Origin of the sequence: Pseudoalteromonas sp. Angola-30, assembly GCF_028599215.1 — a bacterium.
Lineage (GTDB): Bacteria > Pseudomonadota > Gammaproteobacteria > Enterobacterales > Alteromonadaceae > Pseudoalteromonas > Pseudoalteromonas atlantica.
Genome location: NZ_JAQREI010000003.1, coordinates 1 through 57,671 on the forward strand (window position 1 = coordinate 1; position 57,671 = coordinate 57,671).

At 40.9% G+C, this 57,671-nt stretch carries 50 protein-coding genes (1 of these 50 running past the window's edge); 33 read left to right on the forward strand and 17 right to left on the reverse strand.

Features of this window, described 5'->3' with window-relative positions; translation table 11 throughout:
- Positions 1 to 163: 163 nt before the first annotated feature.
- The 3 genes from msrA to PSH54_RS05350 form a co-directional block, all read right to left on the reverse strand.
- Positions 164 to 700, reverse strand: coding sequence for a peptide-methionine (S)-S-oxide reductase MsrA (gene msrA, locus PSH54_RS05340; protein ID WP_029773872.1), 537 nt, complete (start codon positions 698 to 700; stop codon positions 164 to 166).
- An 89-nt stretch (positions 701 to 789) separates the two neighbouring features.
- Positions 790 to 3,897, reverse strand: a complete 3,108-nt coding sequence (locus PSH54_RS05345) for an efflux RND transporter permease subunit (protein ID WP_004587179.1) — start codon at positions 3,895 to 3,897, stop codon at positions 790 to 792.
- A gap of 3 nt (positions 3,898 to 3,900) precedes the next feature.
- Positions 3,901 to 4,953 (reverse strand): efflux RND transporter periplasmic adaptor subunit, encoded by a 1,053-nt coding sequence (locus PSH54_RS05350; RefSeq protein ID WP_054983189.1) that lies wholly within the window; start codon positions 4,951 to 4,953, stop codon positions 3,901 to 3,903.
- 246 nt (positions 4,954 to 5,199) lie between these two features.
- Here PSH54_RS05350 and PSH54_RS05355 point away from each other — a divergent pair, with 246 nt between their 5' ends.
- The 6 genes from PSH54_RS05355 (at position 5,200) to PSH54_RS05380 (ending at position 10,779) form a co-directional block, all read left to right on the forward strand.
- Positions 5,200 to 5,904 (forward strand): DUF2982 domain-containing protein, encoded by a 705-nt coding sequence (locus PSH54_RS05355; RefSeq protein ID WP_004587177.1) that lies wholly within the window; start codon positions 5,200 to 5,202, stop codon positions 5,902 to 5,904.
- Positions 5,905 to 5,924: 20 nt separating this feature from the next.
- Positions 5,925 to 6,257, forward strand: a complete 333-nt coding sequence (locus PSH54_RS05360) for a hypothetical protein (RefSeq protein WP_054983190.1) — start codon at positions 5,925 to 5,927, stop codon at positions 6,255 to 6,257.
- A gap of 151 nt (positions 6,258 to 6,408) precedes the next feature.
- Positions 6,409 to 8,064: an Lcl C-terminal domain-containing protein gene (locus PSH54_RS05365; protein ID WP_273605649.1), complete on the forward strand. Its 1,656-nt coding sequence runs from the start codon at positions 6,409 to 6,411 to the stop codon at positions 8,062 to 8,064.
- Between the two features lie 9 nt (positions 8,065 to 8,073).
- Positions 8,074 to 8,592 carry an Lcl C-terminal domain-containing protein gene (locus PSH54_RS05370; RefSeq protein ID WP_273605650.1) on the forward strand — a complete coding sequence of 173 codons (519 nt, stop codon included), beginning with the start codon at positions 8,074 to 8,076 and terminating at the stop codon, positions 8,590 to 8,592.
- 175 nt (positions 8,593 to 8,767) lie between these two features.
- The gene (locus PSH54_RS05375; protein ID WP_273605651.1) at positions 8,768 to 9,685 is read left to right on the forward strand and encodes an ExeA family protein; all 918 of its coding nucleotides are present in this window, start codon (positions 8,768 to 8,770) and stop codon (positions 9,683 to 9,685) included.
- 11 nt (positions 9,686 to 9,696) lie between these two features.
- A complete protein-coding gene (locus tag PSH54_RS05380; RefSeq protein ID WP_273605652.1) occupies positions 9,697 to 10,779 on the forward strand; it encodes a general secretion pathway protein GspB in 1,083 nt (360 codons plus the stop codon).
- 49 nt (positions 10,780 to 10,828) lie between these two features.
- Here the strand turns inward: PSH54_RS05380 and PSH54_RS05385 are convergent, their stop codons facing one another.
- Together PSH54_RS05385 and putA are read right to left on the reverse strand one after the other, a co-directional pair.
- Complete coding sequence (locus tag PSH54_RS05385; protein ID WP_273605653.1) at positions 10,829 to 12,022, reverse strand: HD-GYP domain-containing protein; 1,194 nt, start codon at positions 12,020 to 12,022, stop codon at positions 10,829 to 10,831.
- A gap of 120 nt (positions 12,023 to 12,142) precedes the next feature.
- Entirely contained in the window at positions 12,143 to 15,946 is a 3,804-nt protein-coding gene (gene putA, locus PSH54_RS05390) for a bifunctional proline dehydrogenase/L-glutamate gamma-semialdehyde dehydrogenase PutA (RefSeq protein WP_029773864.1), read from the reverse strand.
- Positions 15,947 to 16,153: 207 nt separating this feature from the next.
- On the opposite strand from putA, the gene PSH54_RS05395 reads away from it, so the two are divergent.
- On the forward strand, positions 16,154 to 16,636 hold the full coding sequence (locus tag PSH54_RS05395; RefSeq protein ID WP_055252943.1) for a winged helix-turn-helix transcriptional regulator: 483 nt from the start codon (positions 16,154 to 16,156) through the stop codon (positions 16,634 to 16,636).
- 112 nt (positions 16,637 to 16,748) lie between these two features.
- On the opposite strand, the gene PSH54_RS05400 is transcribed toward PSH54_RS05395, so the two are convergent.
- Positions 16,749 to 17,354 carry a TIGR04211 family SH3 domain-containing protein gene (locus PSH54_RS05400; RefSeq protein WP_024034313.1) on the reverse strand — a complete coding sequence of 202 codons (606 nt, stop codon included), beginning with the start codon at positions 17,352 to 17,354 and terminating at the stop codon, positions 16,749 to 16,751.
- A 215-nt stretch (positions 17,355 to 17,569) separates the two neighbouring features.
- Between PSH54_RS05400 and PSH54_RS05405 the strand changes: the two genes are divergently transcribed.
- The 3 genes from PSH54_RS05405 (at position 17,570) to PSH54_RS05415 (ending at position 22,298) form a co-directional block, all read left to right on the forward strand.
- Positions 17,570 to 19,090 (forward strand): CYTH and CHAD domain-containing protein, encoded by a 1,521-nt coding sequence (locus tag PSH54_RS05405; RefSeq protein ID WP_273605654.1) that lies wholly within the window; start codon positions 17,570 to 17,572, stop codon positions 19,088 to 19,090.
- Between the two features lie 165 nt (positions 19,091 to 19,255).
- Entirely contained in the window at positions 19,256 to 20,065 is an 810-nt protein-coding gene (locus PSH54_RS05410) for a phosphate/phosphite/phosphonate ABC transporter substrate-binding protein (RefSeq protein ID WP_273605655.1), read from the forward strand.
- Complete coding sequence (locus PSH54_RS05415; protein ID WP_273605656.1) at positions 20,052 to 22,298, forward strand: ATP-binding protein; 2,247 nt, start codon at positions 20,052 to 20,054, stop codon at positions 22,296 to 22,298. The genes PSH54_RS05410 and PSH54_RS05415 overlap by 14 nt, the downstream gene beginning before the upstream one ends.
- A 24-nt stretch (positions 22,299 to 22,322) precedes the next feature.
- Here the strand turns inward: PSH54_RS05415 and PSH54_RS05420 are convergent, their stop codons facing one another.
- On the reverse strand, positions 22,323 to 23,840 hold the full coding sequence (locus PSH54_RS05420; protein ID WP_273605657.1) for a S10 family peptidase: 1,518 nt from the start codon (positions 23,838 to 23,840) through the stop codon (positions 22,323 to 22,325).
- A 337-nt stretch (positions 23,841 to 24,177) separates the two neighbouring features.
- Between PSH54_RS05420 and PSH54_RS05425 the strand changes: the two genes are divergently transcribed.
- From PSH54_RS05425 to mrcB, 4 genes are all read left to right on the forward strand, one after another.
- A complete protein-coding gene (locus PSH54_RS05425) occupies positions 24,178 to 25,398 on the forward strand; it encodes a GGDEF domain-containing response regulator (RefSeq protein WP_029773860.1) in 1,221 nt (406 codons plus the stop codon).
- 222 nt (positions 25,399 to 25,620) lie between these two features.
- Positions 25,621 to 25,959: a P-II family nitrogen regulator gene (locus PSH54_RS05430; protein ID WP_004587162.1), complete on the forward strand. Its 339-nt coding sequence runs from the start codon at positions 25,621 to 25,623 to the stop codon at positions 25,957 to 25,959.
- 12 nt (positions 25,960 to 25,971) lie between these two features.
- On the forward strand, positions 25,972 to 27,201 hold the full coding sequence (locus tag PSH54_RS05435) for an ammonium transporter (RefSeq protein ID WP_004587161.1): 1,230 nt from the start codon (positions 25,972 to 25,974) through the stop codon (positions 27,199 to 27,201).
- A gap of 148 nt (positions 27,202 to 27,349) precedes the next feature.
- Positions 27,350 to 29,692, forward strand: a complete 2,343-nt coding sequence (mrcB, locus tag PSH54_RS05440) for a penicillin-binding protein 1B (RefSeq protein WP_004587160.1) — start codon at positions 27,350 to 27,352, stop codon at positions 29,690 to 29,692.
- Between the two features lie 61 nt (positions 29,693 to 29,753).
- Here the strand turns inward: mrcB and PSH54_RS05445 are convergent, their stop codons facing one another.
- The 5 genes from PSH54_RS05445 to PSH54_RS05465 form a co-directional block, all read right to left on the reverse strand.
- Positions 29,754 to 31,595, reverse strand: coding sequence for a methyl-accepting chemotaxis protein (locus tag PSH54_RS05445; protein WP_273605658.1), 1,842 nt, complete (start codon positions 31,593 to 31,595; stop codon positions 29,754 to 29,756).
- A gap of 157 nt (positions 31,596 to 31,752) precedes the next feature.
- Positions 31,753 to 33,033 carry a glutamate-1-semialdehyde 2,1-aminomutase gene (gene hemL / locus PSH54_RS05450; RefSeq protein ID WP_004587157.1) on the reverse strand — a complete coding sequence of 427 codons (1,281 nt, stop codon included), beginning with the start codon at positions 33,031 to 33,033 and terminating at the stop codon, positions 31,753 to 31,755.
- A 35-nt stretch (positions 33,034 to 33,068) separates the two neighbouring features.
- Positions 33,069 to 34,085, reverse strand: coding sequence for an aspartate carbamoyltransferase (locus PSH54_RS05455; RefSeq protein ID WP_004587156.1), 1,017 nt, complete (start codon positions 34,083 to 34,085; stop codon positions 33,069 to 33,071).
- 116 nt (positions 34,086 to 34,201) lie between these two features.
- A complete protein-coding gene (locus tag PSH54_RS05460) occupies positions 34,202 to 34,636 on the reverse strand; it encodes a CopD family protein (protein WP_024034304.1) in 435 nt (144 codons plus the stop codon).
- Positions 34,637 to 34,643: 7 nt separating this feature from the next.
- Positions 34,644 to 36,326: a chloride channel protein gene (locus PSH54_RS05465; RefSeq protein ID WP_055252948.1), complete on the reverse strand. Its 1,683-nt coding sequence runs from the start codon at positions 36,324 to 36,326 to the stop codon at positions 34,644 to 34,646.
- 248 nt (positions 36,327 to 36,574) lie between these two features.
- On the opposite strand from PSH54_RS05465, the gene erpA reads away from it, so the two are divergent.
- Positions 36,575 to 36,913: an iron-sulfur cluster insertion protein ErpA gene (gene erpA, locus PSH54_RS05470; RefSeq protein ID WP_002958911.1), complete on the forward strand. Its 339-nt coding sequence runs from the start codon at positions 36,575 to 36,577 to the stop codon at positions 36,911 to 36,913.
- Between the two features lie 48 nt (positions 36,914 to 36,961).
- Here the strand turns inward: erpA and PSH54_RS05475 are convergent, their stop codons facing one another.
- Positions 36,962 to 37,150: a hypothetical protein gene (locus tag PSH54_RS05475; RefSeq protein ID WP_004587152.1), complete on the reverse strand. Its 189-nt coding sequence runs from the start codon at positions 37,148 to 37,150 to the stop codon at positions 36,962 to 36,964.
- A 499-nt stretch (positions 37,151 to 37,649) separates the two neighbouring features.
- Here PSH54_RS05475 and PSH54_RS05480 point away from each other — a divergent pair, with 499 nt between their 5' ends.
- Entirely contained in the window at positions 37,650 to 37,889 is a 240-nt protein-coding gene (locus PSH54_RS05480; RefSeq protein ID WP_004587151.1) for a helix-turn-helix domain-containing protein, read from the forward strand.
- A gap of 71 nt (positions 37,890 to 37,960) precedes the next feature.
- Here PSH54_RS05480 and PSH54_RS05485 read toward each other — a convergent pair whose 3' ends face one another.
- From PSH54_RS05485 to PSH54_RS05500, 4 genes are read right to left on the reverse strand one after another with little or no spacing between them, the layout of a single operon-like run.
- The gene (locus PSH54_RS05485; RefSeq protein ID WP_273605659.1) at positions 37,961 to 39,340 is read right to left on the reverse strand and encodes an AmpG family muropeptide MFS transporter; all 1,380 of its coding nucleotides are present in this window, start codon (positions 39,338 to 39,340) and stop codon (positions 37,961 to 37,963) included.
- A gap of 46 nt (positions 39,341 to 39,386) precedes the next feature.
- Positions 39,387 to 40,004, reverse strand: a complete 618-nt coding sequence (locus PSH54_RS05490) for a peptidylprolyl isomerase (protein WP_004587149.1) — start codon at positions 40,002 to 40,004, stop codon at positions 39,387 to 39,389.
- 2 nt (positions 40,005 to 40,006) lie between these two features.
- The gene (locus PSH54_RS05495; protein WP_273605660.1) at positions 40,007 to 40,567 is read right to left on the reverse strand and encodes a YajG family lipoprotein; all 561 of its coding nucleotides are present in this window, start codon (positions 40,565 to 40,567) and stop codon (positions 40,007 to 40,009) included.
- Position 40,568: 1 nt separating this feature from the next.
- The gene (locus tag PSH54_RS05500; RefSeq protein ID WP_024034301.1) at positions 40,569 to 41,711 is read right to left on the reverse strand and encodes a methyltransferase; all 1,143 of its coding nucleotides are present in this window, start codon (positions 41,709 to 41,711) and stop codon (positions 40,569 to 40,571) included.
- 42 nt (positions 41,712 to 41,753) lie between these two features.
- On the opposite strand from PSH54_RS05500, the gene PSH54_RS05505 reads away from it, so the two are divergent.
- From PSH54_RS05505 to cyoE, 17 genes are all read left to right on the forward strand, one after another.
- Positions 41,754 to 42,365: an alpha-ketoglutarate-dependent dioxygenase AlkB family protein gene (locus PSH54_RS05505; RefSeq protein ID WP_004587146.1), complete on the forward strand. Its 612-nt coding sequence runs from the start codon at positions 41,754 to 41,756 to the stop codon at positions 42,363 to 42,365.
- Positions 42,366 to 42,420: 55 nt separating this feature from the next.
- On the forward strand, positions 42,421 to 42,732 hold the full coding sequence (locus tag PSH54_RS05510; RefSeq protein WP_004587145.1) for a BolA family protein: 312 nt from the start codon (positions 42,421 to 42,423) through the stop codon (positions 42,730 to 42,732).
- Between the two features lie 124 nt (positions 42,733 to 42,856).
- Positions 42,857 to 44,050 carry an enoyl-ACP reductase FabV gene (gene fabV / locus PSH54_RS05515; protein ID WP_024034299.1) on the forward strand — a complete coding sequence of 398 codons (1,194 nt, stop codon included), beginning with the start codon at positions 42,857 to 42,859 and terminating at the stop codon, positions 44,048 to 44,050.
- 353 nt (positions 44,051 to 44,403) lie between these two features.
- The gene (locus PSH54_RS05520) at positions 44,404 to 45,747 is read left to right on the forward strand and encodes a Na(+)-translocating NADH-quinone reductase subunit A (protein ID WP_004587143.1); all 1,344 of its coding nucleotides are present in this window, start codon (positions 44,404 to 44,406) and stop codon (positions 45,745 to 45,747) included.
- A 3-nt stretch (positions 45,748 to 45,750) separates the two neighbouring features.
- On the forward strand, positions 45,751 to 46,953 hold the full coding sequence (locus tag PSH54_RS05525) for an NADH:ubiquinone reductase (Na(+)-transporting) subunit B (protein ID WP_248442969.1): 1,203 nt from the start codon (positions 45,751 to 45,753) through the stop codon (positions 46,951 to 46,953).
- A complete protein-coding gene (locus PSH54_RS05530; protein WP_004587141.1) occupies positions 46,946 to 47,698 on the forward strand; it encodes a Na(+)-translocating NADH-quinone reductase subunit C in 753 nt (250 codons plus the stop codon). Before PSH54_RS05525 ends, PSH54_RS05530 begins: the two co-directional genes overlap by 8 nt.
- Positions 47,698 to 48,330, forward strand: coding sequence for an NADH:ubiquinone reductase (Na(+)-transporting) subunit D (locus PSH54_RS05535; protein ID WP_004587140.1), 633 nt, complete (start codon positions 47,698 to 47,700; stop codon positions 48,328 to 48,330). The genes PSH54_RS05530 and PSH54_RS05535 overlap by 1 nt, the downstream gene beginning before the upstream one ends.
- A gap of 10 nt (positions 48,331 to 48,340) precedes the next feature.
- Positions 48,341 to 48,949, forward strand: coding sequence for an NADH:ubiquinone reductase (Na(+)-transporting) subunit E (gene nqrE / locus PSH54_RS05540; RefSeq protein ID WP_004587139.1), 609 nt, complete (start codon positions 48,341 to 48,343; stop codon positions 48,947 to 48,949).
- A gap of 18 nt (positions 48,950 to 48,967) precedes the next feature.
- Positions 48,968 to 50,197, forward strand: coding sequence for an NADH:ubiquinone reductase (Na(+)-transporting) subunit F (nqrF, locus tag PSH54_RS05545; RefSeq protein ID WP_004587138.1), 1,230 nt, complete (start codon positions 48,968 to 48,970; stop codon positions 50,195 to 50,197).
- 98 nt (positions 50,198 to 50,295) lie between these two features.
- A complete protein-coding gene (locus PSH54_RS05550) occupies positions 50,296 to 51,327 on the forward strand; it encodes an FAD:protein FMN transferase (protein WP_273605661.1) in 1,032 nt (343 codons plus the stop codon).
- Positions 51,328 to 51,489: 162 nt separating this feature from the next.
- Positions 51,490 to 51,702 carry a (Na+)-NQR maturation NqrM gene (gene nqrM / locus PSH54_RS05555; RefSeq protein WP_004587136.1) on the forward strand — a complete coding sequence of 71 codons (213 nt, stop codon included), beginning with the start codon at positions 51,490 to 51,492 and terminating at the stop codon, positions 51,700 to 51,702.
- 1,162 nt (positions 51,703 to 52,864) lie between these two features.
- Positions 52,865 to 53,284 (forward strand): hypothetical protein, encoded by a 420-nt coding sequence (locus PSH54_RS05560; RefSeq protein WP_273605792.1) that lies wholly within the window; start codon positions 52,865 to 52,867, stop codon positions 53,282 to 53,284.
- A gap of 311 nt (positions 53,285 to 53,595) precedes the next feature.
- A complete protein-coding gene (cyoA, locus tag PSH54_RS05565) occupies positions 53,596 to 54,549 on the forward strand; it encodes a ubiquinol oxidase subunit II (RefSeq protein WP_273605662.1) in 954 nt (317 codons plus the stop codon).
- A gap of 2 nt (positions 54,550 to 54,551) precedes the next feature.
- Positions 54,552 to 56,540: a cytochrome o ubiquinol oxidase subunit I gene (cyoB, locus tag PSH54_RS05570; protein WP_004587446.1), complete on the forward strand. Its 1,989-nt coding sequence runs from the start codon at positions 54,552 to 54,554 to the stop codon at positions 56,538 to 56,540.
- Complete coding sequence (gene cyoC / locus PSH54_RS05575) at positions 56,537 to 57,172, forward strand: cytochrome o ubiquinol oxidase subunit III (protein WP_004587445.1); 636 nt, start codon at positions 56,537 to 56,539, stop codon at positions 57,170 to 57,172. Before cyoB ends, cyoC begins: the two co-directional genes overlap by 4 nt.
- On the forward strand, positions 57,172 to 57,528 hold the full coding sequence (gene cyoD / locus PSH54_RS05580; RefSeq protein WP_004587444.1) for a cytochrome o ubiquinol oxidase subunit IV: 357 nt from the start codon (positions 57,172 to 57,174) through the stop codon (positions 57,526 to 57,528). Before cyoC ends, cyoD begins: the two co-directional genes overlap by 1 nt.
- Positions 57,529 to 57,537: 9 nt before the next feature.
- On the forward strand, positions 57,538 to 57,671 hold the start of the coding sequence (cyoE, locus tag PSH54_RS05585; RefSeq protein ID WP_273605663.1) for a heme o synthase. The gene runs 751 nt beyond the window's last position; 134 of the gene's 885 nt are visible here — the first part of the coding sequence; it begins with the start codon at positions 57,538 to 57,540; its stop codon lies off the right edge, out of view.

Sequence of the window (57,671 nt, forward strand, 5' to 3'; positions counted from 1 at the left end):
GGCTAAATGTGTCGCTATCTGCGTTAAAAAATTCTCATTTAGAACAACTAAATAGCGAATTTTTTGCCTTGCTATCAACACGTTTATCCATCCTCAAAATAGATCACTTAATTATGCGGATTGGTATTAGAATTACTTGAATTATTTTAACAACGCAAATTAGCTAGTCAGCTAAAAACTCTTTAAATACAGTTTCAAACTTGTGTAATTTAGGTGCTATTAAAATACTACAGTAACCCTGCTGTGGGTTTTCGTTGTAGTAATCTTGATGATAATGCTCCGCTGGGTAATATGTGGTAGCAGGGCTAACCTCTGTCACTATTGGCTCGCTAATATGGTTTTGTAACTGGGCTATCATCTCATTGGTTTTATTTAATTGCGCATCGTTGTGGTAATAAACAACACTTCTATACTGTGTGCCAATATCGTTACCTTGGCGATTTAATTGCGTGGCATCGTGTAACGTAAAAAACATGCTAAGCAGTGTTTCAAAACTCACTACAGCGCTGTCAAATTCCAGTTGCACAACCTCAGCATGGCCTGTTGTACCAGAGCAGACCGATTTATACGTGGGGTTGTCGGTATGGCCGCCGGTGTAACCTGAGCTTACGTTTAGTACACCTTTTACTCGTCTGAATGCAGCGTCTATACACCAAAAACAGCCTCCACCAAATGTTGCTAGTTGTGTTGATGTGCTCATAAGTTGTCCTAATTATGTATGTTACAGTATTAAGGCGAGCATAAATTGAATACGCCGTAACAGCAAGTTACGGCGCAGTGTAAGCTCAGTTAAATTTCTTCGCTGTCTTTTAACGGGTGAGAGTCGGCTTGCTTATTTAATTTTTGCTGTAAGAACTCTGGCGACTGTGTGTTGCGGGCTAGGGCATAATACGCTGCAGGCACAACATAAAGTGTTAGCAATGTTGATACAATAACCCCTGTAAATACCACCACACCAATTACCATGCGGCTCTCTGCGCCTGGGCCTGATGCCAATACTAAAGGCACTGCGCTCATTACCGTAGTCAGAGAGGTCATTATTATTGGGCGCAGGCGCTGAGTGGCCGCTTGCAAAATAGCCTCGCTAAATTCTACGCCTTTATCACGCAGTTGGTTGGTAAATTCGACTATTAAAATACCATTTTTAGCGCTTAAACCTATCAGCATTACAATACCAATTTGGCTATAAATATTAAGCGTTAAGCCCGTTGCCCATAGGCCAAACATGGCACCCATTAGGCCAAGTGGTACTGTTAGCATAATGACAAATGGGTGCATAAAGCTTTCAAATTGCGCAGCTAAAACTAAAAAGGTTACAGTTAGGGCAAGCACAAATACATAGGTCATGGCCGATGCGCCTTCGTAATATAATTGTGATTCACCTTTATAATCTACAGCGCCGTCAATGTCGTTTTCTTCTGCGGCTACTTTGTTTAAAAAGTTAAGTGCTTGTTCAAGTGTATAGCCGTCCGCAAGATTAGCGCTTAGTGTAATGGCGCGCATTCGGTTATAACGGTTTAAGCGCGATGCTGTGGCCTCTTCTTTTAAGCTTATAAGGCTATCTAGTGGGACCAGTTCACCACTGCGTGATTTAAGGTAAATATTTGAAATGTCAGTAGGGTTTGTAAAGTCTTGTTTAGTGCCTTTTAAAATTACATCGTATTCTTCACCACGGTCAATAAAGGTGGTAACACGGCGCTGCCCTAACATGGTTTCAAGCGTGGTGCCTACATCTGATACTGACACACCTAAATCGGCGGCTTTGTTTTTATCTATGCTGACTAAAAATTGTGGAAAGGTTTCTTTATAGTCGTGATCGATTCTTACCAAGCCTGGATTTTTTTCTGCGCGCTCTATAATGCGGTCGCGCCAATCAGCAAGTTGCTCGTAATCGTTACCTTGTAGTACAAACTCTATGGGGCGAGAGGAGCCGCCACCGCCAATACCACGGCGCATAATAGCAAAGGCACGTACATCTGTTACTTCGGTCATTTTGGCGCTTATTTCGTCCATAACTTCCCAGGTAGAGCGCTTGCGCTTATCCCAATCGGCCATACCAACGATAGCAACACCGCCACTGCCGCCCCAGCCCGGTACGCGTACTAAAACACGGCTTAATTCGCCAGCTTCTGAGTAAGGAAGCAGGCGCTCTTCTATTTTGGCCATGTTGGCTGCGTTATTTTCATAACTTGCGCCTTCAGGGCCGCTCATCATAATAAAAAAGGTACCGCGGTCTTCTTTTGGCGTAAGCTCAGAGGGCACTTGCAAAAACAACGAGTAGCTAACAAAACCAGCAAGTACTAGGCTTATCATTAAGCCCCATTTTTTGGTCATATTTGAGGTAAGCGATTGGCGGTAACTGTTTTCAACTTTGCTAAAAACACGGTCCATCCATTGGCTAAATTTACTTTCTTTTTCTGACGCTTTTAAAACTTTAGAGCACAGCGCCGGCGAGAGCGTAAGGGCAGTAATACTAGAGAAAAACACCGCGGCACTTACAGCCATTGCAAACTCTGTAAACAAAGCGCCAATTCGGCCATCCATAAATACTAAAGGTACAAACACCGAAATAAGCACAAGCGTTGTCGCAATAATTGCAAAACCTACTTCGCGGGCGCCTCTAAAGGCCGCTAATAAAGGTGGCTCGCCAAGCTCAATACGACGGTGAATATTTTCAAGCATTACAATGGCGTCATCTACGACCAGGCCAATTGCTAATACCAGCGCAAGTAAGGTTAATAAGTTGATTGAATAACCCATGGCAAGTAAAAACATAAAGCTGCCAACAAGTGCTACAGGCACTGTAACAGCAGGGATAAGCGTAGCGCGAATATTACCTAAAAAGATAAATATTATTAACACTACTAATCCCATAGAAATGGCAAGCGTGCTATATACTTCGTTGATTGACTCTTTAATGAAAATAGACGAATCGTAGCTGTCTTGAATAGTGGTGCCCTCTGGCAAATTACGTTTTATTTTTTCAAGTTCACTGCGGGCGTTGTCTACCACTGTTAAGGTGTTTGCTTTTGCTTGCTTTACTATGCCAAGGCCAATCATGTTACGGCCGTTACCACGGAACAGGCTTTCATCGTCGGCGGCTTCTAAATGTACATCGGCAACTTCACCTAAACGCACAAGGTAGCCGTCTTCACCGCGTTTAATAACTAAGTTTTGAAAATCACGTTGGTCTTTATAGCTACGCGCTGTACGTACGGTAAAGTCGCGGTCGATAGACTCAATTTCACCTGCTGGTAGCTCTACGTTTTCGCTGCGTAGGGTGTTTTCGATATCACTCGAAGTGATCCCACGAGCGGCCATGGCTTGGCGGTTTAGCCAAATTTTCATGGCGTATTGGCGCTCACCACCAATACGTACATTTGAAACGCCATCTACAACGGCTAATCGGTCGACAATAAAGCGCTGTGCATAATCGCTCAATTGCAGCGAGTTCATGGTTTCACTGTTAAGTACAAACCAGGCTATAGGGCTCTCGTCGCTGTTTGACTTAGATACCTCTGGTGGGCGTACTTGCTCTGGTAGGTTATCTAGTGCGCGGGCAACTCGCTCTCGTACATCGTTTGAGGCTGCGTCAATATCACGGCTTATATCAAACTCAATAACGATATTAGAGCGCCCATTTCTGCTTGAAGAATTAATACTTTTAATGCCTTCAATACCCGATATCCGGTTTTCTAATATTTGCGTTATTTTTGTCTCGACTATTTCTGCCGAAGCACCAGTGTAGTCAGTACTAATACTGACAATAGGGGTTTCAATATCTGGGTATTCTCTAAGTGGTAGCATCGAAAAAGCCACCAAGCCAAATGTTAGCAGTAGTAAGTTAATTACTATGGCAAAAACAGGGCGTTTAACACTCGTATCTGTAATTTTCACCGATTAACCCTCAACACTTACTTTGCTACCAGGGCGAATTTTAATAATGCCTTCGGTAATCACTTGCTCGCCATCGCTAAGGCCTTCATCAATCGCTACCCAGCCGTTATTTCTGCCAGCAACATGCACTTCTACCTTGTTGGCAATACCCTCTTTTACTTGGTATACAAAATGTTTATCTTGCAGTGGGATCACGGCTTTTTCTGGCACCATAAGCGCCTGATTACTACTAAGCTCCAGAGCGGTGTTTAAAAGCATCCCAGGGCGTAATAACCCGGATTTATTAGCAAAGCTTGCGGTTACTTCTACACTGCGAGTAATCGAGTCGATACGAGAACTAATATGGGTCACTTTGCCGGTAAAGGTGCGCCCCGGGTAGGCATCGTTTTGAGTATGTACTTTCATGCCTAGGTTAAGTTGAGATAAATATTTTTCAGGGACTTTAAAGTCAACTTTTATAATACTAATATCATCAAGTGTTGTAATAATTGTATCGCTACTTACATAAGCACCAACCGACACTTCTCGTTTGCCTAATAAGCCAGAAAACGGCGCGGTAATTAGCATTTCATCAAGTTTGGTTTTAGCACTTTCTAGTTGGGCTTGCGTGGCATCTACGCGAGAAAGCTGCTCTTCTAATAATGATTTAGCGGTAGATTGCGTACGAGAAAGCTCAGTAAGGCGGCTTAACTGACGTTTTTCTTCTTTTAAGTTAATGCCTAGCTCTTTTACAGCGTATTGTTCTTGCTGATTTTGCAGCTGCACAAGGCGTTGGCCTTTACTTACTAAGTCGCCATCTTCAAAATATATGTGTGTAACATAATCGCTTTGTGCGCTTTTTATATAAATTGCTTGGTTTGCGCGTGCACTGCCTATGGCTTCAATCATAACGGTGTTTTCTTGAGACGATACCGTATGAGCCATTACCTGTGTGGGTGTATCACTTGAATTAGATTGTTCGCCATGGCTAGATGGCAAATATAAGTACACACTTAAAATAACAAGAAGCGTAATTAAAAATGGAAAAAGAGCTTTACCTGACTGTTTTGAATACATCGTTTTCATACCTGAAAATAAATTGTAAGTATTGTACGAAATAAGACCGTGAAAAGGCGGTTATGTGTCTCATAAATTTGTGCGTTAGGCGTAAAAATTTATGAGACTAATTACTTGTTCCTATTTAACACTAAAATTATGATAAAACGATGAAGCAACTACCGCAGTGTAAAACCTGTTTAACAATGAGAAAAATAATACTTTGGGGTATTGTTATGTTTTTATTTTATATGGTTTTTTACCAATATGGGTAAGCCAAGTTCAATAATAAAATACAGGGCGCAAGGGGCGCGCAATGGCATTGAAGTACTTACTGTAGGCAGCGTAGGTTTAGTATTTATTATGCTGTTTAATTTACTGCGCCCGGGTGAAATTAGCTTAATAGAAATTTTTTTAGTAAGCATGTGCATAGCTGCTATTTTTATTGGTTTTTTAAAAACACAGGAACCTTATTACAGTTTAGTGCTTAGTGAGTCCTTACTTGTGTATCAGCATAAGTATGGCCAGTGGCAGTTACATGTTAGTAACTTACACCACAGCGGTATTCCTAAGGTGGCTGACGGCCTTGAACACCTTGAATTAAACGCAGTAGGTTTAAAACTCAATGATATGGACGAATTTTTAAGCGCTATACACCCACGCATTGCCGGAAAACTACTGATAGAGCAGCGTAATTTATTTATGCAAGCTGTTCAAAAACATTGCAAAAATGGCAATTGCCCATCAGAATGGTTAATAGAAGAGACACAATACACCTCACCTAAAGGATTTAGCTATACTGGACTTATAGCTATGTTTGCTAACAGAGCCAAGCACCTTGAGTTGTTAACGGGATATAATTTACTGTTACCCGCAAGTGTATTAGAGACAGACATTTGGTCGTTCAGTGCCGATTTAAATAAATGGAAACGCGCACCTGAACGGTTTATAGCATCGCAAGTTGGACACTAAATGCGATAGTAGGAAAAATAATGAGCCAAGAAAGATCTTTTATAAAGAGTGGTCGCAATACCATCATCCATAAAGATAAAAAGCTTGATCTAGTCATTGTAAATGCAGAGCAGCACCCACGTATAAAGGTAACTCAAAATGGTTTGGAGCCATTTAAAGAGGAGCTACCTAAAAACCGGCGTGATGCCAAAGAGCGTTACCTTGAAATTGTTAATGTAAGTAGCGCTGATATTTTTGGTGAAGAAAAACAGCTGTTGTTTATTCAGGCGCTTGATGGGCGTGAATACAAAGTAGATTACTCAAAAATAGGCACTAAGCTGTTTGTGCGTATTCATCAAGATACGTATATGTAATACCAATCCACAATAATGCTTAATCATTTTGCGACACGTTTTCCAGCCTCAAAATGGAGCACTTAATTAAGCGAATTGGAATAACTCTAAATGGCACCTTTATTGCTAGTGATTACACTATAGTAATTATTTGACATTATAGGTGCGTTTTATGAAAGCGTTTGCTTTTACTCCCCTTATATCTTGTTTTTTATTGGCTGCCTGTGGCGGTGGAGGCGGCGGTAGTGAAGACTCTGCTGTTGAAACCTCGGTTAATGCCGGAATCGATCTACAAGTTGTAGAAAAAACAGAGTTTACAATCACCGCACAAGGCTCACCAGATGACGGTACCTTTACTTGGCAGCGCGTTAGCGGCCCATCTGTGGACGGCTTCCCGCTTGAAGGTGCAGAGCAAACAATTACTGCGCCCGATGTTAAAGCCGATAGTGAACTTGTACTATCTGTAAGCTATCAAACAGATAACGGCAGCTTAGTTAGTGACAACGTGAGCATATTTATTACCTCAAGTAATCAATTACCGCTTGCTGTTGTTAGTCAAACAGCCCCAGAAACACTGCCTTCAACCTATAACGACACCGTAACGTTAAGTGCTGAAGAGTCGAGCGACCCTGATGAAAATGGCCAAATTAATAGCTATCAGTGGCAATTAATTTCAGGCCCAGATTTAGATGTAACCGACTTTGACAACTCTACGGTAAGTTTTAGCCACCCGCTGCTTGAATCAAATACTAATTTAATATGGCAATTAAGCGTTACCGACGACGAGGGCGGCGAGGCAAGTACTGAATACAGTATGACATTAAATAAAACAGACGAGCTGGTTGTGGCCAATGCCGGAGATGACCAAAACGTTGAAGAATTTGAGGAAGTGACCTTAGATGCAAGTGAAAGTGACACCCTAACAGATACGTTTTCATGTAGCTGGCAACAATTAACAGGCAATGCCGAAACGCTGGCAAATACTAGCCAATGTACCACGACATTTTTTGCCTCCGACGTTGATTTAGATACCACATTGAGCTTTGAAGTCACTGTTACTGATTATAAAGGGCGCACTGACACCGATACCGTATTTATTGATGTATCACCAAAAGCATTAGGGTTAATTAACGACAGTGGCCTAGGCGAGTGTTATAACAATACCCAGCGTATCAATTGCCAAAGTAGTGACTTTCCGGGTCAAGATGCAGAGCTTGGCCGAGACAGCTTTGCCAACCAACTCGATAAAGCAGGCCAAGGTAACCTTGCGTTTGACTACACTAAGCTAAATCAGTTTGCTGATGAAGTAGCGGATGATAGTGACGACTTTACTTGTATACGCGACAACGTAACGGGGCTTGTATGGGAAGTGAAAAGTGTAGAGTCAGGTACATTACCTAATACCACCTTACGCGATGGCCAAAATCATTACTTTTGGGATTTAGGCACGACAACCTTTACCGATACCAGTACTGCTAATACCACCTGTCCAGATGATACAAGCTGTGGTGTGCAAACCTATATAAATGAAGTGAACGACTTAGATTTTTGCGGCGGTACCAATTGGCGCTTACCAACTTACACTGAGCTGTTGAGCTTAATTGATTATGGCAAGCAGGGCGAAAACGTATTAATTGATGAAGCGTTTTTTCCAAATATGCCAGAAGCAGGCGCTATAGATGATGTGAATTTACCGTACTGGACATCGCAAACTGCAGCCGATGGTACCAGCTTATCGCAAGCGTACATTATCGATATGAGCAACGGGAATGACTTAGCCTACCCGAAAGAAAAATACGCGTATGTACGTTTAGTCAGAAGCCGATAGGAGAAAATCATGAAAACATGCTTACTATTTTCAATGGCTGTATTTAGCGTAAGCTTTCAACTAGCTGCAGCGCAAACGTGTTACGACGGGGCGGATACAACAACACCAACCACTCGCTTCACTCTTAATGACGATGGCACAGTGTTAGATACAGAAACAGGCCTAATGTGGCAACGTTGTAGCTACGGACAAGTTTACGATAGCGACACTGAAACATGTACAGGCTCTACCCCGTCACTTAATTGGCAAGAAGCACTCAGAGGTGCAGAAAACGACACCACTGCCGATTACGACGATTGGCAGGTGCCTAATATTAAAGAGCTTGCCAGTATTTTAGAGCACAGCTGCACCGAGCCAAGTATTAACGAAGAGGTGTTTTTAGGCACTAAATTGCAAAACTACTGGAGTAATACCTCAGGGGTAAGCACGATGAGCTCAGCATGGGTTTACCAGTTTGATAGCGGGCTTAATAGCTTACATGCTAAAACCAGTGACGTGTATTTACGTTTAGTGCGTTACGAAAACTAAGTAAAATAAAATAGCCAAGCACTTATCTTTAATACAAAAGCGCCGCTAAACTTAGCGGCGCTTTTTTGTTTTACATAAATTTACGTTATTTCAATAATAAAGCGCATACAACGTTGTTACTTTGTCGTTTTTTTTGCCATTATAGGCCGAGTTTTAATGACGAAGGAACATTGCGGTGTATTTAAGCTACTTTGGCTTGAGCGAAAAGCCATTTTCGATCTCGCCCAACCCCCATTATTTATTTTTAAGCGAACGCCACAAAGAGGCACTTGCCCACTTAACCTATGGTTTAGGCGAAGATGGCGGGTTTGTATTGCTAACCGGCGAAGTGGGAACAGGCAAAACCACCATTACCCGCAGTATGTTAGAGCAACTGCCAGAGAACACTCAAGTTGCAATGATCCATAATCCGGCGCTGTCGGAGCTTGAGCTTTTGGCCAGTATTTGTGATGAGCTAAACATTACTTACGATGCCCAAAATGCCACCCTTAAAAGTTTAACCGACATTATTAAGCAGCACCTAGAGGCTAATAACAAAGCGGGCGGGCACACAATTTTAATTATTGATGAAGCGCAGCTCCTTGCCCCCGATGTGCTTGAGCAATTACGACTATTAACTAACATAGAAACTGATCATAAAAAACTGCTACAAATAGTCTTAGTGGGTCAACCAGAGCTTCAGGCATTATTAAAACGTACTGAGCTTAGGCAGTTAGCGCAGCGAATTACAGCACGGTATCATTTATTACCGCTCACCCAAGGGCAAACAGTTGCGTATATAAAGCATCGTTTACATATTGCCGGGTGTGATAAAGGCGTTTTTTCGCTCGATGCGATGCAAGCTGTACATCAGTTAACTGGCGGCATTCCACGCTTAATGAATTTAGTCTGTGAGCGCGCGTTAGTCGGGGCTTTTTCTAAGCAGCAGCTTATTGTTGATAGTGATATTATAAAGCAATCAGCCCAAGAATCACTGCCTATAGACTTTGTGGCTGCGCAGAATAATGCGCCTAAATCCACTGGCCGTGTTTATTATTACTTAGCATTTGCTGCTTTGTTTGCAGTAGGTGTTGGCATGTCGTTTATTATATAGTTAGGTAATTTATGTCTTATTTATTAGATGCATTAAAGCAATCTCAACAAGCAGATATGAGCGCCGAGCAATATGATTTGCAGTCAGCGCAGTTAAAACAGCAGCAAGCACTTACGCGCTATAAAAAAATGGTGTGGCTACTTGGTGGCGCAATTGCAGCATTTATTGCCATAGCGGGTGGCTTTACAGCGGGTAAGTGGTTTCAAAGCAGCGCACTATTAAAAACAAGCCAGCCGGTTGACGTTGTTAGCACTGATAGCAAAAAACAAAAACAAGCAGTAACAGATGAGCCAGCTATAGCGCAAAATAAAGCCGTAAAGCCTGTAACATCACCTTCTTCAGAGGCTGAAAAAAATAGTAATAAAGCAACGATTGAAGGGCAGTTGGTGTATGTACAAACACCTACCGGGGTACAAAAAATGTTGCTTACCCCACAAGGGCAGTATATCCCTATTAATGATAATCCGGCGCAGCAGCAACCAGGTTACAATGTGCAAACCCCTATAAATGCTAACGGGTATAATCAAAATGCGTTTAATCAGCCGACTTACAATGCACAGCTACCTAATACGCAAAGCTATAATCCACTTGCTTATAATGCACACGGCCAAAACTCGCAATTTATGCAGCCACAAACACAAAATACAAGCTCAGCAGGTTTAGATATGAGCAAGTACAAAGTGCTTGGAAAACCACTGAATGGTGAAAATACGCCACACACGCAAGCGCCGCAAAGTAGTCCGGAGCTTGATGCTGTACCGAGTAGATTAAAAGATGCCTTTGCACAAGCGATAAAAGACTCGGAGCAAGAACAAGATTACGAAGTAACGCAGGCCTCTCGCAGTTCATCTCGAGTTAAACCGGTTGAGCTATTACCAGATGGCTTACAAGCCATGCTGCCAAGCATTAAATACCAAGCACATATATACTCTTCAAGTGCAGATAAACGCTGGATAAAGCTTAATGGCAGAGAGCTACACGAAGGGGAGAGCATTGGGGCACTAACAGTGCGCGAAATTACCCCAGAGCAAAGTGTACTTGATTTTGATGGTTATGAATTCAGTATTAAAGCTTTGCAGGATTGGCCGCAATAAAGCGCAGCCAATAAAGTAAAGCCGCAAAACTGCGGCTTTACTTTTTAACTCAGGGTAAAATAGCGTTTTTGTAAAAGCGCTCTAAATCAATGTTGTAGTCGGTCGGCTTAACAGTTGATTCGAGCTTGTCAGCTGTTTTTTTATTTGCCAAGTTTATATCTTGCATTTCCGTGTAGCGACCGTGTTTAGCACTATAAAATGTTTTAACCACCGGCTTTAAAGGTGTTTCAGGGTTACTCTGTGTAACCAAGCCTACTTTTTGGCTAGATAAGCGCACTAAGGTGCCTACTGGGTGAATGCCAATACATTGGATAAACTTAGTAAGTAGTTCACCATCAAAACTATCAGGGCAACCATCTTTTAAAATTTTAAACGCTTTTATAGGCTCCATACCGGCTTTATATACCCGCTCTGCCGTAAGTGCATCATATACATCTACAATTGACGCCATACGTACGTATTGGCTTATCTCATCACCTTTTTTGGCAAACGGGTAGCCTTTCCCATCTAAGCGCTCATGGTGTAGGCCGGCAATATCTACAGCAATCCCCGTTAATCCTGCTTCTTCCAAAATTTGCTTAGAATACAGAGCATGGTTTTGCATAATTTTAAATTCGTCTTCACTAAAGCGGCCCGGTTTATTGAGCACTTTGTCAGGAATTTTAATTTTTCCTATGTCATGCAACAAAGCACCTGTAGTGAGCTCTACAATAATGTCGCGTTCTATGCCTAAGTGCTTTGCAAAAATACCCATTAAAATAGAAACGTTGATAGAGTGCTCTAATAAGTAAGCATCTTTTTGACGCATTTGGGTTAAGCAGGCTAGGGCATCTTGGTTTCTAAAAATAGAGTCCATAAAGCCACTGGCAAGCTCTTTAAAAGGCGCTATGTCTATATCTCTACCCGCTTTTATATCGCCAAAGGCCTTTTGTTGAAGTGTTTTAGCTTCGTCGTAGAGCTTTTTAGCTTTGCCCATTTCTTGTTCGCTACTATGAACTTTAAGCCAAGGGTCGCGTTTTTTAATCTCAGCCTTAGGCGCTGGGGCTTGGGTGTCGGGCTCGGGTGTAGTTAATGTTTTATCTGGATCTATCTCTATTTCTAAAATGCCCGCTTTTTTGAGCTTATCGATACTCGTCTGAGTTTTAACCCAGCCTTGGTTTTTAATTTTAATGCGCCCAGTTTGTTTTGTAACACTTTGAACAAACATGCCAGGCTGTAATTGCGAAATAGAGATAACTTTCAATTTTTTTGCTTCTGTAATGGGTCTTTGTTTAAATTAGCATCATTATACGTTTCAATATAAAAAAAAAGGCACTTTTTAAGTGCCTTTTTTTACATTTTTAGTTAATTAGTATTGGATGGGCTATTCGTCATCTTCTACTAGGGTCATCAGTGAAGTATTACCACCAGATGCGGTAGTATCTATACTGATCGTTTTTTCAGTAATTAAGCGCTTAATTAACGTATCGTAATACTCTGAAGTAATTACTGGTAAAATAGCGCCTTTACGCTGTGCAAGTTGTTGGCTGAAGTAACCTAAACGAGACGAACGTGCAGCAACCACCGCACCCGCTAAGTGAGGGTGAGCCAAAATAGCTTGTAGCTGATTAGGTTTTGCAACCTGGAACACGCCCTCAGCAACGCCTGTGGCAATAAACTTATCTTTAAAGGCTACCGCTTCGTCGTAAAATAGCTCTGATGCTACCGTAATTACTGTATTACCTGCAGCAAGTGCTGTAATGATTGAAAGCGCCCAAAAGTTAAATGACGTGCTTTTATCTGCATAACATACTACACAACCACGTGCTTCAAGGTGCAAGGTGTTTGATTCACCAGTAGGCCCAGGCAAAGTAGTAAACTTACGCATATGTTTTTCTAAACGGTTAAGTTGTGCACGCGCTTCTGAAAGCGTTAATGCCAAATCGTCCGCTAGGTCATCAATAATTTCGACCGTTGCTACTTTAGCAAGCAACTGACGAACAGCCGATACACGGTCATTTAACGGTGTTGCACGCCAAATTTTCTCATCGCGCATTGAGTTAGCCATTAGCTTTTCAACTTGCTCGTTTGCACCGCTGTAATGGTGTAAATCAAGCTCATCTGGCGTTAGGTTAGTCATTTGCACGTTATCAGGTGATGCTTTCTCTTTTACTAAACGCTGCAGGTAGTTAGGGCCACCGGCTTTAGGGCCAGTACCAGATAAACCACGGCCACCAAATGGTTGCACACCTACAATGGCACCAATCATGTTGCGGTTTACATATACGTTACCCGCACGCGACATTTTAGCTAGGTACTCACAACGCTCTTCAATACGTGAGTGAACACCCATTGTTAAGCCATAACCTGTGTTGTTAATTTGGTCAATCACGTTGTCGATATCATTCGCTTTAAAGCGAACAATGTGCACACATGGACCAAATACTTCACGTTTAAGTACTGATAAATCTTCGATTTCGTATAAACGAGGGGCAAAAAAGTAGGCGCCATTTTCAGTGTTATCAGGGATCTTACACTCGTAATGAAGTGTTGCATTACCTTTTAAGTATTCAACATGATCATTTAGCGTTTTAAGGGCTTTTTCATCAATTACTGGGCCTACATCGGTAGAAAGTAATGACGGGTCGCCAATATGCAGCTCGGCGAGTGCGCCCTTAAGCATTTCAATAATGCCATCGGCTACATCTTCTTGTATAAACAATACACGCAGTGCTGAACAACGCTGACCTGCGCTTTGGAAACCTGAGCTTATTACATCATCAACAACTTGCTCTGGCAGCGCTGTTGAATCCACAATCATACAGTTTTGGCCACCGGTTTCTGCAATTAACGGTACTTGAATATCGTTACGCGCAGCCAGTGTTTGTGAAATCAGTGTGCCTGTTTCTGTAGAACCGGTAAACATAACTGCCTGAATACGCTCATCAGGTACAATTGTTTTACCTACCTCAGAACCACGGGCAATCACCGGCTGTACTACATGCTCTGGTAAGCCAACCGAAAGCATTAACTCAATAGCGCGAAGTGCGATTAAGCTTGTTTGCTCTGCAGGTTTTGCAATAACAGTATTACCAGTCACTATCGCAGCGGCCACCTGACCTAAGAAAATAGCAAGCGGGAAGTTCCACGGGCTAATACATAAAATTACACCGCGTGCTTCAAAGCGCTCATCGCTTGCAAGTTCTTCTGCACGTGCCGCGTAGTAGCGACAAAAATCAACGGCTTCACGTACTTCGTCAATACCATCTTGCGCAATTTTACCGGCTTCTTTAATACATATAGCTACGAGCTCATCGTGGTGACGCTCTAGAATATCTGCCACGCGGCGTAATAAATTAGCACGCTCTTTTACAGATGTTTGCGACCATGACTCAAACGCCGCTTCTGCATTGGCCAAAATGTCTTTCATCTCATCGCCAGATTGGAGTTTAACGTGGCCGATGATTTCGTTGTGATTAGCTGGGTTTTTAACTGCTAATGCGCCTTCAGGTACTTGGCTTTGATCAATTAAGTGATCGTTAAACCAGTTTTCAAGGTTTTCTTTGAATGGCGTAATTACATTAATATCGGTTAAGTCCATGCCTTTAGAGTTAGCACGCTCATCGCCGTATAAGTCGATTGGCATTTTAATTTGCGTATTGTACTTATTACGTAAACCTTGCAGTGTTTCTACTGGATCAGGTAATAGCGACTCAACAGGTTTAGTGGTATCTACAATGGCGTTTACAAACGATGAGTTAGCGCCATTTTCTAGTAAACGACGTACTAAGTAGGCAAGTAGGTCTTCGTGCTGGCCAACGGGTGCATAAACACGGCATTGAATTTTTTCTTCATTTACGATTTGGTCAAATAAAGATTCGCCCATACCGTGTAAACGCTGGAATTCAAATCCGGTGTTATCGCCTTTAGCAACTTCTAAAATAGTGGCTGCAGTGTAAGCGTTGTGTGTTGCAAATTGCGGGTACAGTACATCGCGTGCTTCTAGCATTCTAATAGCACAAGCTTTGTAAGATACATCGGTAGTTGCTTTACGCGTAAATACTGGGTAGTGCTCTAAACCATCTTGTTGCGTGGTTTTAATTTCTGTATCCCAGTAGGCACCTTTTACAAGGCGAACCATCATTTTACGGCCTACACGAGTAGCAAGTTCAGTTACCCATTCAATAACAAAAATAGCGCGCTTTTGGTATGCTTGTACGGCTAAACCAAAACCTTGCCAGTTACCTAAATCTTCATCGCTGAATACCGCTTCTATAACATCTAGAGAAATATCTAAGCGGTCAGCTTCTTCTGCATCAACTGTAAAGCCAATGTCGTACTTTTTAGCAGCAAGCGCGAGCTCTTTCAGTTTAGGTACAATTTCGGCCATTACGCGGTCTTTATGCGTAAACTCATAACGTGGATGAATAGCAGAAAGTTTAACTGAAATACCTGGGCTTTTAACTGGGCCACGGCCATTTGCCGCTTTACCAATTGCATGGATTGCGTTCATGTAGCTGTCGAAGTAACGCTTAGCATCTTTCATTGTGCGCGCGCCTTCGCCTAGCATGTCGTATGAGTAAACGTAGCCTTTTTGCTCTTTTTCAGCAGCGCGTTCAATGGCTTCGTCAATGGTGCGACCCATAACGAACTGCTTACCCATAATTTTCATGGCAAAGTTTACAGATTTGCGAATCACAGGCTCGCCTAAACGACCTATGGTCTTTTTAAGCATGCCAAATTGCTGTTCTTTGGTTTTATCTGTGTAGTTAACCATTTTACCGGTTACTAATAATCCCCACGAAGAAGCATTAACGAATAAAGAATCGCTGCTTCCTAAATGAGAACTCCAATCACCTTTAGCAAGCTTGTCACGAATTAACGTATCTTGCGTGGCTTTGTCTGGTACGCGAAGTAGGGCTTCGGCCAAACACATTAACACTACACCTTCCTCACTAGAGAGTGAGAATTCATTTAAAAGTGCGTCTACACCGCTTTGACCGTCTTGATCTTTTCGAATGTTTAAAACAATCTGGCGAGCTCTTTCCCATGCACGGCTTCGTGCTTTAACACCCACTTCTGCAAGTGGTAAAATATGATCAATAACAGCATTTTCATCAATGCGGTAAAAATCACGAATTTTCTGTCTTGTAGGACAGGTTGTTGTCAAATCGCCATTGAATAACATAAGCAACCCTTAGGAATGTTAATATGTAAATAGTAGAACAAAATTTATGTGCTTGGGCTGTTGAGCTAAAGCAACTTTGCTACCAATAAATTACCAGTGATGTAATGCGTGCATTCTAATTAAATTTCAGCAGAATATGCTGGTTAAATTTCACGATTTACGATAATTTACAGGGCATATTTTCAACTTATCCGTATAAAATTCTGTATGACAAGTCCAAATAGATTACGCCTGCTTGATCGTATCGATTTAGCAATATTAGACGTTCTTCAAAAGAACGGCAGAATTTCTAATGTTAACCTAGCAAAACAGGTTAATTTAAGTCCTAGTCCATGCCTTGACCGTGTAAAACGTTTAGAGCAAGAAGGCTATATAGAAGGGTACTTCGCAAAGCTTAGCGAACAAAAGCTGAATCAGAGCTTAGTAGCACATGTGCAAGTATCGCTGGTGACATCTAACACGGCTGTTTTTAAAGTATTTAAAGAGCATATACTTAAAATTGAGCAAGTTGTAGAGTGCGATATGGTAGCGGGAGGGTACGACTACCTGCTAAAAATTAGGGTCTCGGATATGGATGAGTATCGACAGGTGCTAGGAGACTTAGTCGATATTCCGGGAGTAGGTACTCACCATACTTACATGGTAATAGAAAAAATTAAGCAGGATCCTGGTTTACGTTTGGATATTTAAAAACCAAATGCTTATTGCAATACATTACACACACATTAAAAAAGCACCTAAGGGTGCTTTTTTAATGATTAGCCAGCGGCTATTAAACTTAGTTAACCAAGGTTTTGGTTAATTAAGCCCACCCTTCGTAGCGCTTACGGCGCGAAAGTACAACGGTAAGTATAATACCTAAAAACAAACCTATAAAAGCAATAGCGCCACCATAAGTAAGTAGTTGGCGTTTTTCTTTTGCAGTGGCTGCTTGTTTTTGAGCGCGTTCTTGCTCAAGCGTTGTTTGCAGCTCAGTAATTTGTTGATTAAGCAATTTGTTTTGATTAGTTAAGCTTTGATTATGTTCTTGTAACTGGGGTAGTTCAACTTGTGCTTGGCGTAGTTTGTTTTGCACTGTGCTCATTTCGCTACTGAGTGTTTGATACTGCTGATGAAGCCCTGGCGTTTGCGATATAAATTTAGACTCAACCCAACCTTCACGGTCTTTATCGTCTTTTATTTTTATAAAGCCGTTTTCTTCTTTTGATAGCACGGTTAATTTAGTACCCGCATCTACAGAGCCAAGTAAGCGGTAGTTTTTACCTGCGCCAGAGCGCATAAAGGTATATAGATTATCGATTATATAAGCTGAATTTGCATCTGATGAATTGGCTGTTTGAGCTTCTTGTGCTTGGCTTATAAACGAGGTGGCTGTTAAAAGTAGCCCTAGTAAACAGTGTTTTAGCATTTATCTACCTTGTTAGTCTATCCGTGTCCGTTGTGGTTGTGATTGAGATTTTCACATAAGTAGTGAGATAGTATGGATTAAACGCGTTAATAGCAAGGTTGATATTGTAACCCAGTGCGGGCGTTGCTCAGCCAAAAAGGTTAAAAAATTTGCAAAATGAGGTGGCTTTGTTTATTTTGAGCACTTATTAATTTTAAAGGTAATCCTCAACCCTAATGGATACTGAGATAGAACTGAAGTTTTTGGTATCAGATGCCGTTGTTCCACTGATCCCCTCGCTAATCACACAATTTGCTAAAACGGTTATTAATAAACCTTCACGTAGTTTGCAAAATGCCTATTACGATACCCCAAGTAGAGAGCTTAGAGCCCTTGATATAGGTTTTAGAACCCGCTGTGCCGACAGTAAATGCGAACAAACAATAAAGCTTGCTGGCGAAGTTGTGGGTGGGCTACACCAACGTCCTGAATACAACTTACCAATTGAATCAAGCCGTCCTGATTTATTAGCATTTAATAATGCTATTTGGCCTCATGGTATGCAAGTAAATGCTATTAGCAATAATTTATATCCTATTTTTAGCACTAACTTTATTCGTCGTACTTGGTTAATAGAAACCCCCAATGGCGCAAAAATTGAAGTCGTGCTAGATAAGGGCGAAATAGCAGCATCGGGTAAGGTTGATATTATTAGCGAGCTAGAAATAGAGCTTGTTGAGGGCAACAGAGACGAGCTATTTGCTTTGGCAGATAAACTTGTTAGCCAAAACTGTATTCGTTTAGGGCTTTATTCAAAAGCAGCTAGAGGATACCGACTAGCCGATGAAACACCGCTTAAACCAAGTAAGTCTATTGGGTTTGTAAAATTAAAAAAACAAGCAACTCAAGAGCAAGCACTAATAGAAGCCATGAACTTTGGTATTCGTTTTGTGCAAAAACATGAGCAGTGTTATTTTGACAAACCAAGTTTAAAAACGCTCAAACGTGTGACTGATGGCATTAGCTTAATTAGGCATAATTTTTGGTTGTTTGACGATATTGTAAGTAAAGACAGTACTGAGCAATTAAGAACAGAGTTAAAGTGGCTGTTAAGTGAATTAGCCTGGGTTGAAAATGCAATTCAGCTAAAAACTTATACATCTAAACGCCATGCATTTTATAAAAAAATAAATGCAGCGCCTGCATTAGCGCAAGTTATTAATGATTTAAAAGAGCTACAGCCAAGCATTGATGATATTAATGCTTTGTTTCAAAGCGCGCGATACAACCGTTTATTGCTGTCGTTGACTACTTGGTTGGTAGATAAACAATGGCGTAAGTTTTGGGGGCAAACTCAACTACAGGCGGCAGAGCAGCCAGTAGCTAAAATTGCTAAACGTTTATTTAATAAAGATTGGCAAAATTTAGATAAGCTACTTCCCAAAGAGCAAACGCTTACAGCACAAGATTATTTAAGCTTACGCACCCAACTAGAAAACAGCTTATTAAGCGGTAATTGCTTAGGGTCATTGTTTGACAAAGAAGATCGCTTAGAATTTAGACTGCCGTGGCTGGATATTTCTCATGGTATGTACGAGCTCAGCACGCTGGAATATTTAAAGCAGCTTTGCGGCGGGCAAGAAGACGAGCAATTGGCTAAAATTCAACAGTGGCTAGATCAAAAGTCAGATTACTTAGTCAGTGCAATGGAGCAAAGCCGTTTAGCGTCTTTTGATATAGAGCCGTACTGGCAGTAGTATATTTAAGCAGGTGTGTGTATGGGCACCTGCTTTTATCTTTTTGTTGAAACTTTCTTAAACCTCCTAAATTAAATAACCTCTTAATTTCTACGTAATAAAAATGGTGCGTTAGTCACTCGTTAACTATGCTTATAGTCATAAACCTACAACGGTAAGACTAATATGAAGTGTAGTGTTGTTTTGCTTTTTTTATTCAATAGTATGGGTGTCTATGCTCAAACCTTTACTTTTGGTGTAGTTCCGCAATATGAGCCTCAAAAACTCACTGCAATATGGCAGCCCTTTCTTAATAAAGTAACCGAAAAAACAGGCGTGCAACTAAAGCTTGTTACCGTGGAATCAATCCCGGTTTTTGAGCAAGGGTTTGCAGATGGCGATTACGATTTTGCTTATATGAACCCATGGCATAGTGTGATTGCTTTCGACAAGCAAGGCTATTTACCTATAGTGAAAGATGCTGCGCGCCATTTGCAAGGCGTATTAGTGGTCAATAAAAACAGTAATATTGAATCCGTTGAGCAGCTTGAAGGCGCCGAAATTGCTTTTCCTGCGCCTAATGCATTAGGCGCTTCTTTATTAATGCGGGCGGAGCTTGCCCTATTGTATGGCTTAACAATAAAGCCTGTGTATGTACAAACGCACTCATCTGTTTATTTAAATGTGGCACTTAACGCAACGCCTGCCGGCGGCGGGGTAATGGGCACATTAAAGCAACAGCCTCAAAATTTGCAGCAAAAGCTGAAGGTTATTTACAAAACGCGGAAGGTTAGCCGCCACCCCATTGTGGTTCACCCTAGAGTAAATAATCAGGTACAAGCGCAAGTTCAACAAGCAATTATAGAAATAGGGAGCGACCCTAAACAAAAACACTTATTAGCGGGTATTCCTATAATTAACCCAAGTAAAGCAAGCATTGACGATTACAACCAATTAACGCAATGGGGTTTACGCTCGTTTTATGTTGAAAATTAACTGGTGGCGCAGCCTAAGGGTTCAAAGCTTTATTGCGGTAATGGCATTTGGCTTTTTATTAATATGCTTATTTATTTTTTACGCTTTGCCAGAGCAAGCTAGGTGGGTAAACGATGGCCTTTCTAGCGCAGCGCAGCGCTCTTTACAGCAACTATCTACATCAATAAAAACCCCTTTATTAACTCGCCAATACGCACAGCTTTATGAGCAAATAGACGCGCAACTTAATACAAACCCTAATTGGAAAGCAATTAGAGTAGTAGAGCCTTCTACAGGTAATCAGTTATATCCTTTAGATGAGTGGCAGCTGTTAGCGCAGCAGGGCAATGTTACGTTAAATGAGCACATTACTTTTTTAGATAAACCTTTGGCTGAAATAACGTTAGTCGTTAATTTTGAAGACAAAATAAACGAAGCGGCCAAGCTACATTACACGTTAATTTATATTCAGTTTTTTATACTTGTGGTGTTTTTTATTGGCTTAGCTTGGTTGGTCGATTATAGAATTACCAGCCCTTTACGGGCGCTCGAAGTCGCCTTTTCTAAACTGGCTAAAGGGAACTTTGATTGCCACGTTAGCGTTCAGCAAAAAAATGAGATTGGCAGCGTCATAAATGCATTTAATAAAATGGCCGGTGAGGTTGCTACTAATCATCAAAAAGTAAACGCGCTGAGAATTCAAGCCGAGTCGGCCAGTAAGGCTAAGTCTGACTTTATGGCGAGTATGAGCCATGAGCTTAGAACGCCGTTAAATGCGATTTTAGGGTTAGCGCAGCTTTATCAATATGACAGTAAAGCAACCGAGGTACACAAAGACAATGCGCAAAGTATTTACCAAGCTGGGGAGCATTTACTTTTACTAATAAACGACGTGCTAGATTTAACTTCTATTGAGTCGGGGAATATGCAGTTTAATTTTGAATATGCCTCCGTGAAAGACATGCTACAGCATAGTATTGAAATGGTGAGCGAACTTGCCAGAGTTGAGCTTGTTACTATAGATACTCACAATATTGACTCCCTAGAAGGTATTTACTTATATGTAGATAAGCGCCGTTTTAAACAGGTACTGCTTAATTTACTTTCCAACGCAATAAAATATAACAAAGTGCGAGGTAAAATAGATATACGTTGCGAGATTGCTGATTCAAGCCGCTGTAATATTGATATTGAAGATACAGGGTGCGGTTTTTCAGAAGATGATATTTTAAGGCTTTTTAAACCCTTTGATAGACTAGGGGCAGAGACCAGTAAAACACATGGTACGGGCATAGGTTTAGTTATTACTAAAGAGCTTGTAGAGCGTATGCAAGGGCAGCTACAAGTAAATAGCCAAATAAATAAAGGCGCGTGCTTTACCATTCGCTTTAATAGTTTTAAAGAAAGCGCTTTAACCACTATACAAGCTGATGAACCGATAAATCACCCCAGCAGTGAGCCCGCAGACTCCGCCACAGGTAAACTCCCAGTATTAAATGTGCTGGTGGCAGAAGATCAACTGACTAATCAGCAGGTTTTAAAGCAGCAACTGACCATGCTTGGTGTTAACTCAACGTTTGCAAATAATGGTGAACAGGCCTGGCAAATGCTCCAAGATAATTGTTTTGATATGCTACTTACCGATATTCAAATGCCGTTGTTAAATGGCCTTGAGTTGGCTAAAAAAATCCGAAAAAACACACAGTTCAATGAGCTAATAATTATTGCTGTTACGGCCAACATAATGGAAAAAAATATACAAGATTGTTACAGCGCTGGGATGAACGGTTTTTTAACTAAACCGATAGAGCTTGAAAGCCTAAAAGCACTGTTGATGAAACACTCGCAAGGCATTGTTCCTTCGCATACACAGCCGCTGCAAATCACAGCGCAAGCAAGCTCTATGTACAGTCAATTAGATATGCCTTTATTGTTTTCGATGTTAGGAAAAGATACGCATGTACATTGTTTAGTCTTTCAGGCGTTTTTACAGACCGCTTATGAGCAAGTTAAATTAATTGAAGCATATACACATAGTTTAAATTATGCCGATTTATCTTTTCAGGCGCATGGTTTAAAGTCATCTGCTAAATCGGTTGCAGCGTTAAAGTTAAGTGATACCTGCCAGCAGATAGAAAGCTTAGCCGCGCAAAATAAGGTCGATGAAGCGTTATTATTTGCACTACAAACAGGGTTTAATGAAGTGGTTACACAGTTAAAAGTGTACTGTAATAAACATGAGGCATCTTCGTAATGCCTCATGTAATGGCCCTTTTAATTAATATTTAGCGGCCTGCCCTTTAGCGGGTAGGGAGCTTAAAATGAAGTCGCGTAAGTCGTTATTAGAAAGCTTAAGATCTTCATGTCGTAGGTACATCATATGGCCGCTGCGGTACCCTTTAAAGCTTAACCTGTCTTTCATTTTTCCACTTGGGTCAAGCTGCCATAACGTGTATTTAGCATCAAAGTAATTTGTTGCGCCATCGTAGTAACCCGCTTGAATCATGACGTTTAAATACGGGTTTTGCGCCATCGCTAAACGTAAGTTTTCGCCGGTATTATTTTTACTGCGATCCCATGGGTGAACATTGCCAAATAAGTTGTATTTTACATCCGTTTTATAGTTGAGCTCTTCACGCAGGTAATAGTTAATTGCAGGCGTAAATGAGTGCAGCCAAGAGGTAAGCTCAGCCCAGTAATCAGGTGATTCGCCAGCATCGCGTTTATCAATACCTAAATAGCGCGAATCTAGACGTCCGACAGTTTGTCCACGCTCACGTAAAAGTTCTTTCCAAAAAAACCGAGTGGGAATATCTAAGTTGTTTTGCGCTACAAACTGCTCTGAAAGGCCTGCATATTCGGCCATTTTCTTTATTATTTGGCGTTTTTTATCGGCATCGATAAAGCCACCTTTAGCGAGGGCAGGAATAAGCTCATTAATAGTGAACTGTTCTACTTCGGGTAAAAGTTCATTGAGATCTTTTTCTTGCCAGTTTTTATTCAGTGCTTTGTGATACCACGCAGTTGCAGCAAAATAAGGTAAGCGATTAGCCGCTTTTATAGGACCGTCGCGCTTTATACCAATATCGGTCGGCGATACTAATACCACACCATTAATGTACATCCATTGACTGTTTTGTAGTTCATGGGCAAGGCCTGATACACGAGTAGTGCCGTAGCTTTCTCCAATTAAAAACTTAGGTGAGCGCCAGCGCTCGTTTCGGTTAACAAAGGTATTTAGCCATTCAGCTAAGTATTTTATGTCGGCATTGACACCAAAAAAGTGCTCTTTTTGTTGCTCTTTCGAAAGCATTTCACCTTTGGCGTTTTCTACTACGCGTGAATAACCTGTATTTACCGGATTTACATAAACAATATCTGCTACATCTAATACTGAGTAGGGGTTATCTTTTACGCCATAAGGCTGAATGGGGTAGCCTTCGTCATCAATTTTTAATACGCGTGGGCCAGTATAGGCTAAGTGCATCCATACAGATGCAGAGCCAGGACCGCCATTAAACGATATCAGTAATGGGCGAGCTGCGGTGTCATCGACTTTATCTCGTGTGTAATAGGTATATTGTAATGTGGCAATGGTATCGCCATTATCACTCCACACCGGCTGAGTGCCTGTTTTAACGGTGTAGCTAAAGCGTTCACCATTAATTTTTGCTTTATGCTTAGTGACTACGTGGCTATCAATGTCTATTTTTCGTTGGTTTTCTGCTGTTGCAGTACTGCTAAGCAATACGATGGCAAGCGCTAAGGTGTAACGAGTTAATTGGACAAGCTTCATTGTCGTTCCTTATTTTTGTTTAGATGCTATTTAAAATAAAAAACACACAAATAACAAAAGTATTGAGATTAATGGTCGATAATACTGGTTAAGTCTAAACTTATACACAGCGTGTTTGTTTATTTAGGGTTAATTTATCCTAGCGTGTTTAGCTTAGCTAAAAAATCAAGTATATTTGGTCGGCTTTGTATTTGAATTAAATACAAGCCTTGCGCTTACATTAATGGACCTAGCCTACTTACTGGCTACATAAACAGAACTTTACTGGATGTTTTTCATAGCTTGTCGCTTCAGTGCAAGTTTAAGTACGTAAAATAACAAGATTAAAGAGAAGTTTATGCAAAGAGTATTAGTGGTTGAAGACAGTAAAGTAGTGCAGCAGGTGCTACGCCACTTAACGGCTCAATATTTAGATGTCGCTGTCGATTTCGCATGGTCATTAAATGAATGCCAAGACTATATTGAGAAACATAAATACTCGCTGGCTTTAGTTGATTTAACTTTGCCTGATGCACCTAATGGCGAGGTCGCTAAATTTACACTTTCACACGCTATTCCTACTGTGGTACTTACCTCAAAAATTGATGAATATAAGCGCCAACAAATGCTAGAGCTTGGTGTTATTGATTACGTAATTAAAGACAATCGCGATTCATACCATTACGCTATCAAGTTAGTGGCTCAGCTTCTGAGAAATCAAGGCTGTAAGGCCTTGGTTGCTGATGATTCGGTGTTAAGCCGCTCCTTAATGAAGCAAATGCTAGAAAAGCAATTATTTGATGTAACCGATGCGCAAGATGGTCAGCAAGCACTCGAAATAATAAAAAGTAACCCTAATATAAAATTGCTCATGACCGATTATGCGATGCCATTAATGGATGGCTTTGAACTGGTTAAAGCGGTGCGTAATTTTAGAGGGCGAGATGATTTGGCCATTATCGGGCTTTCGGGTGCAGGTAAACATGGGTTATCGGCTCGGTTTATTAAATACGGTGCCAACGACTTTTTAACAAAGCCATTTATGAATGAAGAGTTTCATTGTCGTGTTATGCAAACAATGGAGCAGTTGTCACTGATTGCGGATATTAAAGAAAGTGCTTACAGAGACTATTTAACGGGTATGTATAACCGCCGTTATTTTTACCAATATGCAGAGCAACTATTAAAAAAACAACAGCAAAATACGCTTGCATTACTCGATATAGATTTTTTTAAAAATATTAATGACACCTTAGGCCACGAAGCGGGCGATCAGGCACTAAAGCAGGTAGCCACGTTAATTAAAACTACGTTTTCTAAGTTTACCGTTGCGCGGGTGGGCGGCGAAGAGTTTGCCATTATATTAGATGATATAGACACGGCGCGTGGGCGAGAGTACTTAGAAGGCTTTAGAAAAAAACTCGCTAAACATGAATTTTTAATCGATGAAAAACCGTTTTCTATCACCATTAGTATTGGTGTGGCTGATTTTCAAAACACTGATTTAACTCAGGCCATGCGCATCGCTGATGCAGCCCTTTACGAAGCCAAAAACAATGGCCGAAACTGTGTTGTGTAAATATAAAAAAGTAACACTAATTACAAGCTAGTAGGGCATCACTTTTGATGATGCACCAATGTAGCTAAGTTGTTAAAAAAGCGCACCTTGATGGTGCGTTTTTTTTGTTTTAAATTTACTATTTATGCTTATCTTATTGATATTAAGTGTTTTTTAATAGTGGCACAAAGGTTGGATTATGTAAGCCAACAGGATAACAATAAAGCGTCCGAGGGGGCCACTATGAAAATGATTAGTGCAATCATAAAACCATTTAAATTAGACGATGTGCGTGAAGCGCTCGCTGATTTAGGTATTGAAGGGATGACCGTAGTTGATGTTAAAGGTTTTGGACGTCAACGAGGCCATACAGAGCTGTATCGTGGAGCAGAGTATCAGGTAGATTTTATTCCTAAGATCAAACTTGAAATTGCTACTCGTACTGAAAATTGCCAACGCGTAGTTGAAGCAATTACCAAAATTGCATCAACAGGCAAAATTGGTGACGGTAAAATTTTCGTGTACGACTTAGATCAAATTGTGCGTATTCGTACGGGCGAACTTGATGAAGAAGCAATTTAAGGGGGCTGATTAATGGAAAACACAATTGTAGAACTCAAATTTTCACTCGACACCTTTTATTTTCTGGTGTCGGGTATACTAGTAATGTGGATGGCAGCAGGTTTTGCCATGTTAGAAGCGGGTTTAGTTCGCTCTAAAAATACCACTGAAATTTTAACTAAAAACGTGGCGCTGTATTCTATCGCATGTACCATGTTTTTATTGGTTGGCTACAACATTATGTATGTAGACAACGCTGAAGGCGGCATCATCCCTTCAATTGGCGCATTAATTGGCACGCAAGCGGCCGATGCTGACCACTCTTTAGAATCTGACTTTTTCTTCCAAGTAGTATTTGTTGCAACGGCTATGTCGATTGTATCGGGTGCCGTGGCTGAACGTATGAAGTTATTTGCTTTCTTAGCATTTGCAGTTGTTTTAACTGGCTTTATTTACCCAATGGAAGGTTACTGGACATGGGGCGGCGGTTTCTTATCAGAAATGGGCTTTGTTGACTTTGCAGGCTCTGCAATTGTTCATGGTGCCGGTGCTGCAGCTGCTTTAGCGGGTGTAATTTTACTTGGCGCTCGTAAAGGTAAATACGGTAAAAACGGTGAAATTTACCCAATTCCAGGTTCTAACCTACCACTTGCTACATTAGGTACGTTTATTTTATGGATGGGTTGGTTTGGTTTTAACGGTGGTTCGCAATTACTTCTTTCAGATAAAGAAAATGCAACAGCTGTAGGTCAAATTTTACTTAACACCAATGCCGCAGCGGCAATGGGTGCAATTGCTGCACTGTTTGTATGTAAAGTGTTGTGGGGTAAAGCTGATTTAACTATGGTACTAAACGGCGCATTAGCAGGTTTAGTTGTTATTACAGCAGACCCACTTTCACCATCTCCATTAATGGCCTGTTTACTAGGTATTTTAGGTGGCTCACTGGTTGTATTTAGCATTGTAGCTCTAGATAAAGCGAAGATTGATGACCCAGTAGGTGCTATCTCTGTTCACGGTGTATGTGGCGCGTTAGGTATTATGTTAGTCCCTGTATCTAACGGCGATGCAAACTTTGTAACACAGCTTATTGGTTTAGTGACTATTTTAGCCTTTGTTTTTGTAGCTTCATTTATTGTGTGGGCTATTTTAAAGCAAACTATGGGTATTCGCGTAACCGAAGAAGAAGAGCTAAGCGGTATGGACCAACACGATTGTGGTGTTGATGCTTACCCTGAGTTTGTATCTGTTCGCAGTAACTAATATTAAATAGATTAATCATTGTGTTCACAAAGCCCTACCTTGGTAGGGCTTTTTTCGTTTCAGGGAAGGTTAACTTTTCAGGTGTTAGGCTATACCCAATATGCTAAGCTCACACTCGTGAATAAACCTTGGAATAAATTACACTTAAATGGCTGACAACAAAAAAACACCCAGTAGTAAAACCACTCCTAAGCGTGCACCTAAAGCAACTAGCTCGCCACGTAAAGCTAAATCAAAAACGACTAAAAAAACGTCAAACACTGTTGTTAAACGCACATTTATGCGAAAAACATGGTCTGTTTTTTGGAAATTGAGCTTAGCTGTTTTTATTGCTATGGCCATGTATCTTATTTATTTAGATTCAAAAACAACACGTATATTTGAAGGTAATAAATGGCAGTTACCTGCCCAAGTATACGCACGCTCAATGGAGTTTTACCCAGGGCAGTTTTTATCTAGTCAAGAGGTTGTGTGGGAGCTTGAGCGCCTCAATTATTCATCAGTTAATAGGCTAAGCCGCACGGGGCAGTTTGTAAAAACAGCCGATAGCATAAAAATTTACCGACGCGACTTTGAGTTTTATGATGGCCTTGAAGAATCGCACATTATTGAGCTGCGTTTTGCGGGGCAGAAGGTAGCAACCATTAAAGATAAATTTGGCAGGCGCCTAAACAGTGCTCGCCTAGAGCCTGTGCAAATAGCCCGTATTGGAAATGATTCAAAGCAAGATAGAGAGTTTGTACCGCTTGATAAGTTTCCGCCTATGTTGAAAGACACGTTATTAGTGGTAGAAGATCGGGATTTTTATCAGCACCATGGTGTGTCGGTATTTTCTATTTTGCGCGCGCTTTATTCAAACATTAAAGCAGGGCGTACCGTGCAAGGTGGCAGCACCTTAACGCAGCAGCTTGCAAAAAATATATACCTAACGCGTGAGCGTTCTTTAGTGCGTAAAATAAATGAGGCATTTATTGCGCTTATTCTAGATTACCGTTATTCAAAAGATCAGATTTTAGAAGCTTATTTAAATGAAGTTTACCTAGGTCAGTCTTATAACCAAGGCGTGCATGGCATGGGCTTGGCCTCTGAGTTTTATTTTTCAAAGCCTGTTGATGAGCTGGAATATGACCAAATAGCGCTGCTGGTGGCGATGGTCAAAGGGCCTTCGTATTACAATCCTCGTCGCTATAAAGAACGCACTATGGAGCGTCGCGACCTAGTACTGCGCTTAATGGTTGAAAACAAGCTACTAACTACAAAAGAATACCGTGCATCACTTAAACGCCCAATTGATATAGCGCCTATGAAAGCAAGTTTACAAAAGTCATACCCTGGCTTTTTAGAACTTGTAAACCGTGAGCTTAAGCAGTTATTACCTGATCAAAAAACACTAGATGCTGGGGTTCGTGTATTTACTTACTTTGATTTGCAAAAACAAACGGCGATGGAAGAGTCCATTCAAAAAAGTTTACCGTATTTAGAAAAACGCCCTAACACCGATAAACTCGAAGCAGCCATGATCTCAGTAAATGTAGAAAAAGGCGGTGTGTCGGCATTAGTGTCGGGACGCGATGTTCGCTACTCAGGTTTTAACCGAGTGCTCGATACTAAACGAAATATTGGCTCTTTAGTTAAACCCGCGGTGTACTTAACAGCCCTGCAGTTACCACACTATAACTTAGCCACATTACTTGATGACTCCCCTGTGCAGGTAACAAATGAGCAAGGTAAAGTGTGGCAACCTGAGAACTTTGATCACCAATACCGAGGTGCATTACCACTTTATAAAGCCTTTAGTAACAGTATTAATATTCCTGCGGTAAATTTAGGCCTAGATGTAGGTGTTGATAAAGTAGCAAATACGCTCAAAGGGTTAGGAGCAAAAGGTAATATAGATGAATACCCCTCGCTGCTACTTGGTGCTGTAGAAATGTCGAGCTTTGAGGTTGCTCAGCTTTATACCACTATCGCAGCAGATGGCGAGTATAGAGAGCTTACCTCTGTATCTGCGCTAACAGACTCGGTAGGTAACGTATTGTATAAGCATAAAGTTAAGTCTGAGCCGCGCTTTGCAAAAGACGCTGTATATATGACTAAATATGCCATGAAGCGAGTGACAAAAGACGGCACCGCTAAGCGTTTAAATTTACACTTTCCATCAATTCAGCTTGCCGGTAAAACAGGCACTAGTAATGATTTACGTGATAGCTGGTTTGCAGGGTTTGATCAAAACACAGTGACCGTTGCATGGCTTGGTAGAGACGATAATAGAAGCACCGGTTTAACAGGGAGTGTGGGCGCGTTAGAAGCTTATATTCGTTACTTAAAACCGCTCAACCCTGAAGCAATAGCTGATACACGCCCGCCATCAATAAGATGGGCTTTCGTCAATGAAAGAACGGGTTTACAAGCACCGCCCGGATGCGGAAAAGTCATTCAGTTACCACTAAGAGCCAGTGAGTTTGAACCTAGGCCGCAGTGTATACGCTAATAAAATAAAACCTTAATAATAAAACCGCTAACTCAGCGGTTTTATTATATTTAGCTTCCTATCAAGATTTAAAAAACTGCATTGATTTAGTTAAGTCATCAGAGAGCTGACTAAGTTGCTGTGCGTCTTGCAGTGTAGATTGTGCAGAGAGAAGAGTTTGATCTGCTAAGTTACTGACTTCTTGTGCATCACTTAATGCTTGGGTGGTTGCGTTAGATTGCTCTTTAACCCGAAGTGCTATTTCCTCGCCTTGGTGTTTTATATCGCCCATGCTTTGCTCTGCACTTTGTAAAATATCGTTTGTTTCGGTGGCGGCGTTTACCGATTGTTCCATCTTCTGGACACTTGAGCGCATTTTTTGTTGTGTATCGTCAGAGGCCTGCTGAAGTGAGCTAATAATTTGGTGAATTTCTTGTGTTTGAGTTTGTGTACGCTGGGCAAGGGTTCTTACTTCATCAGCTACCACTGCAAAACCACGGCCATGTTCACCGGCTCGTGCGGCTTCTATTGCAGCGTTTAGGGCTAATAAATTAGTTTGATCGGCTATTTCGCTAATGCCTTTACTTACTTTACTAATTTCTTGGCTATCTTGAGCTAGTCTATCTAAGGCTTGTTGGCTTTCGGCAAATTCAACCTGAAGGTCTTGCATGTATTTGGCAAGTTCCATGGTGTTGTTAGAGCCTTGCTTTACATGCTGCGCGGCATCTTGCGCTGTTAACATCGCTTGATTAGCAGACTCTTCTACACTCAATGCACTTTGCTCCATATTACTTAGTGCATCATGAATAGCGTTTACCCGTATTTGCTGTTTTTCAACATCGTTACTCGTTTGGCTGCTTGCCTGTGAAAGCGATTTAGTGGCGCCGCATAGCTCCACAGTACTTGCTTTTACATTATCTAAAAGTTTTGAAAAGGCATTAAGAAGTGCGTTATATCGCGCTGCAATAATATCCATTTCATCATTAGTACTTGAGTTGATAACCGCATTTAAGTCGCCATTTGCTGCTCTTTGCGCAGCTTCGGCAAAGCGATTAATGGTATCGACCACAGCAAAGTAAAAACCTATCATCAAGTAAAACGCAAAGAGTAAACTTATTACAGATGCTGCTAATACTGTGTTTCTGATCCACTGCTGTGTTTGAAGTTTATTTTCAATAAGGGTTTCAAGGGTAGGGATGCTTTTATCAATTAGTTGGCTAATACGACTTAGCACTTGGCTGGTAAGCCCTGCAAATTCGTTTTGTGTAAGCTGTATATCATCTGGTTCAAGCAGCTTTTTATCAATGGCTGTTTTAAAAGCGGCTATGGCGTTATGTAAATTAGTGAGAGAGGGCGTGAGTGCTTTATTTACAGATGCATCGGCCGTGGTGGCAATTGTAAGTATTTTATCGAGTTGCTGCTGGTACAAAGGGAGCGACTTACTTAAGTTTGAAAGCACAATAAAAGTCTCTGGTGTAAAACGCTGGTTAGTAAGAACAGTATTAGCGCTTTGCGCTGTCGCATTTATCTGCATGATAAGCGCAGGTATAGGTGTAACTAATGCGCGATTAACATAAGCACTCGCAAGTTGGTTATCTAAGGCCAAATTAGACTGTATTGAAACCAGCTCAAGTACGTCATTCATTTGCTCATCTTTTACATTAAAACCACGTGCTTTAGCTACTTTTACATTTTTATAGGTTTCACCCTGCATTTGATTTGCAAGAATGTCTCTGTAGCTCAGTAAACCTTGTTTTTGCATTTGAGAGACGCTGATACTCTCGCTTAATAAAGAGACTAAAAAAAACAAACTAAGCGCAAGGGGTAATAATAAAATACCAAAAACTAAACCAATTTTCGTTTTATATTTTAAGTTGCCCATTAATGATATAGCAGGTGCTGCTAAGTGCCTTAAGCTCGTCATACGTTTCTCTTGTGGGGTAAAAGTGAGTCTAAAAAGTGAGACCGTATAAAGGCTAAAAACCATTCAATTATAAATACGCACAAATAAAAAAAGCCCGTAAGGGCTTTTTTTAACTACAGAGTTAATAACGCACATTATTAACACATGTGTTGGATGCTTATAGCTTAGCGAAGGCGCGCTCTGCAGCTTCTATAGTCGCTTGTACTTCTTGCTCTGTGTGCGCAGCACACACAAAGCCTGCTTCAAATGCAGAAGGTGCTAGGTATACACCTTCTTCAAGCATTAAGTGGAAAAAGCGTTTAAAGCGTTCTAAATCACATTCTGTAGCTTGTTTATAAGTGGTTACTTTTTCTGCTTCAGTGAAGAAAAAGCCATACATACCGCCAGCGTAGTTAGTGGTTAAAGGAATGCCTGCTTTTTTAGCGCCTGCTTCAAAACCTTCACAAATAGCTTTAGAAATAGCTTCTAACTTATCGTGCAAACCTGGTTCACTTAATAGCTCAAGCGATTTTAAACCCGCAGCCATTGCAATAGGGTTACCAGAAAGTGTACCGGCTTGGTAAACCGGCCCTACTGGCGCAATGTAATCCATAATTTCGGTTTTGCCGCCAAAGGCACCAACAGGCATGCCGCCACCAATGACTTTACCTAAACATGTTAAGTCAGGTTTTATGTTGTAATACGCCTGAGCGCCACCTAAAGCAACACGAAAGCCGGTCATTACTTCGTCAAAAATAAGCACCGATTTGTACTCATCACATACTGCACGCAAGCCTTCTAAAAAACCTTCTACAGGAGGAATACAGTTCATGTTACCCGCTACTGGCTCAACGATGATACAGGCAATGTCGTCTGCGTATTTTTCAAATACAGCTTTTACTTCATCAAGGTTATTAAACGATACGGTAAGTGTGTGCTTTGCAAAATCCTCAGGGATACCAGGTGAATTTGGCACACCCATGGTTAATGCGCCAGAGCCTGCTTTTACTAATAATGAGTCGGCATGGCCGTGGTAACAACCTTCAAACTTAAGGATTTTATCTCGCCCTGTATAGCCACGGGCTAAGCGAATGGCGCTCATTGTTGCTTCGGTACCCGAGCTTACCATACGTACTTTTTCGATTGAGGGTACAAGCGCTTTTACTTTTTCGGCCATTAAAATTTCGGCTTCAGTGGGCGCCCCATAACTTAAACCGTTTTCTACCGCTTCGTGAACAGCTTGCTTTATAGCTGGGTGGTTATGGCCCATGATCATCGGACCCCACGAACCTACGTAATCAATATAACGGTTGCCATCAGCGTCAAAGGTAAAGGCACCCTCGGCTTTGGTAATAAATAGTGGCGTACCACCTACACCGTTAAATGCACGTACAGGTGAATTTACGCCACCAGGAATTGAAGTTTGTGCACGATTAAATAAATCTTGGCTAATTGTCATGAAAAATCCTATTAGTTGTCGCTTGGTAAAAGTGTTTAGCTGTCGCGTTTGCGGCTAAACCAAGGTACGTCTACTTCATATTGCTCGACTTTGTTTTCTACGCCGAGGGTTAAAGCAAACAGTGCCATACGAATTAACACGCCATTTTGTACTTGGCGGAATATAGCTAAATTGTCGTTACTGTTTAAGTCGTTATCAAGCTCATTAGCTTCTAAACGGCTATCGCGTGGTAGCGGGTGCATAAGCACGGAGTTTGGCTTACAGTGCGCGTTATAAATTGATTGGCTAATTCTAAAGCCGCCACGGTATTTATTGGCTTCTTCTTGTGAAGGGAAGCGCTCTTCTTGAATACGTGTTTGGTACACAATATCGGCTGCTAAGTTCCCTTCCATTTTGTTTACTAATTGTATTTTATGGCCTGCATTTTCTACCGCATCTAAAATACTCGTTGGCATTTGTAGGCCATCGGGCGCTACCATCGAAAATTTTACGTTTTTGTAATGGCACAATAATTTAGATAATGAATGTACTGTGCGGCCATATTTTAAATCGCCAACTAAGGCGATATGCATGCCATCAATGTTTTGATCAAATCGGTTGAGTTCACGTTCAATAGTAAGCAAGTCAAGTAGTGCTTGAGTAGGGTGCTCGTTTGGGCCATCACCGCCGTTAATTACCGGTACGGTACAACCGTCTGCAAATTCGCTTACCGAGCCTGCATCAGGATGGCGCATAGCGACAGCATCAGCGTACGCTGAAATAACGCGCGCAGTGTCGTAAAGCGATTCGCCTTTAGCAAGGGCTGAGCTTTGCATGCCGGTTGTTTCGCGCACGCCACCGCCTAATAAATTAAAGGCAGTACCAAAGCTTACACGCGTACGCGTGCTTGGTTCAAAAAACAAATTAGCTAAAATAGCGCCTTCTAGCACTGTTGTTTGCTTTTGTTTTTTAGCATAAGGCTCCATTTTTTTCGCTACTGCAAAAATACGCTCAATGCAGTCTCTGTCGAGTTGATTTACCGACAGTATATGTTCACCTTGGAAACTTAACATGGGGTTATTCCTAATCAATCAAAGGGGCGCGATAATCCATAAGAATGGGGCACGCAATCGCGCGTGTTATAGCAAGTATTGTAAATTGCAGCGCAGTTTAACATGCGCTACACAGCTTATAAATTAGGTTTTATTACCGCAAGCGCAACAATAATTAGCAGCGCAATAACTGGGAGCTCATTAAAAATACGATAAAAACGGTCCGTTTTGGTATTTCTGTCGTGTTTAAAGTCGCTCAGTAATTTAAAGCAGTAGCCGTGGTATAGATATAAAATAATGACCAGTACCAGTTTGTAGTGCAGCCACATGCTGTATCTAAACCACTCACGGCCATATTCTACAATAGTGAGTACACCAAAAACGGCCGTTAAAATAGCAAACGGGGTAACAAAAAAGAGTAGCCGGCGTTCCATTACTTTAAGCATAGAGTTACAGGCTTTTTCTTCGCTCATTGCGTGGTATACAAATAACCGAGGTAAATAAAAAATACCGGCAAACCAAGCAATCATAAAAAAAATGTGCAGTGTTTTATAAATTAGTAAAGCGCTCATAAGAATCCTAAAGTAGGCTGTTACGAATAGTTAAAATATTATTTATTTGATCCCAGCGTAATAGCCCCATTATTTGCTGATCATCTAGCAAGTTGTATACATACAGGGCGCCGCTGCGTTTATCTTTTAAAATATCAAAGGCATCAGCTAAGGTCGACTGGCTGCTAATGCCTTGTAAACTAATGTAGTTTATATTTATGTTTTCGCCCGACATCAGGGTAAGGTCATACTCTGCTAGGCGATAGCCGTTTTCTTCATCGTAAACTATTAAAGGGGTTTGGCTGTCCATGGCGTCTAAGGTGTTTTTAATTTGCTCTTTATCGTCTGAATAAAGCAGTTTAAAGTCCTCATCCATATCATCCATTATGCCCACTTTTTGTAGCGCCTCCGTTGCGGGCGATACATGATAGGGTAGCCCCTGAAAATCAAGCTGTTGCAAAAATATAGACCGATTGCCAAATACTTGCAGCGCCGTTACATAGGCGGTTGTTATCACTAACATGGCCGGTACAATAATCTCTGGCGAGGACGTAAGCTCCATCACAGTTGTTAATGCTGCTAACGGCGCATGTAATGTAGCCGCGAGTAACCCTGCCATTCCTAATACGCCGTAAGTGCCTGCAATGTCAGCACCTGGGCTTATAAATTGGGCAAAAAAGGCCATTAAAGTACCTGTTAATACACCTAGCCCAATAACGGGGCCTATTAAGCCGCCCGGTATTCCTAGGCCAATGGCAAACAAGGTCGCCAGCAGTTTAGCTATTAAAATAGTGGTAAGTAGCTGCGCGTTTTCAGGCGATTCAACCGCAATAGTAATCGCACTCATACCCGAACCCATCGCTTGGGGCACTGCATAGGCAATAATACTCGCGATACAACCAGCAATGAGTAAACGAGGAAACATGCTTAAAGGTTTAAATGTTTTTATGATCAGCATTAAATTTTGATTAAAGCTATAGGCAATTGCCCCTAAGGCCATGCCACATAAAATTAAATATGGGTAATGCCAACCACTCAATGGCGTAATGCTAATAAGTGCAAGCTCTGAGCCTTCACCAAACACAAATTGGGTTGCTAATGCACCAGTTAGTGCGGCAAGCATAATTGGTACAAAAATATGCACTTTGTACTCACGTAGCACCACTTCCATTACAAAAATAACCGCAGCCAGAGGGGTATTAAACGAGGCCGCAATACCCGCGGCGACACCACAGCCACTTAATGTACGCATGGCGTTATGCGGTAAATGAAGCTTATCGGCTAATATACTTGCGCCAGTGGCGCCCATATGAACAGATGGCCCTTCGCGGCCAACCGAAAAACCACTAATAAGTGCCAGTGCACCACCAACAAATTGATTTACAGTGTTGTAAAGCGGCATTTGCCCGTAGTGGCGTTTAATGCGATGAATAACAAAAGGAATGCCTAATCGGTAGTGCTTAAAGCCAGTAAATGCAGCAAATGTCGCAATCAGTAGGGCAGCAATTAACGGCATTAAAACCCGTTCAAGAGTGGGGATAGTAGTAAAATTATCGGGAGTGTCTAAAAATAAGCTTTGAAAAAACAGAATCGTTAAGCGAAATAAAATAATAAAAAATGCAGCAATTAAACCAGCACTTACGCCTAATAAGCATAATTGCACAGAGGTTTTTGGTTTTGCTAATCGACGCCTGAGTTGCTCAAGCCACATGCTGTATTCTCCGCCACATTTTTTCAGCGAGCAGTTTAACAAAAGTGTGCAGGTAAGTCCTTGTGATTTTGCAATTTTAAACACTTATATTAACAAATATTACAGCAATCACTGAAAACACATTTTGCTATCGTATCGGCTAAAGCAATAGTTAAAAGCCTAAGATAGCACAAGAGATGTTTGACTATACTTGATTAAAACACTCGGGTATTAGATAATCACGGCATTGCGATATTGAGGGTTTTAAAATGTCTGAAGAATTACCAATAAAGTTCAGCGATGCAGCTGCTGTTCGTGTTAAACAGTTAATCGACGAAGAAGAAAATCCAGATTTAAAACTGCGTGTTTACGTAACAGGTGGTGGTTGTTCTGGTTTTCAATATGGTTTTACTTTTGATGAAAAAGCAAATCCTGGCGATTTAGAAATAGTTAAAAATGGTGTAACCCTGGTTATTGACCCAATGAGTATTCAGTACTTAGTTGATGGCGAAGTGGATTACACAGAAGGGTTAGAAGGCGCACGCTTTTTTGTATCTAATCCTAATGCAACGACTACCTGTGGGTGTGGTGCAAGTTTTAGCGTTTAAGCAATTTACGCTTAGCTATTAAAGCCGCGTTAGCGGCTTTTTTAATGCCTAAAATTCAATTGGGCTGTAATGGGTAAACTGCATTATTAATACAAAAAAGCCTAATACAAAAGCAGAAAAGGCAAGTATGTATAAAAAGCCTTTTTTACCTTGTTTAATGGGTACTCCGTAGTGACGTAAAAACAAAAACCATAAAAAGCATAGTAAAATAGGCAACAAAAATAAGACTCTAAACATACTTCCTCTTTAGTCCCTCAGTTAGGGAAAAACGTTATTTATGGGAACTTTTTTACCCTTACTGTTGTTTAAACATCAATACAGCAAGGTTATTTGCACGTTAATTTGTAACAAAGTGCTTTTATCTTACAATTAATTTTTTAGGAAAAAACTTAATATTTTTGGTACGTTAACTTAAATATTCAGCATAAGTAAAGGTTAGTGGTTGGGTAAATTTATGCAAACTATGTAATTAATTATTTAACCGAACTGTTAATAGTATATAATGTATCCAAGAGTGAGACGGGCAAAATTTCACTCTTAATAAAAATAAACCTATATCCTATTTTTGCGGGTTAGCACTGAATAGATTGGTAGGTTGAATAAGTAGCAATACCTTTGCTTATTTAAGCAATAGCTTGCTATTGAATAATGTAGTGGGTATCTGCTTATATGCCTCCAATCATTGTGTGACTACTGCTTTGACGGGTATGTCATATCATCTAGTAGGAGATGTAAAATGATGGGCAAGACTGTTTCTTCTGAAGAAAACGAAAAGCTAACTAAATGGCTTAAAACAAAACGCCATGAAAAGGGTCATACAATGCGTAGCCTGGCACAAGTGCTAGGAACACCTCACTCATTTATCGGTAAGATTGAAAATCAAGAACGCCGCTTAGATGTTATTGAGTTTGTACGTTACTGTAATGCACTTGAAGTTGATCCGCATGAAGCGCTAGGCTTAATTAAAGCGGATTAATATTGTTTTGCTTAGGGTGTTATAAGGGGCACTTGAACGGCCTAAGCAAATCACGTTAATGCAGGGATGCATTACATATTTTTATGGTAATTTTGCTCTAACTGATAGAGCTTATGCCTAATCCAATATAAAAACACCAGCGAAGGTATTACCATTAATGCCGTTAACACAAAAAATAATGCCCAATTTCCCATTAGCCAATCATCAATAACCACACCACTGTAACTTGAAAGCAATGTACGCCCTAAATTCCCAAGCGAAGCCAGTAATGCATAATGTGTTGCACTAAATGCCCGGTCACATAACATCGATATAAATGCCACCATAGCCACTAACGACCAAGCCTGAGTAAAGCCATCAATTACAATAGCAAAAGCGTATAAGCCTAAATTAGGGCCAACCAGCGCAATAGCCGAAAATGCTAAATTAGACCCCGCCATAGCAACGCCACTTATAAATAGCCCTTTTACAATGCCGTACTTTTGATTGAACAAGCTGCCCACAAAGGTAAAAGCAATGGTGAGTACTGCAGTGCCTACTTTTGAAAAAGTAGCTATGTCGCTGTTGCTAAAGCCTATTTCTTTATAAAAAACAATCGACATACGCCCTAAAAAAGCTTCGCCTATTTTAAATAAGAAAATAAATGCTAATAAGGCAAGGGCTGTTTTAACCCCATTTTTAGCAAAAAAGGTTTTAAAGGGATCAACCACTGTAACGCCAAGCCAAGCAATCACTTTAGTAAAGGGCGTTTGCTTAATGCTGGCTAGTTTTTCAAGGTATACGCGCTCAAGCTCTGCGTGAACAGCTTCTCGGTTTGATTTAGGCTCTTTGGCAAATAACACGCCGCTCATTAGTATCAACATAACAGCGGCTAAAAAGTAATACACTTGTGGCCAATCTAAAGAGGGGATATCGGCCAAGTAAAAAGGAATAGCACCCAGTAATGCGTAACCTGTCCACCAACCCGATGTGGCCATAGCAGCAGCTGCAGTGGCTTTATGAGATTCGTTTTCGCTTAACGTGTCTATTCTAAAAGCATCAATTGCTATGTCTTGTGTGGCAGAGGCGACTGCGATGAGTAAACACAAGCCAGCGGCAATCGCTAAGTTTGCTTTTAAATCAAGCCCCGCTAAAAGCAGGGTGCCAATAAACATAAAGCTTTGGCAAAATAAAATCCAGCTGCGACGTTGCCCGAACCATTTGTACAATAACGGCAGTTTGGTTCTATCAATAAGCGGCGACCACATAAAATTAATGCTGTATGCGCCAAATACAATACCAAATAAGCCAATCATACTGCGGCTTAGGCCTTCGTCTTTTAGCCAAGCCGACATCACAGAGCCAATCAGTACCCATGGAAAACCACTGCTCATACCAAATATAAAAATATTGATTAAACGTTTATCTTTAAAATACGAGAAATATTCGCTTACTGAGAGGGTTTTGCTCATAGGGCCTTCATTGGCGTTGGGTGCAACTTAGTTGCACCTCAGTGATTTATAATGGGGTTTGCTCAAGTACTTTAATATTTAAAATAACAACGGGCGTTTTTGGTACAAAGTCGTAGCCAATTTTTTCATTAAAGCCGGTTTCAACAGCCATAATTTTATCTAGCGTGTCGTAACCATCCATTACATTGCCAAACACGGCAAAGCCCCAATCTCTACCTGGGTTTAAATGATCGTTATCATCCATATTAAAAAAGAACTGGCGAGTTCCTGAATGCGGTTCACGGTCTTGATACGCCATAGCGATGCTGTACATATCATTTTTTAAACCGTTGCCACTTTCGTTAAATATAGGGTCGTTTTCGTGTAAGCCATCAAGGTCTTTATCGTAGCCACCGCCTTGTATTACAAAGTCACGGTCGTTTTCAACATCACGTTCTACACGGTGGAATATACTGCCTTGGTAACTTTTATCCATTACGTAGGTTAAAAAGTTATTTACCGTAATAGGGGCTTTTGAGCGGTCTAGCTCAACCACAATGCTACCCAATGACGTGACTATTTCTACACGCGGGAAAATATTGTCTTTTTGAACAAAACGGCCTTCTTGCGCGGCAAAGGTGCTTACACTAAATAGTAGGCTTAAGCAGATTAAAAATCGTTTCATTGTTAACCTTCTAAAAATTCAATTAATTCTGGGTCCGATACAATGCGGGTTATAATTTGTTCCGTCAACTTATTGAGTTGACCTTCAATTTTGGCGCGATCATGGCTCAGCGGCCCTTCTAAATTAGCACTGCCACGATACACTTTACTAAAATTGCTGGTAGAGCGAATAACACGTACGCCTAGCTCAATGTGCGCTTCGCTGGTATGGCTCATGAGCTTTTCAGTCACCTTTGCTTGCAAGGCATGAATGTCCAGTTCAAAGCGGGTTGTTGCTAGGTTAGAAATACTTGCTCCGTTACGGTTTAGCGCGCTATCTAATACGCTTTTAACAGAGGTTACAATATCTTGGCTGGCAAAGGTTTTGGTTTTACCCGACTCAACAAGCTTAAGGGTGGCGCTATCACCACGTAAATCAATAACGCTGGTACTTAAACTGGCTGAAATAACGCTAATTTGGCCACTTTTATAAACCGGGTTTAATATCACTTGGTTTGGCTGGTTACTGCATGCGCTAAACACCAGCATGGAGCAACAGGCTAAAATAAATTTAGTTAATTTCATTTTATAGCATCCCACTATTTTTAGTTGCGCTGAGCACTACAAACTTTTTGTTTGAACCTAATAGCTTACAGTTACCAAACATACGATTTAATTTATCGTGATAATCTAAATGACGATTACCTATAATACGCAGCTCGCCACCTTCTTTTAATGTATCTTTTGCTTGTTTAAACATTTGCCACGCAATGTGGTCGGTAACAGCTTGGGCTTGGTGAAATGGAGGGTTACACAACACCATATCCACACTGTCTCTTGCAAAGCCGGTTAAACAATCGTTTTCTATAAATTGGCAATCATCAAATTTATTTGCTTGGTTAAGTTCTACATTTAAACGTGCAGATTCGACCGCCATGTACGACTCATCAACAAAGGTTACCGACGCATTTGGACAGCGTGATAACGTCATTAAACCCACCACACCATTACCACAACCTAAGTCGATAATACTTTTTGCTTTTGAGGTTTGCGGCAAGTAATTAAAAAAGAACCGTGCACCTATATCTAACGAATCGCGCGAAAACACATTGGCATGGTTCGTTATATTAAAATCAGTGCCTTCAAGCTGCCAACTTACCGGGAAGTTAGCTTCTTTATAACCGCCTTTAGCTGTACTTAATATTAAACGCGACTTTTTAACGGCCAAACTTGTTTTGGTCTCGCCAATAAATTGCTCAAACGCTTTTATAGTTGAGTTATGAATTTCCTTTGTTTTACCCGCGGCAATAACCGGTGTGCCAGGGGCAAGTACTTCACTCAACTCGCTTAATTGAAACTGTAAAAACCCGACGTTACGCGGTATTTTTATAAGTACTAAATCAACCTCTTCAGGCAGCGCAGATAAGCTATCTAACTGTGTAAATTGGGCTGTTGATAGTTTATTTTCTTTTAAATTATAGGCTGCAGCTTGGTGGCTAATATAAGAATCGTTAACTGAACAAACCGTTAATTCACTAAAATAACAGGCAAGGGCACCAAACGCGTCGTTTAAAATTAGTAATGAGCGACAATCAGGGTGATGTTCGTTAACATAATTGATAAGGTACTCGTCGGCCGAATCCCACGCTTGTAAACTGCGGTTTTTTTGATCCAAAGGGAAACGTTCAAGAGTAAATGTTTTATCGCCTAGCTGGGCTTGCGTCGTCATAATGGTTTGTTGATCAGTAATCTAATGTAGGTAAATTCTAACATGCAACGGCAAAACGCCAACCCCCAACAGTTACCAAACGGCTTTTCTTATCAAAGTAAGGCGCTTAGTGCGCAAAAAAGCCTCGATTTATTTTATTATTTACAAAAAAATCTTAATTGGCAGCAGCCTAATGTTACTGTGTATGGCAGAACAGGGCCCATTCCACGTTTGCAATGTTTTATGAGCGACTTAAATATTGAATATGGTTACTCACACAGTAAACAAATAGTAGAGCCGTGGGATGAGGTGCTTTTAGCAATGCGAAAACGTTTAGAGCGACATTTAAATAAGCCGCTTAATTCGTTATTAGTCAATTATTACCGTGATGGTAACGACACCATGGGCTGGCACAGTGATGATGAAATAGAGCTAGGCCCTGAGCCTACCATTGTATGTATATCACTTGGTGCTGAGCGCGTACTTAAATTAAAGCAAAAAGCCACGAATAAAGTCACCGACTTAAAATTACAAAGCGGTAGTTGTTTAGTGATGAGTGGGCATAGTCAGCGCGACTACCAGCACGCAATCCCCAAACAAACAACGCTTGCTCACCCACGGATCAGCTTAACGTACCGCTTTATTGAGCACATTAAACAAAAGCAATTTAGTTAGTTAAATTAACTTGTTATAGTAGCTGCACAAATCAGTGACTAAATATGGTGTTTTAATGTCAATGCAACAACAAATTCAAGACAAGCTTAGTAGCGCGATTGCCTGTAAGCATTTAAACGTAATTAACGAAAGCCATATGCACAGCGCCGGTACTGAGTCGCATTTTAAAGTAATTGTGGTAAGCGAAGAATTTGCGGGTAAACGATTATTACAGCGCCACCGCCAAATTAACGAAGTACTAAAAGATGAGCTAGCAAATCATATTCATGCCTTAGCGATTCATACGTACACGCCAGATGAATTTTCAGAGCAAGGTGGCGAAGCACCTGACTCTCCAAATTGTATGGGCGGCTCAAAGCTAAATTAACCACAATGTACGTTAGCCAATATAAATAGGGGTATTTGATCAGGTTTAACTGATCAGATCAGTGTTTTTAGTATTAGCCTTTAAACTAGCGCTAATTTTTATTGTAAAAGATATAGGATGATCAATGGTCATTAAGCCTAAAATTCGTGGATTTATTTGTACTAACGCACACCCTGTAGGATGTGCAGAGCATGTTCAAGAGCAAATTAACTATGTAAAACAACAAGGCGAATTAAAAGATGCGCCTAAAAATGTACTCGTAATTGGTGCATCTACTGGCTACGGCTTAGCGTCTCGTATTACGGCTGCATTTGGCGGTGGGGCTAAAACACTGGGTATTTTCTTTGAAAAAGAAGGTACAGAGCGTAAAACAGGTTCTGCTGGTTGGTACAATACAGCAGCATTTCAAGACGCTGCAGATGAAGCTGGGCTTTGGTCAAAAAATATTAATGGCGATGCGTTTTCTAACGAAATTAAGCAAAAAGCAATCGAGACAATCAAAGCAGATTTAGGCAAAGTAGACTGTATTATTTACAGCTTAGCATCGCCTCGTCGTACCGATCCAAATACAGGTGAGGTGTATTCATCTACACTTAAACCTATTGGCAGTGCTGTAACTACAAAAAATTTAAATACGTCAAAGCGCGAAATTGACGAAGTAACAGTAGAAGCCGCAAGCCAAGATGACATCGACAACACCATTAAAGTGATGGGCGGTGAAGATTGGGAAATGTGGATTGATGCATTAAAAGAAGCAGACGTACTAGCCGATAACTTTAAAACCACGGCTTATACTTATATAGGTAAAGAGTTAACGTGGCCAATCTACGGGCACGCAACGATAGGTAAAGCAAAAGAAGATTTAGACCGAGCAACTGCCGCAATTAAAGAATCGACAAAAGATTTAAATGGTCAAGCCTATGTGTCGTCGTTAAATGCTGTTGTTACGCAGGCAAGCTCTGCTATTCCTATTATGCCGCTATATATCTCTGCTTTATTTAAAGTAATGAAAGCCGATGGCACTTATGAAGGCACTATTGAGCAAATTCATGCTTTATTTAGCGAAAACCTATACGGTGAAAACCCACGCTTTGACGAGGGCGGTCACTTATTCCAAAACTACAAAGAGCTAGAGGACGATGTACAAGCACGTGTGCAAGCTGTTTGGGATAAAGTAGATACGAGCTCAATTGATGAGCTAACCGATTATGTAGGCTACCATAACGAATTTTTACGTTTATTTGGTTTTGGCATTGACGCTGTTGACTATGAGCAAGATGTAGATGCAGTGAAGCCAATTGCAAACATGATTGACTAATCATACTTTGTAATTATAAAAAGTCGCTTATTGCGGCTTTTTTGCTTTTAGTGTTTTAGATATTTTGTGGCAGTTAGGTGCTTAGGCTACCACTTTGGTCTACCTTGATTTTTATTTAAAACACTTAACAAAACTAAATAAGCGTTTCTGTCGTATAATTTTCATAAATACACTCGCATAGTCGTACATAATGATGTTAAAATCGAAGCAATATGTGAGGAGTTTTACTGCGTTGCTTGTTTGATATTCCTAGCAAGTTGTTCTTTTGTACCTTGATATATCTTGGATAACTCAAGTGGCGACGTGGTTGATACGATTTTTCAGTTTCTTTCCGTTAATTAATGCAAGTGCGTATGATCAACATAAAAAAAGGTCTGGATTTACCCATAGAGGGCGCGCCTCAGCAAGTTATTCATGATGGTTCTGCCATCAAACGTGTAGCTGTGCTAGGTGAAGAGTTTATCGGTATGCGTCCAACCATGCATGTTCGTGTGGATGACCAAGTCAAAAAAGGCCAGGTACTTTTTGAAGACAAAAAGAACCCAGGCGTCCTATTTACTGCACCAGCTTCTGGTACAGTAAAAGAAATTAATCGTGGTGCTAAACGTGTGCTGCAATCTGTTGTTATTGAAGTAAACGGCAGTGAGCAAATCACCTTTGACTCTTTCAATGCAGATGAGCTTGCAAGCTTATCGCGTGAAAAAGCCAAAGAAGTACTTGTTCAGTCAGGTCAATGGACAGCACTTCGTGCTCGCCCATTTAGCAAAATAGCTGCGCTGGATGCAAATCCTAGCTCTATATTTGTAACCGCTATCGACACAAACCCTCTTGCTGCAGATCCTGCAGTAATTATTGCCGAAAATGCAGCTGCATTTGAAGCGGGTCTTGCTGTTGTTTCGCGTTTGACCGATGGCAAAGTATTTGTATGTAAGCAAGCTGGCAGTCAAGTTCCTAGCTCGTCTATCGCTCAAGTAGAAGTACATGAGTTCGGTGGCGTGCATCCAGCAGGCTTAGTTGGTACTCATATTCATCACCTTGATGCAGTATCTGTTAATAAACAAGTTTGGCATATTGGTTACCAAGACGTTATCGCGTATGGTCACTTATTCCTTACTGGTGAAATCAACACAGACCGTGTTATTTCGCTTGCAGGTCCTCGCGTTAAAAACCCTCGTTTAGTGAAAACACAACTAGGTGCTTCATTAGATGATTTAGTGGCAGGCGAATTAGAAGACGGTGATAACCGTGTTATTTCTGGTTCTGTTTTATCTGGCGCTATTTCTTCAGGTCCTCATGCATTCTTAGGTCGCTACCACGTTCAAGTATCTGTTTTACTTGAAGGTCGCGAAAAAGAGCTGTTTGGTTGGATTGCACCAGGTAGTGATAAATTCTCTGTAACGCGTACATTCCTTTCTCACCTTGCACCGAGTCGTTTATTTAAAATGACAACGTCTACAGGTGGTTCAAAACGTGCCATGGTACCAATTGGTAGCTACGAGCGCGTAATGCCGTTAGATATTTTGCCAACTCTATTATTACGTGACTTAATTTCACGTGACTTAGACAGTGCAATTTCATTAGGCGCGCTTGAACTTGATGAAGAAGATTTAGCGTTATGTACCTTCGTTTGTCCGGGCAAATACGAGTATGGTTCTATCCTACGCGATTGCTTAACAACGATCGAGAAGGAAGGCTAAGAGATGGGTTTAAAGAAATTTTTAGAAGACATTGAGCCGCATTTTGAACCAGGTGGTAAACACGAAAAATGGTACGCCCTGTATGAAGCAGCCGCGACTATTTTTTACACGCCAGGTTATGTAAATAAAGGCGCAACTCACGTTCGCGATAATATCGACCTAAAACGCATGATGATTTTAGTGTGGATGGCGACGTTCCCAGCTATGTTTTTTGGTATGTTCAACATCGGTCATCAGGCCGCAGGTGCTTTAGCACAAGGTTTTGAACTAGCAAACTCTTGGCAGGTTGGCTTGTTCCAGTTAGTTGGTGGTGAATTAACCGCTGAGTCGGGCTGGGGCGCTAAAATGTTCTACGGGGCATGTTTCTTCTTACCAATATACGCCGTTACTTTTGCAGTAGGTGGTTTTTGGGAAGTACTATTTGCTTCTGTGCGTAAGCATGAAGTTAACGAAGGTTTCTTCGTAACCTCTGTATTATTTGCACTTATTTTGCCTGCGACTATTCCTTTATGGCAAGTGGCGCTAGGTATTACGTTTGGTGTTGTTATTGCTAAAGAAATCTTTGGTGGTACAGGCCGTAACTTCTTAAACCCTGCATTAGCGGGCCGTGCGTTCTTATTCTTCGCATACCCTGCACAAATTTCAGGTGACACAGTATGGACTGCAGTAGACTCGTTCTCTGGTGCAACTATGCTAGGTCAAGCGTTTGTAGGCACTCTTGATTACAGCAACATGGAGCTATGGTGGAATGCGTTTTACGGTTTCATTCAAGGTTCTGTAGGTGAGACATCTACTCTTGCTGTGCTTATTGGTGGCTTATTCTTAATTTACGTTCGCATCGCTTCTTGGCGCATTGTACTAGGTGTATTCCTAGGTATGGTGGCAACTGCATTCTTATTAAATGCGGTTGGCTCTGAGAGCAACCCTGTATTTGCAATGCCTTGGCATTGGCATTTAGTACTGGGTGGTTTTGCGTTTGGTATGTTCTTTATGGCTACTGACCCTGTATCAGCTGCATTTACCGATAAAGGTAAGTTCGCATACGGCGCGCTTATTGGCTTTATGGTAGTTATGATCCGTGTAGTAAACCCTGCTTTCCCAGAAGGCATGATGCTAGCAATCTTATTTGCTAACTTATTTGCTCCACTGTTCGATCACTTTGTAGTGCAAGCTAATATCAAGCGGAGGTTGGCACGTAATGTCTAGTAATAACGAATCAATCGGCAAAACGTTAACGGTTGTTGTGGCACTATGTTTAGTGTGTGCAATTATTGTATCGTTTGCTTCTGTACAGCTTCGTCCTTTACAGCAAGCTAATAAAACTCAAGATATTCAACGTAATATCTTAGCAGCAGCTGATATTGAAATTGCAAACTCTGTATCTGACACATTCGATGGCAAAATCGAAGCACGTGTTGTTGATATGGACACTGGCGAATTTGTTGAAGATGCTGATCCAAACTCATTTGATTTCGAAAAATCGAAATTCGACCAACAAAGAAGTTTTGCACTTAAAGCAGAAGGGATTAAGGACATCGCTGGTATTCAGCGTATGACTAAAAACTCACCTGTTTACATCTCTAAAAAAGAAGATGGTTCTACAGATGCAATCATTTTACCTATCCAAGGTTACGGCCTTTGGGGTGTAATGTATGGTTTCTTAGCGCTTGAAAGCGATGGCGAAACAGTTAAAAACATCAACTTTTACAAGCATAGCGAAACACCAGGCCTGGGTGGCGAAATTCAAAACCCACAATGGACAGCTAAATGGCAAGGTAAAGAGTTACCTATTAACATTATGAAAAGCGGTGCTAGCAACGAACATCAAATTGATGGTTTATCAGGTGCTACACTAACTTCTAATGGTGTTGATCACACAGTTGACTTTTGGACTGGTGAAAACGGCTTTGGTCCTTTCCTTGCGAAGGTACGTGAAGGAGCGTTGAAATAATGGCTGATACTAAAGAAATGAAGTCGGTCCTATTTGGTCCGGTTTTAGCTAACAACCCAATCGCATTACAAGTACTAGGTATTTGTTCTGCTCTGGCGGTAACGTCTAGCTTAAAAAATGCCTTAATCATGTCAATTGCTTTGACATTAGTAACGGCGTTTTCTAGCTTGTTCATTTCAAGCATTCGTAACCACATACCTTCATCAGTACGTATTATCGTACAGATGACGATAATTGCTTCACTAGTAATTGTTGTAGACCAAGTATTACAAGCATTCTCTTACGCTACGGCGAAAGAGCTTTCTGTATTCGTTGGCCTAATCATTACTAACTGTATTGTAATGGGTCGTGCTGAAGCGTACGCAATGAAGTCGCCGCCACTTATGTCATTTTTAGATGGTATTGGTAATGGCTTAGGCTACTCAGTGGTATTACTTACTGTTGGTTTCATTCGTGAGCTATTTGGTAAGGGAACACTATTCGGTGTTGATATTATCCCATTAGTACAAGATGGTGGTTGGTATCAACCTATGGGTCTATTGATTTTACCACCGAGTGCATTCTTCATCATTGGTTTATTCATATGGGTACTTCGTACTTATAAGAAAGACCAAGTAGAAGCTAAAGCGTAAGGGGCAAGCAGTGGAACATTATATTAGTTTATTTGTAAAAGCGGTTTTTATTGAAAACTTAGCTTTAGCTTTCTTCCTAGGTATGTGTACTTTCTTAGCAGTATCTAAAAAAGTAACTACATCAATTGGCCTAGGTGTAGCCGTTATTGTGGTACTGGGCATTTCTGTACCAGTAAATAACTTGGTTTACCATGCCGTACTTGCACCGGGTGCATTAGAGTGGCTTGGTTACCCTGAAGCAGACCTTAGCTTTTTACGTTTCTTAACGTTCATTGGTGTTATTGCAGCACTCGTGCAAATTTTGGAAATGGCATTAGATAAGTTTTTCCCTGCACTTTACAACGCATTAGGTATCTTCTTACCATTAATCACAGTTAACTGTGCGATTTTTGGTGCGGTATCATTCATGGTTGAGCGTAACTATAACTTCGGCGAGTCTGTTGTTTATGGTGTTGGCGCTGGTGTTGGTTGGGCGCTTGCAATTACATTACTTGCAGGTATCCGTGAGAAAATGAAATATTCAGACGTGCCAGATGGCCTACGTGGTTTAGGGATTACCTTCATCACTGTTGGTTTAATGGGTCTTGGCTTTATGTCATTCTCTGGTATTTCACTGTAAAGGTAGCGAGGATAAATCATGAGTTATGAGATTTTCTTAGGCGTTGGTGTTTTCATCGCTATCGTTGTACTACTAGTTTTAGTTATCATTGGTGCTAAATCTAAGTTAGTTGCAAGCGGTGACATCATCATCGGTATTAATGGCGATCCAGACAAAGCCATTAAAACATCAGCAGGTAGCAAGCTTTTAGGCGCGCTATCTGAATCAGGTATTTTCGTATCATCTGCGTGTGGTGGCGGTGGCTCTTGTGGTCAGTGTCGTGTACACATTAAAGAAGGTGGTGGCGATATCTTACCAACAGAACTTGATCACATTTCTAAAGGTGAAGCCCGTGAAGGCTGTCGTTTAGCGTGTCAGGTAAATGTTAAAAACGACATGGAAATTGAACTTGAAGAGTCAATTTTCGGTGTTAAAAAATGGGATTGTGAAGTTATCTCTAACGATAACAAAGCAACGTTCATTAAAGAGCTTAAGCTACAAATTCCAGATGGCGAATCAGTGCCTTTCCGTGCGGGTGGTTACATCCAAATCGAAGCGCCTGCTCACCATGTTAAATACGCAGATTTCGATATTCCTGAAGAGTATCGTGGCGACTGGAATCACTTTGGTTTCTTCGACCTGGAGTCAAAAGTAGACGACGAAACAATTCGTGCATACTCAATGGCTAACTACCCAGAAGAAGAAGGCATTATTATGCTTAACGTGCGTATTGCTACGCCGCCGCCAAGAAACCTAAGCCTACCATGTGGTAAAATGTCATCGTACATTTGGTCACTTAAAGCAGGCGACAAGGTAACTATTTCAGGTCCATTTGGTGAGTTCTTCGCTAAAGACACCGACGCTGAAATGGTATTCGTAGGTGGTGGTGCAGGTATGGCACCAATGCGTTCACATATCTTTGACCAACTTAAGCGTTTAAACTCTAAGCGTAAGATTAGTTTCTGGTATGGTGCGCGTTCTGAGCGTGAAATGTTCTATGTTGAAGATTTCGACGGCTTAGCAGCTGAAAACGATAACTTTGTATGGCATACCGCATTGTCTGACCCACAACCAGAAGATAACTGGGAAGGTTACACAGGCTTTATCCATAACGTACTTTATGAAAACTACTTGAAAGATCATGAAGCGCCAGAAGATTGTGAGTTCTACATGTGTGGTCCTCCAATGATGAACGCGGCTGTTATCGGCATGCTTAAAGACCTAGGTGTAGAAGACGAAAACATCTTACTAGATGACTTCGGTGGCTAACACCCATATCAAAACAGCTTAGTTTTGGTTAAAATACGGGCCTCGTCGCACTTTGTGCTACGGGGCTTTTTTTATTTTATTTTACATGGGCTAAATTAATGAACAGAGTAAGCAGTTCTCAAGGCGCTATCAGTATTTTTTTATTAACTATAATGCTATTTATCTCTGGCTGTGGGGCTGATAAAACACCTCAGGAGGTATTTTTAGAAGGCAAAACGATGGGCACCACCTATCATATTAAATACTTTGCCGACGATAAAAGCGTTGATGCCACTAAATTACAGCAGCAAATAGATACGCAATTGAAAGCGGTTAATCAGTCTATGTCTACGTATATCCCCGATTCCGAAATTAACACATTTAATAAATTACCCGCCAACCAAGTTATGCCAATTAGTGAAGACTTTAGGGCTGTGGTGAGTGAATCGATTCGTTTAGGTAAGTCGACCAAAACGCTCGATGTTACGATGGGCCCGTTAATAGATTTATGGGGCTTTGGACCTGATAAAAAACCAACTAAGCGCCCAAGTGATGAAGCACTTGCTGCAATGATTGAAAAAATTGGTGTAGATAAACTAAATCTTACTGAGCAGGGCCTTGCTAAAACAGTTGATGGTTTAGAGCTGTCGTTTTCGGCCACAGCGAAAGGGTATGGCATTGATAAAGTAGCGCAATTACTTGAAAGCCAAAACATTAGTAACTACATGGTAGAAATAGGCGGGGAGCTGCGCATTGGCGGTGAAAAGCCAAATAACCAAGATTGGAAAATCGCGATAGAGCAGCCAGATGCGCCACCAGGCGAGCGAAAAGTTCACCGTGTATTAGCGCCCGGTACGAATGGCATTGCAACATCAGGTGACTACCGTATTTTTTATAAAATGGATGGCGAAACTTACACTCATTTAATTGACCCAGTAACAGGCATGCCAATCAAACATGACTTAGTGTCGGTTACTGTATTACATCCTAGTGCAATGACCGCAGATGGCTTAGCAACCGCATTAACGGTTATGGGAATGGACGATGCTAAAGCATACGCTGAAAAGCACGATATACCTGTGTACTTAATGGCTAAATCAGACAAAGGCATTGTGACTTACGCGAGCACTGCATTTAAACCTTATTTGTAATATAATGGCGTTTAGCTAAAGCTTTATTCGTGCTAAACGCATATTACAACCGATTTTTTGAAATAGACTTCTCTCGCATCTATGTGGGTTTTGGGTGTATAATTTAGCGGTCGCTCAACAATGTTTGAGCATAATTTATTGCTGATCAATAGGGGCTAAGCAATGTCACTTTTTCTTCTTACATTTGGTTTATTAATTTTAATCGTGATAGCTATGGCTGTTGGTATGATCGTGCAAAGAAAATCTATGGCAAGTAGTTGCGGTGGATTAGGCTCGGTAGGTATTGATAAAGCCTGTGATTGTGACGATCCATGTGATAAGCGTAAAAAGCGTATGGCTAAAGAGCAAGCCTGGAAAGAAAACCAAATTATTTAAGCAGTAGCTTAATGATAAAAAGCGCCTTATGGCGCTTTTTTTGTACCTGTATATTTAGTGCTCATATCTTCTTTTAATTAAACACAACCTTAATGTATTAGACCAAGGTCTATAGTTTAGTTTTTTTCACTTATTAGGTTTATTTTTCTCGTTTGTCAAATTGGAGCTAACACTCTAAAGTTTAACCATAGACACAGAGCAAGGCTCTAGTCATAAGCTTGAGGCATAAAAGTTAGCCTCGCTTAAAAGAATCTTTATATTGTGTGTGAAGATGTTGTCAGTGTGAAAGGCAGCTCAAGTTCGGTGGTGACTTAGCTTGAGTTGTTTTTATTCTCTACAATTGCCACGCAGTGTAAACCAAGAATCTTTATATTGTGTGTGAAGATGTTGTCAGTGTGAAAGGCAACTCAAGTTCGGTGGTGACTTAGCTTGAGTTGTTTTTATTCCCCTACAATTGCCACGCAGTGTAAACCAAAAATCTTTATATTGTGTGTGAAGATGTTGTCAGTGTGAAAGGCAACTCAAGGTCGGTGGTGACTGGTTTTGAGTTGTTTTTATCTCCTACAATTGCCACGCAGTGTAAACCAAAAATCTTTATATTGTGTGTGAAGATGTTGTCAGTGTGAAAGGCAACTCAAGGTCGGTGGTGACTGGTTTTGAGTTGTTTTTATTCCCTACAATTGCCACGCAGTGTAAACCAAGAATCTTTATATGTGTGTGAAGATGTTGTCAGTGTGAAAGGCGGCTCAAGTTCGGTGGTGACTGAATTTGGGCTGTTTTTGTTTGTGCGGCTTTATTTTTAACTTCATTAATCCCCCTTATCTCTACTCCTCACGCTTCCTAAATATAAAATATTTATAAACTAAGTCTTTATTTTTATTATGTTATTTTTTATTAACAAAATAGCTGCGAAAGCTTAACGCAAAACTTTATATTTTTTGTTGAACCGAAAACTGTCTTTGTTATACTCAGCATCGAACTTTCAGTAAGTTTTGAAAGTTTATTTGATACGGATCAATTCTCACTAGGTAAATGTGTGCTAGCCGGTTTGATTGTATTTAGCACCTCGTTTTAGGGCTTACAGCAGCAATGTTTTTTAATTTTTCCATTGCGCGCTTTATTACTCTAATTTTGTTATTAGTCATTTAGTAGGTTAATGTCTTTGAACACACTTTCTTTGCATCATACAAATACGGCTGTTGCTTCTGGCAAACCGCAAACGTGTGAACGCTTGAATAAAGCGGGCAAGGGCATGTGTGTTGCTATAACATTATTAGTGTTTAATACGGTAATGCTGCTAAGTGGTGCATTAGAGGATGCCTTTCAGCTTGAAGCGTTATTTAGCAATGGCTCTATTGTTGAGCCTGTTTTGCTGCACATTACGCAATTTTTAGCTCATCCGATCATATCTAGTCAGTTACTCATTGGCCTTTGCTGGTTATTGTTCCATATTTTTCCAGCGCGTCGTGCTGGAATAATCCTTCGTAAAGCCGCTTTCGCTTTTCGCGAGGCAAAAGTACACCAACCTGTGTCCGCTGCACATGGTTGTCGTGCTCCACCTAGCTTTACAGGTTGTCTGTAAGGCTTCACTTGTTGCTGGTTTTAATTATTTTTTCTTGCTGTAAATAATTAAAGTTTGCATTAGCAATGTAGCCGCGTGTTTTAATCACGTCAGCCAACCAACACTCACCCAAGTTAACTTTTATTACGTTATATAAATGCGTTTAGAAGCTGGGTTTGTTGCTAGGTATTTTTTTGCATCCACTTGCAGCGGGTTCAGTCCCCTTTATTTTTATAATTTAGTTCTAGTTAACTTGGGTTTTTATTGAAAAATCGTTGCTTAATTTTTATTCAAAGCAGCAAATTAAAACTCTAGGTTTGTAGGATACTCCCTTGTTAATTCGTAACCTTTGTAATATTGCTTTAGCTAGTACGGTGCTGGCGTTGTCAGGCTGTAAAGGCGGGATACTCGATCCAAAAGGCCAAATAGGTATTGATGAGAAAAACTTAATCATCATTGCTACTGTCCTTATGCTGCTCGTAGTAATCCCCGTTATTGTGATGACTTTGTATTTCGCATGGAAATACCGAGACACACAAGATCATGAAATTTATGCACCAAAATGGGCTCATTCAAATAAGATTGAAGCCGTTGTTTGGGCTGTTCCTATTGTTATCGTTATTATTTTAGGTGTTATTACCTGGCAGTCTACCCAAGACTTAGACCCCTATAAACCTATTGAAGGTAAAGGCGAGCACCTCACTGTAGAGGTGGTTTCATTAAACTGGAAGTGGCTATTTATTTACCCAGAGCAAGGTATTGCAACGGTAAATGAATTGGTATTTCCGGCAAATGTGCCGGTGGAATACAAAATCACTTCAGAAAGCACAATGAACTCGTTTTTTATTCCTCAGCTAGGTAGTCAAATTTATTCTATGGCAGGCATGGAAACCAAGCTTCATTTAATCGCAAATGAGCCGGGCACATTTAAAGGCTTTTCTGCTAATTACAGTGGCGCAGGTTTTACCGGTATGAAGTTCAATGCCATTGCCACCTCAACACAAGCTGATTTTGACAAGTGGGTAACAAGCGTTAAAGCCAATGCTAATAACCTCACGCATGCCAATTATGTTGAACTTGCAAAAGCCAGTGAAAACAATCCTGTTGCCTATTATGGCAAGGTCGACGACGGCCTATTTCATACCATTGTTATGAAGTATATGCAGGCACATGGCGATATGAACAAAAAACATCAAGCGATGAGCGATCATGGGCAAATGAGCAAAAAGCACCATGAAATGAATGAACACGCAATGCCTTCATCTCACAGCCAGGGCGAGGAATAATAATGTCGTTTTTAGGTAAACTTTCACTCGACGCAATTCCGTTTCATGAGCCAATTATAATGGTTACCATGACGGTGATAGCGATTGCCGGGCTTATTATTGCCGGGCTTATTACTAAATATAAAAAGTGGGGCGTGCTTTGGCACGACTGGATCACCTCTGTTGATCATAAACGCTTAGGCGTAATGTACATCTTTTTAGCATTAATAATGCTGTTTCGTGGTTTTTCTGATGCCATTATGATGCGTGCGCAGTTAGCACTTGCTACTAGCGGTGCACCAGGTTATTTGCCTCCTGAGCATTACGACCAAATATTTACAGCGCACGGCGTTATCATGATCATATTTATGGCTATGCCATTTATGATTGGCCTAATGAACATTGTATTGCCACTACAAATTGGCGCACGCGATGTCGCTTTTCCATTTTTAAATAACCTAAGTTTTTGGTTTACTGCCAGCGGTGCCATTTTAATTAACTTGTCGCTTGTATTTGGTGAGTTTGCAAAAACAGGTTGGGTGGCGTATCCGCCGCTTTCAGAGCTGACCTTTAGCCCTGGGGTGGGGGTTGATTATTATATTTGGGCCTTGCAAATTTCCGGACTCGGTACGCTTTTAACTGCAGTAAACTTTTTAGCGACTGTGTTTAAAATGCGTGCCCCAGGTATGACCCTAATGAAAATGCCAATTTTTACATGGGCATGTACATGGGCAAATATTTTAATTGCAGCATCTTTCCCTATTTTAACTGCTGTGCTGGGCATGCTAACGCTTGACCGTTACCTTGATTTTCACTTTTTTACCAATGCAGCGGGCGGCAACGCCATGATGTACATCAACCTGTTTTGGGCGTGGGGTCACCCTGAGGTTTATATTTTGGTACTGCCTGCTTTTGGTATTTTTTCTGAAATTATCTCAACCTTTGCCGGTAAACGTTTATTTGGTTACAAATCGATGGTGTATGCCAGCGGTGCAATCTCTATTTTAGGTTTTATTGTTTGGCTACACCACTTTTTCACCATGGGGTCGAGCGCCAACGTTAATGCGTTCTTTGGGGTAATGACCATGGTTATTGCCGTCCCAACTGGCGTTAAGCTATTCAACTGGTTGTTTACCATTTACCGCGGCCGTTTACGTATCAGCGTTCCTGTACTTTGGACATTAGGCTTTATGGTTACCTTTACAGTAGGCGGTATGACCGGCGTACTACTGGCTATTCCGGGTGCCGATTACGTGTTGCATAACAGTTTATTCTTAATTGCGCATTTCCATAACACAATCATTGGTGGCGCTGTATTTGGCTACCTTGCAGGTTTTGTATTTTGGTTTCCTAAAGCAATGGGCTTTAAGCTTAGCGAAAAATGGGGTAAAGCGTCTTTCTGGTGTTGGATAGTTGGTTTCTTCGTGGCGTTTATGCCGTTGTATGTACTTGGTTTCTTAGGTATGACACGTCGCTTAAACCACACTAATAACCCAGATTGGAACATGTGGTTATACATTGCAGCAGGCGGTGCTGTCATTATTATGTTTGGTATTATTTTCCAAGTCGTGCAGCTATTTGTCAGCTTTAGAGACCGTGAAGCACTTGATGATACAACCGGCGATCCGTGGAACGGCCATACACTAGAATGGGCAACTAGCTCACCTCCACAAGTGTATAACTTTGCCACTATTCCTCACGTTGATGACATTGATGCATGGACCGAAGCGAAAGAAAAAGGCCAAGCGTATCAAACAAAAGCAAGCTACAGCCCAATTCATATGCCTAAAAACACAGCATCTGGGGTGTTAATTGCAGCAAGCTTAACTGTATTTAGCTTTGCCATGATCTGGCATATCTGGTGGTTAGCTGCCGTTGGTTTTGTTGGCGCAATTGCCTTATTTATCAAGCGTTGTTACACCAGCGATGTTGATTACTATATACAACCTGATGAAATCGCACGTATTGAAGCTGCGTATAATTCTAGTGGAAATAAGGAGCTAAGCGCGTGAGTACACTATCTGCGAATGTAGAAACTGCCCATTTAGACTCAGTTTCGCACGATGCTCATGCACATGAGCATCACGATACCTCTGGCGATACAATCTTTGGCTTTTGGTTATACCTAATGACCGATTGCCTATTATTTGCCTCGTTTTTTGCCACTTACGCCGTGCTGTTTATGAACACAGCCGGTGGTGTATCAGGTAAAGACATTTTTGAACTCGACTTTGTTGCTGTAGAAACAGCGGCGCTACTCATTAGTAGTATTACTTTTGGCTTTGCCATGATTGCCGCACAAGGGCAAAAAAAGGCACTAACACTCACCTGGTTGTTTATTACCTTTTGTTTAGGTGCTGTGTTTATAGGTATGGAAATTTACGAGTTTCACCACCTAATTGTACATGGCAATGGTCCACAACAAAGTGCCTTTTTAACCTCATTCTTCTCGTTAGTAGGCTTACATGGTTTGCACGTAACTGCGGGTTTAATTTGGATGAGTATTATGATGATAGAAGTGGCTAAACGTGGCTTAGGTAAACAAACAGTGACACGCTTAAGCTGCCTAAGCCTATTTTGGCACTTCTTAGACATTGTTTGGATTTGTGTATTTACCGTTGTTTATTTAATGGGAGCAATGTAATGAGCCACAGCGAAGCGCACGCGTTAAAGCAAATGCAAAACGAGCACCATGATGAGTCTCATGGCAGTGTTAAAACGTACTTAATAGGCTTTGTGCTATCAATAATTTTAACCGCGATACCGTTTTACATGGTAATGGAAGGCGACTTTTCAAAAGTAACTACGCTTTGGAGCATTGTTACTTTAGCTATTGTACAAATTTGGGTGCACTTAAAATACTTTCTACACCTTAATTTTACGACAGAAGATGGCCGTGCAAGTACCTTCTCATTTTTATTCAGTGCCCTAATTATCGTCATGGTTGTTGGGTTATCGGTTTGGATAATTTACGAATCTAACGCAATGATGATGTACTAGGAGTTGAAGATGTTTCGTCGTTATTTATCAGTGACTAAGCCAGGCATTATTATGGGCAACCTTATCAGCGTTGCAGGCGGTTTTTTACTTGCCTCGCGCGGGGATATAGACCCATGGCTAATGGTTGTTACGCTTATTGGTTT

Bases quoted from the DNA above. Each gene is read 5' to 3' on its own strand.
- hemL (WP_004587157.1), bottom strand. From the start codon at position 33,033: ATGACAATTAGCCAAGATTTATTTAATCGTGCACAAACTTCAATTCCT.
- PSH54_RS05505 (WP_004587146.1), top strand. From the start codon at position 41,754: ATGCAACGGCAAAACGCCAACCCCCAACAGTTACCAAACGGCTTTTCT.
- PSH54_RS05430 (WP_004587162.1), top strand. From the start codon at position 25,621: ATGAAAATGATTAGTGCAATCATAAAACCATTTAAATTAGACGATGTG.
- PSH54_RS05465 (WP_055252948.1), bottom strand. From the start codon at position 36,326: ATGTGGCTTGAGCAACTCAGGCGTCGATTAGCAAAACCAAAAACCTCT.
- PSH54_RS05525 (WP_248442969.1), top strand. From the start codon at position 45,751: ATGGGTTTAAAGAAATTTTTAGAAGACATTGAGCCGCATTTTGAACCA.
- msrA (WP_029773872.1), bottom strand. From the start codon at position 700: ATGAGCACATCAACACAACTAGCAACATTTGGTGGAGGCTGTTTTTGG.
- nqrF (WP_004587138.1), top strand. From the start codon at position 48,968: ATGAGTTATGAGATTTTCTTAGGCGTTGGTGTTTTCATCGCTATCGTT.
- PSH54_RS05475 (WP_004587152.1), bottom strand. From the start codon at position 37,150: ATGTTTAGAGTCTTATTTTTGTTGCCTATTTTACTATGCTTTTTATGG.
- PSH54_RS05495 (WP_273605660.1), bottom strand. From the start codon at position 40,567: ATGAAATTAACTAAATTTATTTTAGCCTGTTGCTCCATGCTGGTGTTT.
- PSH54_RS05410 (WP_273605655.1), top strand. From the start codon at position 19,256: ATGAAGTGTAGTGTTGTTTTGCTTTTTTTATTCAATAGTATGGGTGTC.
- cyoB (WP_004587446.1), top strand. From the start codon at position 54,552: ATGTCGTTTTTAGGTAAACTTTCACTCGACGCAATTCCGTTTCATGAG.
- PSH54_RS05420 (WP_273605657.1), bottom strand. From the start codon at position 23,840: ATGAAGCTTGTCCAATTAACTCGTTACACCTTAGCGCTTGCCATCGTA.
- PSH54_RS05460 (WP_024034304.1), bottom strand. From the start codon at position 34,636: ATGAGCGCTTTACTAATTTATAAAACACTGCACATTTTTTTTATGATT.
- fabV (WP_024034299.1), top strand. From the start codon at position 42,857: ATGGTCATTAAGCCTAAAATTCGTGGATTTATTTGTACTAACGCACAC.
- PSH54_RS05395 (WP_055252943.1), top strand. From the start codon at position 16,154: ATGACAAGTCCAAATAGATTACGCCTGCTTGATCGTATCGATTTAGCA.
- PSH54_RS05550 (WP_273605661.1), top strand. From the start codon at position 50,296: ATGAACAGAGTAAGCAGTTCTCAAGGCGCTATCAGTATTTTTTTATTA.
- PSH54_RS05360 (WP_054983190.1), top strand. From the start codon at position 5,925: ATGAGCCAAGAAAGATCTTTTATAAAGAGTGGTCGCAATACCATCATC.
- PSH54_RS05350 (WP_054983189.1), bottom strand. From the start codon at position 4,953: ATGTATTCAAAACAGTCAGGTAAAGCTCTTTTTCCATTTTTAATTACG.
- erpA (WP_002958911.1), top strand. From the start codon at position 36,575: ATGTCTGAAGAATTACCAATAAAGTTCAGCGATGCAGCTGCTGTTCGT.
- PSH54_RS05445 (WP_273605658.1), bottom strand. From the start codon at position 31,595: ATGACGAGCTTAAGGCACTTAGCAGCACCTGCTATATCATTAATGGGC.
- PSH54_RS05400 (WP_024034313.1), bottom strand. From the start codon at position 17,354: ATGCTAAAACACTGTTTACTAGGGCTACTTTTAACAGCCACCTCGTTT.
- PSH54_RS05490 (WP_004587149.1), bottom strand. From the start codon at position 40,004: ATGAAACGATTTTTAATCTGCTTAAGCCTACTATTTAGTGTAAGCACC.
- PSH54_RS05520 (WP_004587143.1), top strand. From the start codon at position 44,404: ATGATCAACATAAAAAAAGGTCTGGATTTACCCATAGAGGGCGCGCCT.
- PSH54_RS05405 (WP_273605654.1), top strand. From the start codon at position 17,570: ATGGATACTGAGATAGAACTGAAGTTTTTGGTATCAGATGCCGTTGTT.
- PSH54_RS05380 (WP_273605652.1), top strand. From the start codon at position 9,697: ATGTCTTATTTATTAGATGCATTAAAGCAATCTCAACAAGCAGATATG.
- mrcB (WP_004587160.1), top strand. From the start codon at position 27,350: ATGGCTGACAACAAAAAAACACCCAGTAGTAAAACCACTCCTAAGCGT.
- PSH54_RS05370 (WP_273605650.1), top strand. From the start codon at position 8,074: ATGAAAACATGCTTACTATTTTCAATGGCTGTATTTAGCGTAAGCTTT.
- PSH54_RS05365 (WP_273605649.1), top strand. From the start codon at position 6,409: ATGAAAGCGTTTGCTTTTACTCCCCTTATATCTTGTTTTTTATTGGCT.
- PSH54_RS05535 (WP_004587140.1), top strand. From the start codon at position 47,698: ATGGCTGATACTAAAGAAATGAAGTCGGTCCTATTTGGTCCGGTTTTA.
- PSH54_RS05480 (WP_004587151.1), top strand. From the start codon at position 37,650: ATGATGGGCAAGACTGTTTCTTCTGAAGAAAACGAAAAGCTAACTAAA.
- cyoD (WP_004587444.1), top strand. From the start codon at position 57,172: ATGAGCCACAGCGAAGCGCACGCGTTAAAGCAAATGCAAAACGAGCAC.
- PSH54_RS05500 (WP_024034301.1), bottom strand. From the start codon at position 41,711: ATGACGACGCAAGCCCAGCTAGGCGATAAAACATTTACTCTTGAACGT.
- PSH54_RS05530 (WP_004587141.1), top strand. From the start codon at position 46,946: ATGTCTAGTAATAACGAATCAATCGGCAAAACGTTAACGGTTGTTGTG.
- PSH54_RS05425 (WP_029773860.1), top strand. From the start codon at position 24,178: ATGCAAAGAGTATTAGTGGTTGAAGACAGTAAAGTAGTGCAGCAGGTG.
- PSH54_RS05435 (WP_004587161.1), top strand. From the start codon at position 25,972: ATGGAAAACACAATTGTAGAACTCAAATTTTCACTCGACACCTTTTAT.
- PSH54_RS05455 (WP_004587156.1), bottom strand. From the start codon at position 34,085: ATGTTAAGTTTCCAAGGTGAACATATACTGTCGGTAAATCAACTCGAC.
- PSH54_RS05485 (WP_273605659.1), bottom strand. From the start codon at position 39,340: ATGAGCAAAACCCTCTCAGTAAGCGAATATTTCTCGTATTTTAAAGAT.
- PSH54_RS05510 (WP_004587145.1), top strand. From the start codon at position 42,421: ATGTCAATGCAACAACAAATTCAAGACAAGCTTAGTAGCGCGATTGCC.
- PSH54_RS05415 (WP_273605656.1), top strand. From the start codon at position 20,052: ATGTTGAAAATTAACTGGTGGCGCAGCCTAAGGGTTCAAAGCTTTATT.
- nqrM (WP_004587136.1), top strand. From the start codon at position 51,490: ATGTCACTTTTTCTTCTTACATTTGGTTTATTAATTTTAATCGTGATA.
- PSH54_RS05355 (WP_004587177.1), top strand. From the start codon at position 5,200: ATGGGTAAGCCAAGTTCAATAATAAAATACAGGGCGCAAGGGGCGCGC.
- putA (WP_029773864.1), bottom strand. From the start codon at position 15,946: ATGTTATTCAATGGCGATTTGACAACAACCTGTCCTACAAGACAGAAA.